Origin of the sequence: Bradyrhizobium sp. CER78 (assembly GCF_029846235.1) — a bacterium.
Lineage (GTDB): Bacteria > Pseudomonadota > Alphaproteobacteria > Rhizobiales > Xanthobacteraceae > Bradyrhizobium.
Genome location: NZ_JARVWP010000003.1, coordinates 1 through 57,336 on the forward strand (window position 1 = coordinate 1; position 57,336 = coordinate 57,336).

The 57,336-nt window shown below is 64.9% G+C and carries 49 protein-coding genes and 3 tRNA genes; 30 read left to right on the forward strand and 22 right to left on the reverse strand.

The genetic code is table 11. The annotated features are described in order from the left end of the window. The 3 genes from QDT69_RS05910 to dctP form a co-directional block, all read right to left on the reverse strand. The coding region (locus QDT69_RS05910) for a TRAP transporter large permease (protein ID WP_074129132.1) at positions 1-1,355 on the reverse strand (1,355 nt) is incomplete at its 3' end. Next, entirely contained in the window at positions 1,352-1,906 is a 555-nt protein-coding gene (locus tag QDT69_RS05915; RefSeq protein WP_279705710.1) for a TRAP transporter small permease, read from the reverse strand. The genes QDT69_RS05910 and QDT69_RS05915, both read right to left, overlap by 4 nt. Next, on the reverse strand, positions 1,903-2,925 hold the full coding sequence (dctP, locus tag QDT69_RS05920) for a TRAP transporter substrate-binding protein DctP (RefSeq protein ID WP_279705711.1): 1,023 nt from the start codon (positions 2,923-2,925) through the stop codon (positions 1,903-1,905). The genes QDT69_RS05915 and dctP overlap by 4 nt, the downstream gene beginning before the upstream one ends. 319 nt (positions 2,926-3,244) lie before the next feature. Here dctP and QDT69_RS05925 point away from each other — a divergent pair, with 319 nt between their 5' ends. Further along, positions 3,245-3,490: a pentapeptide MXKDX repeat protein gene (locus tag QDT69_RS05925; protein ID WP_279705712.1), complete on the forward strand. Its 246-nt coding sequence runs from the start codon at positions 3,245-3,247 to the stop codon at positions 3,488-3,490. Positions 3,491-3,550: 60 nt separating this feature from the next. On the opposite strand, the gene QDT69_RS05930 is transcribed toward QDT69_RS05925, so the two are convergent. Both QDT69_RS05930 and QDT69_RS05935 read right to left on the reverse strand, forming a co-directional pair. Continuing rightward, positions 3,551-3,907: a DUF6481 family protein gene (locus tag QDT69_RS05930; RefSeq protein ID WP_050419656.1), complete on the reverse strand. Its 357-nt coding sequence runs from the start codon at positions 3,905-3,907 to the stop codon at positions 3,551-3,553. Between the two features lie 225 nt (positions 3,908-4,132). Continuing rightward, a complete protein-coding gene (locus QDT69_RS05935) occupies positions 4,133-4,354 on the reverse strand; it encodes a hypothetical protein (RefSeq protein ID WP_146985805.1) in 222 nt (73 codons plus the stop codon). 187 nt (positions 4,355-4,541) lie between these two features. Here QDT69_RS05935 and QDT69_RS05940 point away from each other — a divergent pair, with 187 nt between their 5' ends. Both QDT69_RS05940 and QDT69_RS05945 read left to right on the forward strand, forming a co-directional pair. After that, on the forward strand, positions 4,542-4,718 hold the full coding sequence (locus QDT69_RS05940) for a hypothetical protein (RefSeq protein WP_279705713.1): 177 nt from the start codon (positions 4,542-4,544) through the stop codon (positions 4,716-4,718). A gap of 142 nt (positions 4,719-4,860) precedes the next feature. Beyond that, positions 4,861-5,130, forward strand: coding sequence for a hypothetical protein (locus tag QDT69_RS05945; protein ID WP_279705714.1), 270 nt, complete (start codon positions 4,861-4,863; stop codon positions 5,128-5,130). A gap of 97 nt (positions 5,131-5,227) precedes the next feature. On the opposite strand, the gene QDT69_RS05950 is transcribed toward QDT69_RS05945, so the two are convergent. Further along, on the reverse strand, positions 5,228-5,404 hold the full coding sequence (locus QDT69_RS05950) for a hypothetical protein (protein WP_021079279.1): 177 nt from the start codon (positions 5,402-5,404) through the stop codon (positions 5,228-5,230). Between the two features lie 556 nt (positions 5,405-5,960). On the opposite strand from QDT69_RS05950, the gene QDT69_RS05955 reads away from it, so the two are divergent. After that, on the forward strand, positions 5,961-6,875 hold the full coding sequence (locus tag QDT69_RS05955) for a 2-dehydro-3-deoxygalactonokinase (protein WP_279706173.1): 915 nt from the start codon (positions 5,961-5,963) through the stop codon (positions 6,873-6,875). Positions 6,876-6,885: 10 nt separating this feature from the next. Next, the gene (locus QDT69_RS05960) at positions 6,886-7,521 is read left to right on the forward strand and encodes a 2-dehydro-3-deoxy-6-phosphogalactonate aldolase (protein ID WP_279705715.1); all 636 of its coding nucleotides are present in this window, start codon (positions 6,886-6,888) and stop codon (positions 7,519-7,521) included. A 27-nt stretch (positions 7,522-7,548) separates the two neighbouring features. Here QDT69_RS05960 and QDT69_RS05965 read toward each other — a convergent pair whose 3' ends face one another. Beyond that, on the reverse strand, positions 7,549-7,854 hold the full coding sequence (locus tag QDT69_RS05965) for a hypothetical protein (protein ID WP_050419661.1): 306 nt from the start codon (positions 7,852-7,854) through the stop codon (positions 7,549-7,551). Between the two features lie 222 nt (positions 7,855-8,076). Here QDT69_RS05965 and QDT69_RS05970 point away from each other — a divergent pair, with 222 nt between their 5' ends. Then, a complete protein-coding gene (locus tag QDT69_RS05970; RefSeq protein WP_279705716.1) occupies positions 8,077-8,490 on the forward strand; it encodes an SRPBCC family protein in 414 nt (137 codons plus the stop codon). 407 nt (positions 8,491-8,897) lie between these two features. Here the strand turns inward: QDT69_RS05970 and QDT69_RS37190 are convergent, their stop codons facing one another. The 6 genes from QDT69_RS37190 to QDT69_RS06000 all read right to left on the reverse strand — a co-directional run bounded on the left by QDT69_RS37190 (position 8,898) and on the right by QDT69_RS06000 (position 12,967). Further along, positions 8,898-9,086: a hypothetical protein gene (locus QDT69_RS37190; RefSeq protein WP_347952026.1), complete on the reverse strand. Its 189-nt coding sequence runs from the start codon at positions 9,084-9,086 to the stop codon at positions 8,898-8,900. Between the two features lie 547 nt (positions 9,087-9,633). Next, complete coding sequence (locus tag QDT69_RS05980) at positions 9,634-10,089, reverse strand: DUF992 domain-containing protein (protein ID WP_279705718.1); 456 nt, start codon at positions 10,087-10,089, stop codon at positions 9,634-9,636. 296 nt (positions 10,090-10,385) lie between these two features. Then, complete coding sequence (locus QDT69_RS05985; protein ID WP_279705719.1) at positions 10,386-10,520, reverse strand: hypothetical protein; 135 nt, start codon at positions 10,518-10,520, stop codon at positions 10,386-10,388. Positions 10,521-10,784: 264 nt separating this feature from the next. Next, positions 10,785-12,101: a glycosyltransferase family 87 protein gene (locus QDT69_RS05990; protein WP_279705720.1), complete on the reverse strand. Its 1,317-nt coding sequence runs from the start codon at positions 12,099-12,101 to the stop codon at positions 10,785-10,787. Positions 12,102-12,320: 219 nt separating this feature from the next. Next, positions 12,321-12,710, reverse strand: coding sequence for a DUF1330 domain-containing protein (locus QDT69_RS05995; RefSeq protein ID WP_279705721.1), 390 nt, complete (start codon positions 12,708-12,710; stop codon positions 12,321-12,323). A 180-nt stretch (positions 12,711-12,890) separates the two neighbouring features. Continuing rightward, a tRNA-Arg gene (locus tag QDT69_RS06000) sits at positions 12,891-12,967 on the reverse strand. A 287-nt stretch (positions 12,968-13,254) separates the two neighbouring features. On the opposite strand from QDT69_RS06000, the gene QDT69_RS06005 reads away from it, so the two are divergent. From QDT69_RS06005 to QDT69_RS06035, 7 genes are all read left to right on the forward strand, one after another. Continuing rightward, positions 13,255-18,462, forward strand: a complete 5,208-nt coding sequence (locus tag QDT69_RS06005; protein ID WP_279705722.1) for an alpha-2-macroglobulin — start codon at positions 13,255-13,257, stop codon at positions 18,460-18,462. Between the two features lie 95 nt (positions 18,463-18,557). Then, a complete protein-coding gene (gene pbpC / locus QDT69_RS06010; protein ID WP_279706174.1) occupies positions 18,558-20,612 on the forward strand; it encodes a penicillin-binding protein 1C in 2,055 nt (684 codons plus the stop codon). Between the two features lie 163 nt (positions 20,613-20,775). Next, the gene (locus QDT69_RS06015; RefSeq protein ID WP_279705723.1) at positions 20,776-22,440 is read left to right on the forward strand and encodes a glycosyltransferase family 39 protein; all 1,665 of its coding nucleotides are present in this window, start codon (positions 20,776-20,778) and stop codon (positions 22,438-22,440) included. Between the two features lies 1 nt (position 22,441). Then, entirely contained in the window at positions 22,442-23,287 is an 846-nt protein-coding gene (locus QDT69_RS06020) for a phosphatase PAP2 family protein (protein WP_279705724.1), read from the forward strand. Positions 23,288-23,356: 69 nt separating this feature from the next. Beyond that, on the forward strand, positions 23,357-24,136 hold the full coding sequence (locus tag QDT69_RS06025; protein ID WP_279705725.1) for a glycosyltransferase family 2 protein: 780 nt from the start codon (positions 23,357-23,359) through the stop codon (positions 24,134-24,136). Further along, complete coding sequence (locus QDT69_RS06030) at positions 24,136-24,474, forward strand: lipid-A-disaccharide synthase N-terminal domain-containing protein (protein ID WP_244065416.1); 339 nt, start codon at positions 24,136-24,138, stop codon at positions 24,472-24,474. Before QDT69_RS06025 ends, QDT69_RS06030 begins: the two co-directional genes overlap by 1 nt. Before the next feature lie 194 nt (positions 24,475-24,668). Beyond that, positions 24,669-26,474, forward strand: a complete 1,806-nt coding sequence (locus QDT69_RS06035) for a M23 family metallopeptidase (protein WP_279705726.1) — start codon at positions 24,669-24,671, stop codon at positions 26,472-26,474. A 21-nt stretch (positions 26,475-26,495) separates the two neighbouring features. Here QDT69_RS06035 and QDT69_RS06040 read toward each other — a convergent pair whose 3' ends face one another. After that, positions 26,496-28,178, reverse strand: coding sequence for a Na/Pi cotransporter family protein (locus QDT69_RS06040; RefSeq protein WP_279705727.1), 1,683 nt, complete (start codon positions 28,176-28,178; stop codon positions 26,496-26,498). A 334-nt stretch (positions 28,179-28,512) separates the two neighbouring features. Between QDT69_RS06040 and QDT69_RS06045 the strand changes: the two genes are divergently transcribed. Further along, a complete protein-coding gene (locus QDT69_RS06045) occupies positions 28,513-28,758 on the forward strand; it encodes a PilZ domain-containing protein (protein ID WP_021079298.1) in 246 nt (81 codons plus the stop codon). Between the two features lie 139 nt (positions 28,759-28,897). Next, on the forward strand, positions 28,898-29,722 hold the full coding sequence (locus QDT69_RS06050) for a tetratricopeptide repeat protein (RefSeq protein ID WP_279705728.1): 825 nt from the start codon (positions 28,898-28,900) through the stop codon (positions 29,720-29,722). Positions 29,723-29,746: 24 nt separating this feature from the next. Here QDT69_RS06050 and QDT69_RS06055 read toward each other — a convergent pair whose 3' ends face one another. The 5 genes from QDT69_RS06055 to metC all read right to left on the reverse strand — a co-directional run bounded on the left by QDT69_RS06055 (position 29,747) and on the right by metC (position 35,548). Then, complete coding sequence (locus QDT69_RS06055; protein ID WP_279705729.1) at positions 29,747-31,015, reverse strand: AAA family ATPase; 1,269 nt, start codon at positions 31,013-31,015, stop codon at positions 29,747-29,749. Beyond that, positions 31,012-31,749: a CpaD family pilus assembly protein gene (locus QDT69_RS06060; protein WP_279705730.1), complete on the reverse strand. Its 738-nt coding sequence runs from the start codon at positions 31,747-31,749 to the stop codon at positions 31,012-31,014. Before QDT69_RS06060 ends, QDT69_RS06055 begins: the two co-directional genes overlap by 4 nt. A gap of 33 nt (positions 31,750-31,782) precedes the next feature. After that, complete coding sequence (locus tag QDT69_RS06065; protein ID WP_279706175.1) at positions 31,783-33,171, reverse strand: type II and III secretion system protein family protein; 1,389 nt, start codon at positions 33,169-33,171, stop codon at positions 31,783-31,785. A 91-nt stretch (positions 33,172-33,262) separates the two neighbouring features. Next, positions 33,263-34,066 carry a Flp pilus assembly protein CpaB gene (cpaB, locus tag QDT69_RS06070; RefSeq protein WP_279705731.1) on the reverse strand — a complete coding sequence of 268 codons (804 nt, stop codon included), beginning with the start codon at positions 34,064-34,066 and terminating at the stop codon, positions 33,263-33,265. A gap of 285 nt (positions 34,067-34,351) precedes the next feature. After that, a complete protein-coding gene (gene metC / locus QDT69_RS06075) occupies positions 34,352-35,548 on the reverse strand; it encodes a cystathionine beta-lyase (RefSeq protein WP_279705732.1) in 1,197 nt (398 codons plus the stop codon). A 327-nt stretch (positions 35,549-35,875) separates the two neighbouring features. Between metC and QDT69_RS06080 the strand changes: the two genes are divergently transcribed. Genes QDT69_RS06080 through QDT69_RS06095 form a run of 4 tightly spaced genes read left to right on the forward strand, consistent with a single transcriptional unit; the run spans position 35,876 to position 40,392 of the window. After that, positions 35,876-36,892: an amino acid ABC transporter substrate-binding protein gene (locus QDT69_RS06080; protein WP_279705733.1), complete on the forward strand. Its 1,017-nt coding sequence runs from the start codon at positions 35,876-35,878 to the stop codon at positions 36,890-36,892. A gap of 25 nt (positions 36,893-36,917) precedes the next feature. After that, complete coding sequence (locus tag QDT69_RS06085; protein WP_279705734.1) at positions 36,918-38,123, forward strand: ABC transporter permease subunit; 1,206 nt, start codon at positions 36,918-36,920, stop codon at positions 38,121-38,123. After that, positions 38,120-39,640, forward strand: a complete 1,521-nt coding sequence (locus QDT69_RS06090; protein WP_279705735.1) for an amino acid ABC transporter permease — start codon at positions 38,120-38,122, stop codon at positions 39,638-39,640. Before QDT69_RS06085 ends, QDT69_RS06090 begins: the two co-directional genes overlap by 4 nt. Before the next feature lie 11 nt (positions 39,641-39,651). Continuing rightward, a complete protein-coding gene (locus tag QDT69_RS06095) occupies positions 39,652-40,392 on the forward strand; it encodes an amino acid ABC transporter ATP-binding protein (protein WP_074126441.1) in 741 nt (246 codons plus the stop codon). Between the two features lie 122 nt (positions 40,393-40,514). On the opposite strand, the gene QDT69_RS06100 is transcribed toward QDT69_RS06095, so the two are convergent. Further along, complete coding sequence (locus tag QDT69_RS06100) at positions 40,515-41,549, reverse strand: cysteine synthase A (protein ID WP_279705736.1); 1,035 nt, start codon at positions 41,547-41,549, stop codon at positions 40,515-40,517. Positions 41,550-42,119: 570 nt separating this feature from the next. On the opposite strand from QDT69_RS06100, the gene QDT69_RS06105 reads away from it, so the two are divergent. From QDT69_RS06105 to QDT69_RS06130, 6 genes are all read left to right on the forward strand, one after another. Then, on the forward strand, positions 42,120-43,589 hold the full coding sequence (locus QDT69_RS06105; protein WP_279706176.1) for an efflux transporter outer membrane subunit: 1,470 nt from the start codon (positions 42,120-42,122) through the stop codon (positions 43,587-43,589). Further along, the gene (locus QDT69_RS06110) at positions 43,579-45,024 is read left to right on the forward strand and encodes an efflux RND transporter periplasmic adaptor subunit (RefSeq protein ID WP_279705737.1); all 1,446 of its coding nucleotides are present in this window, start codon (positions 43,579-43,581) and stop codon (positions 45,022-45,024) included. Before QDT69_RS06105 ends, QDT69_RS06110 begins: the two co-directional genes overlap by 11 nt. 48 nt (positions 45,025-45,072) lie before the next feature. Next, positions 45,073-48,201 (forward strand): efflux RND transporter permease subunit, encoded by a 3,129-nt coding sequence (locus tag QDT69_RS06115; RefSeq protein ID WP_279705738.1) that lies wholly within the window; start codon positions 45,073-45,075, stop codon positions 48,199-48,201. After that, positions 48,198-51,302, forward strand: coding sequence for an efflux RND transporter permease subunit (locus tag QDT69_RS06120; RefSeq protein ID WP_279705739.1), 3,105 nt, complete (start codon positions 48,198-48,200; stop codon positions 51,300-51,302). The genes QDT69_RS06115 and QDT69_RS06120 overlap by 4 nt, the downstream gene beginning before the upstream one ends. 35 nt (positions 51,303-51,337) lie before the next feature. Beyond that, entirely contained in the window at positions 51,338-52,063 is a 726-nt protein-coding gene (locus tag QDT69_RS06125; protein ID WP_279705740.1) for a DTW domain-containing protein, read from the forward strand. Positions 52,064-52,118: 55 nt separating this feature from the next. Next, positions 52,119-52,192: transfer RNA gene (locus tag QDT69_RS06130), tRNA-Cys, on the forward strand. A 43-nt stretch (positions 52,193-52,235) separates the two neighbouring features. Here QDT69_RS06130 and QDT69_RS06135 read toward each other — a convergent pair. Then, entirely contained in the window at positions 52,236-52,418 is a 183-nt protein-coding gene (locus QDT69_RS06135; RefSeq protein ID WP_279705741.1) for a hypothetical protein, read from the reverse strand. A gap of 408 nt (positions 52,419-52,826) precedes the next feature. After that, positions 52,827-53,471, reverse strand: a complete 645-nt coding sequence (locus QDT69_RS06140) for a TetR family transcriptional regulator (protein ID WP_279705742.1) — start codon at positions 53,469-53,471, stop codon at positions 52,827-52,829. Between the two features lie 91 nt (positions 53,472-53,562). On the opposite strand from QDT69_RS06140, the gene QDT69_RS06145 reads away from it, so the two are divergent. The 5 genes from QDT69_RS06145 (at position 53,563) to QDT69_RS06165 (ending at position 57,161) form a co-directional block, all read left to right on the forward strand. Beyond that, positions 53,563-54,048 (forward strand): anthrone oxygenase family protein, encoded by a 486-nt coding sequence (locus tag QDT69_RS06145; RefSeq protein WP_279705743.1) that lies wholly within the window; start codon positions 53,563-53,565, stop codon positions 54,046-54,048. Positions 54,049-54,382: 334 nt separating this feature from the next. Beyond that, a tRNA-Asn gene (locus tag QDT69_RS06150) sits at positions 54,383-54,457 on the forward strand. 133 nt (positions 54,458-54,590) lie between these two features. Next, entirely contained in the window at positions 54,591-54,770 is a 180-nt protein-coding gene (locus tag QDT69_RS06155) for a hypothetical protein (protein WP_050419688.1), read from the forward strand. A gap of 123 nt (positions 54,771-54,893) precedes the next feature. After that, on the forward strand, positions 54,894-55,559 hold the full coding sequence (locus QDT69_RS06160) for a protein-L-isoaspartate O-methyltransferase (protein ID WP_279705744.1): 666 nt from the start codon (positions 54,894-54,896) through the stop codon (positions 55,557-55,559). Between the two features lie 219 nt (positions 55,560-55,778). Further along, positions 55,779-57,161, forward strand: a complete 1,383-nt coding sequence (locus QDT69_RS06165; protein WP_279705745.1) for a TolC family outer membrane protein — start codon at positions 55,779-55,781, stop codon at positions 57,159-57,161. Positions 57,162-57,336: the final 175 nt, after the last annotated feature.

Sequence of the window (57,336 nt, forward strand, 5' to 3'; positions counted from 1 at the left end):
CGCCCGCCGTCCGGCCCCATCACGAGGTTCGGCAGCCAGGTCGAGATCTCCGGGAAGAAGCACAGCATCAGCACGGCGAACATCATCAGCAGCACGAACGGCAGCGTGCCCCAGATCACCTCGCTCAGGGGGATGTCGGGCGCGACGTTGCGGATGACGAAGATGTTGAGGCCGACCGGCGGATGGATCAGGCCCATCTCCATCACGATGGTCATGACGACGCCGAACCAGATGATGTCGAACTCGGCGGCGCGGAGCGGCGGCAGGATGATCGGCGCGGTCATCAGGATGATCGAGACCGGCGGCAGGAAGAAGCCGAGCACGATCACCATCACGAGGATCGCGAACAACAGCTCCCAGCGCGGCAGGTGCATCGCGACAATGGCTTCCGCTGCCGACTGCGAGATGTGCAAATAGCTCATCACGTAGGAATAGAGCAGCGACATGCCGATGATCAGCATCAGCATGGTGGATTCGCGGATAGTCGATTTCAGGATCGGCGACAGGTCGCTCGGTTTCCACACGCTGTAGATCACGGCGATCAGCCCGAGCGCCAAGAGGCCGCCGAGGCCGGCGGTCTCCGACGGCGTGGCGTAGCCGCCATAGAGCGCGATCATCACGCCGGTCAAAAGCAGCACGAACGGGATCACGCGCGGCAGCGCGCTGAAGCGCTCGGCCATGGTGAACTCGTCGCGCTGCAGGATCGCGGCGTCCTTGCCGGTCGCGTCATAGGCGGCCTTGGCCATCGCGTATTCCTTGCGGAAGCGGAACACGGCGTAGAAGCCGAACAACGACACCAGCAGCAGTCCGGGGCCGATACCTGCGAGGAACAGCCGTCCGAGCGATTTCTCGGCTGCGACGGCGAACAGGATCATCGTGATCGAGGGCGGCAGCAGAATGCCGAGGGTGCCGCCGGCGGCGATGATCCCCGCGGCAAAGCCGCCGGAATAACCGCGCTTGCGCATCTCCGGAATGCCGGCCGAACCGATCGCCGAGCAGGTCGCAGGCGAAGAGCCGGCCATCGCCGCGAACAGAGCGCAGGCGAACACATTGGCGACGCCGAGGCCGCCGGGGACGCGGTGCAGCCAGGCGTGCAGCGCCGAGTAGAGATCCTGGCCGGCGCGCGATTTGCCGATCGCCGCGCCCTTCAGGATGAACAGCGGGATCGACAGCAGCGTGATCGAGGCCATCTCCTCGTAGACGTTTTGCGTCACCGTATCGAGCGAGGCCGCCGGCATGTAGATCGCCATGAACACGACGGCAACCGCGCCGAGCGCGAATGCGATCGGCATGCCGGAGAACATCGCAAACAGGGTGGCAAGCCCGTAGGAGATGCCAATACCAAACACGGTCATCGACGCGCGCCACCAGTCAACGGAATGAGGATCTGCAGAAGGAGCTGCACGCAGAGCAGCGTCATGCCGAGCGCCATCAGCCCGTAGGGAATGGCAAGCGGCGGCGACCACATCGAGTTGGAGACCTGGCCGTCGACATAGGCCTCGTGCGCGAGGGTCCAGGATTTCCAGGCGAAGAAGGTGCAGAACGCGAAGCTCGCGACATCGACCAGCCACAGCCTGATGCCGTTGGCGCGAGCCGAGAGCAGGCCGACGAACGCCTCGATGCTGACATGGCCGCGCTGGCTCTGCACATAGGCCGAGGTCATGAAGGTGGCGCCGACCAACAGGAACACGGCGGCCTCGTCCTGCCAGTAGTTCGGGCTGTGGAACAGGGCGCGGCCGAGCACGCTATAGCTCAGGATCACGCAGGCCGCGATCAGGGCGAGGGCGGCGAACACCACGATGATGTTGTTGCAGACGGACAGCGCGCGCCCGAGCAGAGCCACAGGCGTATTGCCCGTGGCCACGCTCGAGGCTTCGGCCTGATCCACGACCGGACCATGCATCATGCGGCGACGTCGCTTGCGAGCTTGAGAAGGTTGGCGGCGGTCGCCGTCTTGGCGCCGTAGTCCTTCCAGGCGGTGTCGCGCGCGATGTCGCGCCACTTGCCGACGGTGGCGGCATCGAGCGCGCTGACCTTGGCGCCGGCCTTCTCATAGACCTTGGCGACCTCGGCATCGTCGTCCTGCGCGCCCTTGCGGCCGAACGCCTCGAGCTCGGCGCCGACGGCGAGGATGATGTCCTGCTGGTTCTTCGGCAGCTTGTCGAAGATCGCCTTCGACATCATCAGCGGCTCCAGCATGAACCAGTAGGAGGCGCCGGCGCCCGAGGTCAGCGACTTCGCGACCTCCTCGAGGCGGAACGAGATCAGGCTGGTGGAGGAGGTGATGCCGGCATCGCAGGCACCGGTCTGCATCGCGGCGTAGATCTCGTTTGATGGCACCGACAACACGGCGGCGCCGGCGGTCTGCAACACCATGTCCATCTCGCGCGAGCCGCCGCGCACCTTCAGGCCCTTGGCATCCTCGGGCGCCACGATCGCCTTGGAGCGGCTGGCGACGCCGCCGGCCTGCCAGACCCAGGAGATCAACAGAATGCCCTTGTCGGCGAGGAAGTCGGTCAGCGCCTTGCCGACCGGCTCCTTCTTCCAGCGCAGGCCCTGGTCGTAGGTCGTGACGAGGCCCGGCATCAGGCCGATATTGGTCTCCGGCAACTCGCCTCCGGCATAGGGCATCGGATAGAGGCTGAGGTCGAGCGCGCCCTTGCGCATTGCCGAGAACTGCGCGTTGGTCTTGATCAGCGAGGAGTTCGGATAGACCTCCGCGGTCAGATCGCCGCCCGAGCGCTTGGCAACCTCGGCCGCGAACATCCGGCACAGCCGGTCGCGGAAATCGCCCTTGTCGATCGTGCCGCCGGGGAACTGGTGCGAGATCTTCAGCGTGGTCGCGGCGTGTGCGGTCCCGACACCCATCCGCAGGATCGCGGGTGCGGCGAGGGCGGAAGCGAGGACGTGGCGGCGTGTGAGCATGGTTGTTTCCCTGAGGGGCTTCTTGAGTGGCTGTTAGATCGGCGCGGAGCTTCAGCTTAGCCGGTCTTCGCGTGAATATTCTCTAGTCTGATAGTTGAGCCGCCCTGATAGTGCGGGCCGATATGCGGCGGCAAGTCCTGGCATCGGGGGCTTGCTGATGTTGCGGCGCACACTGCGCGCCAGCTACGCAACCCTCGCGGGTGCGTGCCGTTGCGGCTCAAGAATTTGTTATTGGAGGTAACAACGGCCCGCGCAAGTGCGTCGAGTAGAGAGCGGCAAGTCGTCGCGCTCACATCCGACCACACAAGGGACCACCATCATGACCACCAAGACCCGCCTCGGCTTTTCCGCCGCGCTGCTCTCGTTCAGCCTCGCGCTCGCGCCCGCCGCCTTCGCTCAGGACAAGATGGGCCACGACGATGCGATGAAGAAGGAAGGCACGATGTCCAAGGATGCCATGTCCAAGGACGCGATGAAGAAGGACGATGGCATGAAGAAAGACGACGCCATGAAGAAGGACGGCGGCGCGATGATGAAGAAAGACGACGGCATGAAGAAGAACTGATCGCCAGCCTCGCTCATCCTTCGCAGGCCCGCAATCGTGGCGGGCCTGCCTGGTTGCGCGTTAGCGCTTCTTCTTGCCGCGCTCCTTGCGCGCCGCATAGCGCGCGTCACGCTTGGCCTTCTGCTCGGCGAGCAGCGCCTCCTCGCGAGCGGCTTCCTCTTCCTTCTCGCGCGCGATGCGGGCGGCCTCGGCAGCGGCGGCCTCTTCCTCGCGACGCTTCTGTTCGGCCTTTTCGGCCTCACGGGCTTCCTTGGCCTTGGTGCGGCGTTCGGCGATCGCCGCGCGCTCGTCGGCACGTGCCTTCACAGCGGGATCGTCAGCTCCCGGCTGGGCGCGAAACTTGTTGAGGAGGTTTTGCCGCGCCTGCAGGGCCGCTTTTTGGCGGTCGGCAAAACCCGGTTCCTTGAAGCCACTCATAGAGGAAGCCTTGCTGCTTTCTGTTCGGGTGATGGATGGGGTTGGGTTCGGCGCTTCAATAAGTGAACGGCGCAGAAATTGCCAGTGGCGAACGGAGGGCTGTGGAGCAAGGGAGATATGAGCGGACAGCAAATGGCCGATGGCGGAGGTTACGCCCGCCTGGCTGCCGGCGTGGTGAGTGGTTGGTCACCGAATCTGCCGACAAGTCTGGATCTGCCGAAAGGTCTAGCCGCGCTGAATCTGCTCGCGCCGGCCGTTGCCCAGTACCTTGGCGACCGTCTCGGCGGTCATCGCGCTGCGGTCCGAGGCGCGCTGGACTTCCAGCCTGTCGCGGGCCTTTTCGCTGATCAGCAGGCTGATCAGTCGCAGCCTGCTGGTTTCGTCGACAGCCTCCGAAAGCAGCTGCCTGTAACGCTGATAATCGTAAGTCGCTTCTTGTTCGCTCACCGGCACGCCCCGCACACGCGCTCCACTTCAGCGGGTAGTGTTTCGCGAGTCGCCGCTGCCCGCAATCGAATTGCGGCACCGGTAGCCGCGGCTTGCGCATTTCGCTGTGCCACTGTTGCAGAATTGATCGCACGCAACCGTGCAAACCGTCATGATGCGGGCGTTGCAACCGGGAACCGAAACAAGGATGAGCGAACCCGAAGATGGAGGCAGCCGCCGGGGCGCGCTGATCGGACTGCTGGTGGCCGCGGTCATGCTCGCGGTCGGTCTCTGGCTTGCGCACAGCCTGACCGCGGCGAGCAAGTTGCAGGACTGCGTGATGTCGGGCCGCTCCAACTGTAATGTGATCGAGCCGGCACGCTGACCCGCCTTGCGGCAGTGCAATATTACTCCCACATCAAACCTAAAGACTCGGGCTGAACTGTTTGGTCCCGGTTGTGATTCCGGTCACACGCGGACAGGCGGGCTGCCTCATTTCGTCCCAGAGATCGGCGGGAACCAAGGCCATGATATCCAAGCTGTGGTCCGGAAAGGGCGCGGCGCTGGCTGCCGCAGGTGCGGCGGGTGCCGTTTTGGTTGCGTATGCGTCCCTCACGCTGGCATCGCCCGAACAGGTGTCGAGCGCGGGGTTGGGCCCCGGATGGCAGTGCAGCAGGGTGGCCTTCGTGCTGACCACCTGCACCCGGGCAGACGAGACCGAGCGCGAGGCCAAAGTCGACGCCGAGGTCAAGGCGATCCCAGTGCGGGCCAAGGACGATTGTCCGCCCGAGCCCTAGGTTTTGCTTGCTGACGCGTCGTCGTCACACCAACCGGTGCCCATTTCGCTCGGACGGGCCCTGGACCGCTGGCGCGTCGCGGCGGCTGTATTTCAAATCATTTCTTGGTGGCGCCACGCGGCTTGATGGAGAGGCCGAGGCGCATCGCCATCTTCTTGATTCGCTCCGGCGAACGGCCGGTCGCCTTCACGACCTCCTCCAGTGTCTTGGAGGAGCGCGCCAATTCCATCAGTCGTCGGTCCTCCTTGAACGACCACCGCGGCTTTCGGGCCATCTTGTTGGTATCCTTGTGCATTGCTGGGCAACAAAGCCGCCAGGCGGGGTCGCCTGACGGCCTTGCCGGTGTGGGCCCGGACCTTGGGGAAATGTCCGGTGGATAAGCAATACTGCTTCCGAATAAGGTCGCAATTGAAACCGGATCTTAACCTAACCCATCAAGGTTACTTGGTTAGAGCGTGGCAGGAGGCCTTATGCGCAAGGTCGCCATTTTGAGTGCCGCAGCATTTTTACTGTCCGGTTGCTGGAACGACCCGGAGGTCACCGGATCGACCAACAGCTGTGCGGCCAATCTCTACAGTCAGTATAATCCCAAGGTCATGGATCAGTGCGTCAACACCTGCATCAAGTGTGACCATGGCAACGTCACGACCTGTACGACCTCGTGTACGCTGAGAGGTGCGCGGTAGCCGGCCTGAGCATGCGCCGCCGCGAACGGAGCCTTGAGCCATCACGGCAACGGGCCGCCTTGCGCAGCGCGAGGAAGGCCTTTATCGCGCCTCAGCAGCGGCGCCATTGCCGCGCCGGAAACTGAGAGCGTGAAACAGAGCGCGGTGAGCGGGCCTTCCTATGTCGCGGTCGATTGGGGCACCAGCAGCTTCCGGCTCTGGCTGATGAATGCCGGCGGCCAGGTGTTCGGCGAACGTCGCAGCGAGGAGGGCATGACGACGGCCGCCAGGACCGGCTTTGCCTCCGTGCTGCAATCGCATCTCGACGCGCTGGGTGCGCCGGCCAATCTGCCAGTGGTCATTTGCGGCATGGCGGGTGCACGGCAGGGCTGGGTCGAGGCCGGCTATATCGACACGCCGGCGCACCTCTCCGACGTCCTCAAGGGCGCCGCCGTGGTCAGCGGGCAGGCGCGTGACATTCGCATCCTGCCGGGGATCGCACAGCGCGATGCCGCGGCTCCCGACGTGATGCGTGGCGAGGAGACCCAGTTGCTCGGCGCGCTCGGCCTGGACGCGCCGGATGACGCCCTCGTTTGCATGCCGGGAACCCATTCCAAATGGGTGCGACTGCGCGGAGGCACAGTCGAACGCTTTGCGACCTTCATGACCGGCGAATTGTTCAGCGCGGTCGCGCGCGACACCATCCTGTCACACGCCATCGCGGGCGCGGATGAGGCTGTCGATGCCGATGCGTTTTGCTCGGCCGTCATGGAGGCGTTCGCTGCGCCAGCGTTATCAGCCAACCTGCTGTTTCGGGTGCGATCGCGGCAATTGTTGTTCGGCGGCAGCGCGCAGGCCGCGCGCGAGACGATCTCGGGCACGTTGATCGGCGCCGAACTGGCGGCCGGCCTTGCGGAGCGGGAGCAGACAACGCCGGTGACGCTGATCGCGTCGGGCCGCCTGCAACGGCTCTATCGGATCGCGCTGCAACGCCTTTCGATTCCGCTCAACGTCATGGATGCGGAGGAGGCGGTTCGCCGTGGCCTCGCCGGCGCTGCGGCGGCGCTCTGGGAGAATTGAGGGATAACGCATGAGTATTCCGTTTCCGCCGATGAAGCGTCCGCTGGTTGCGATCCTGCGCGGCATCAGGCCGGACGAGGCCCTGGGCATCGTCAGTGCGCTCATCGAGGCTGAGATGACCGCGATCGAGATTCCGCTGAACTCGCCCGAGCCGTTCCGCTCGATCGAGATCGCGGTGAAGCGGGCGTCTGCCGATGTCCTGATCGGCGCCGGCACGGTGCTGTCAGCCGCTGACGTCGATCGTCTCCACGACGCCGGCGGGCGCCTGATGGTATCGCCGAATGTCGATGTCGACGTGCTGAAGCGGGCCCGCGATTACGCAATGGTCACGATGCCCGGCGTGTTCTCGCCGACGGAAGCGCTGCTTGCGGCGCGTGCCGGTGCCTCGAGCCTGAAATTCTTTCCGGCGAGCGTGCTCGGTGCCTCCGGCATCTCGGCGATCCGCGCCGTGCTGCCGGCGGATGCGATGATCGCCGCCGTCGGCGGCGTCTCGGACCAGAATTTCGCGGAATATGTGAAGGCCGGCATTCGCGCTTTCGGCCTCGGCAGCAGCCTCTACAAGCCGGGCATGACGGCGGCGGATGTTGCGGTCCGAGCGAAGATGACGATCGAGGCGTATGACAGGGCCGTGCAGGGCGCGAGCTGAGCCCGGTCCGTAACTTGTGATCGCGGACTAATCGTCGCGCCTGCCGCCGTCGATCACCCTGAACAGCGGCGCCGCCTCGCGAGGGCTCTCGAGCAGTTCGTCGACCATGGCGATCGCAGCCGCGACGTATTTCTCGGTCGCGGCGTCCAGCGGTCGCTCGGCTTCGTCTGACAGCGCGAGCTTGGCGCCCTCGAGCAGTTTGCGGGTGCGGACAGCGGATTCGTCGCCGGCGGTGAGGGCTGCGCGGGCGATCGATCGCAGCACGAACAGCTCGCCCTCCAACCGCAGCAGGCGGTCGTTGAGCTTGCTCAGCACAGTATTCAGGTTCCGCATGACGTCCTCTCCGGGCATTGGACCCGTCTTCCATACACGGTCATTCCTGACGAAATTCTTGTGCTGGCCACCAACCATTTGGTTCGTCGAACGGCTCCTTGCCGGCGGGCGCTGCCCGCTGGTGGATCATCGCGGAGAGCCCTAGTAGAGTGACCGCGATCCGCCGCCCGGCCGGGCGCCAGGGGCGCACCCATTTCATCCAATCAGGACGAAGGAACGCATATGAGGATTGCCGTCGAAACCATCGTTGCCGCGCCGATCGCGGATGTCTGGCGCGCCTACACCACCCCCGACGACATCAAGCAATGGAATGCGGCTTCCGACGATTGGCACACCACCGCTGCGACCGTGGACCTGCGCGCCGGTGGCGCCTTCTCGTCGCGGATGGAAGCCAAGGACGGCAGCATGGGGTTCGATTTCGCAGGCACCTACACCCGGGTCGAGGCGGAGCGGCTGCTCGAATATTCGTTCGGTGATCGCACCGCGCAGGTTGCATTCACGCCCGAGGCCGGCGGCGTCAAGGTGCAGGTCGGCTTCGACAGCGAGGATACCCATTCGGTCGAGCAACAGCGCGGCGGCTGGCAGGCGATCCTGGATAATTTCAAGCGCTACGTCGAGGCAAAGCCACGATCCTGATCCGGCGACGGGAGGGCGACGTGATCGATGCGCCAGAGGTGCGGGCTGCGACCAGATGCTCGCGGAATTGAGCGCGGGCGGGATTTGCGTGGGAATGGCACATCGGCCGAGCAAGCGGACGAGATGAGAGCGCTCTCGGCGCGATCGCGATGGTGGTCGGGAGCAAATGCGATGCGCTTTGTTTTGGCACTTGGTCTGTTGGTCGTGCTATGCGCGTCCGCGGACGCCGCACCACGGCGTCATCCCCATGCACGGCAACCCGCAACGGTTCGTGCGCCCGCGGATGCGACGCCGCCGGGGCGCTTCGCCGTTCCTGGCTGGAGTGACGAGTCGACCCGCCAATGGCTCGACCGCGCGTCGGAGAATGCCGGCCGCGGCGGATAGTCCGATAAGCCCGCGGCGCAATTTCAATCGTCGCTGTCGTCTTCAGTTCCGCGCGAGCTCGATGCCGAGCGGCCGCCATATCGCCGTGGGGCGGCGCTGGCCTTTCTCGCGCTCACGCCTTCGCTCTCACGCAGTTCCTTCCGTGCGCGCCGCGCGGTGCGCATCGCGCGCTTGATGTTTGCATCGTGCGAGTCCTCGTCGAAGAACAGCACGATCTCGCAGCTTGGACATTGGCGCGAGTAACCGTTCTGCAGCCGCTTGGCGCGATCGCGAAAGACGTTCTTGCAGCGTGTGCAACGGATCTGGACGGAATCTTCCATGACGGCCTGAAGTATCGGCGAACGGCGCACGCGCTCACAATAGCTTTGCGGAGGCAATTCCGGAGCAAGCACTGCCGGAACTTTGTTCACGCACGGAGAACTACGGAAGCATTCGTGCGCTGAATGATAAAGAACAAGACGTGACGTCAGTGCAGGCCGTGAACATCAAAAAGAAAAGGCCTCAGCGCGTGGGCCACGCCGAGGCCAAGTTGACACTTTGGTCGCGAGGCACCGTCACCAGCGCCTCGATACTTACCCTACCTTCGTTTCTCTGCAGCAAAATAGCCCATATGGGCCATGATGCCTGGCACAGAACGTGCAGACTTGGAGCCGTCAGGATTTTGCATCACCTTCCTGGGGCTAAGAGCAACGCCGTCCGCCTATATTTCAAGCGGACGGCGTTGCGCATTTGACGGTCGGCACGCGGCTCCAGCTGCGATCAGTGATCCATCGGCCGAATCTCCAGGCTCTCGATTTTCACCGGCGGAATTGCCGGATCCTTGTCATCGAGCGGATGCAACGTGATCGTAGCATTCGTGCCGCCGGCAAGAACATTATCGCCGGCGCCGCTGGCGTGCGCGTAACTGCCGGCGAGATCGTCGAGCCCGAGCCACGGCACCGGCGCCATCACCTTCCAGGTCAGCGCGACGTCCTGATCGCCGATGAAAACACCAAGGTTGGGAAAGGCTGCGACGTAGCGGCGGTCCGGCGCGCTCTCGATGTGCAGCACGCAGTTGAGATTGGTCACCGGGCCCAGGATGAAACCGTTATCGGGGCCGCCGCTGCACGCGAGCGTTCCGGCCTGCACCTGTTGCGTTTCGGCCGTCGTCACAGGCGCGGCGAGAGTTACTACGCCGCACAGCGCAAGCAGCACCCAATGACCCGTCGTACGCATGGTGCTGGATAACGCCGATCGATGCGCAATCGCTCCTCGTTCTCGGCCGTGGCCTTCGCTTGTGGTTAAGAGAGTTTTAGAGTTGGGGTTTTGTTGCCGCCAACGGGTAGGCCTTTGCGCCAAGCCGCAAAAATGCGCCGGCCACGACCAAGATGCTCAGTCGGAAAAAACTACGCCGCCGGGCTCGAAATGGATTGTCCCGACGGCGCCCTGTTTCAATCTGGGCCCGCAATCCCAGTCATGGTCTGTGTGCAAGACCGGCGCCAAGGTTCGAATGCCCCGGAGTCGTACAGGGATTAGCGTCTGGCGACCGTCTGCTGCTGGCCGCTGACCTTCTTGTGCCCGGGCGGAGGTCCGATGGTGGCCCAGACCACCGCGGCAATCACCATCGCCGTGAGGATGGCGCCGGCCAAGGGCTGATCGTTGTCCATGCTCCGCGCCCGTTCAGATATGGTGCTCGAGCTTCCGCATCTCCTGCAGGCGAGCCAGGCAAAAATCCCGATACAATTCGTTGATGAAATCCCACATGACCGAATCCCCTTTGGTCCAATAATGGGACGCTACGCCGGGTTTGTTTCCGGTCGGCTTCGTGGCTTCCGGAAAATGGCTTCATGGGAGGCGATACGGGCAGGACCCGAACGTATGAGCTCCTTGCCCCAGCCGCGGCCTGGCGCCTCCCGCTGCGGATGCGACCCTCAAACGCTGGCCGGCTCTCGCAACGGTGCGCCCGTTGCTGTCTCGCTCGCCGTGCGCCGCCGGTAACTCATCAAGATGACCGAGATCACGGCCGCGCACATGAACGGGCCGACCGGCCACAACACCAGCGGGAATACGTATCCCAGCACGAACACGATGCCGACACCGATCCGAAAGACACGACGATTGGAGCGCGGCGCGATCCGGTCGTCCGTGCTCGCATTCATGAGAAAGACGAGCGCGATCGCCAGGATCGGCATATCGTAGATGGCGAAGTAAGGAGAGACGAGCGGCGTTGCCGCAAGCAGACTCGCGGCCTGCACCGAAAAGCTGATGTGGCGGCGCCAAATGATCAGCACCCAAATCGCGCAGGCCAAGGCGATTGCGATGTGCAACGACATCGCCGATCCGTAGTCCAGGCCGGCAAACCGAAGCAGGCCATAGTTGCTTTGCAATTTGTACCACGGCAGCGCGCCGCTGAGGTGAAACTGCGTCGCCGCGTAAGTTGCCGCTTCACGAAATCCCTTGAAAGTATCCCAGCCGAAGATGACCCCCGTGAGCAGGATGAGGGTGGGCGCCACGAGGCTGGCCGTGATGACGACACGCCAGCGCTTGGTTGCGATCAGCACGAAAGGAAGCAGAACGCCGTATTGCGGCTTGAAGATGAGCAACGCGAGCAGGAAGCCGCTCAGCAGCGGGCGCCTGTCCAATGTCAGCAGGATGCCACCGAGCAGCGATGCTGCGAGCAGCGCACTTTGGCCGGCAATGAAATCAAAGAAGACCGGCGGCGCAGCGAGCGCAAGCAGCATTGCGGCGGAACGTGGCCGGATCGCATGAACGACGAGGAGCCAGCAGAGCAGCTTTGCCGCGCTCCAAACCCAGAACGCGATCCAAAACGGCAGGAGCGCCAGCGGTGCCAGAACCAGGAAAAATACCGGCGGATAGAAAAACGGAACCGGCATCTGATCGTAAGGATACGTGGTGTGAGTGACTGGCTGCATCTGGATGAGCAGCTGATGCAATTGCTGCCAGTCGTAGGCGGCCGCCGCGCGGCCCTCGAGCGCCATCGTGCCCGCGCCCCAGAAACACGAAAAGTCGATCCCGGGATGGCTGCCGCCACTGGCAAATATCAGCACTACGGCAAGGATCGTGAGGCAAAACAGGACAGCGCAGGCTGCTGCTTGCGCCGGGTCGTCTCCCGCGGAAACATCCCAGTTCAGCATCTTTTTCGACGAACCGGTCATGATCAAGGCTGCTTCTGAAAAATGGTAAAACTGTTCGCGCGACTCGAAGAAATCAGTGTCGCCGTCGGGCAATGTTCAAAAATATTCAAACGCCACGCCAAGGTTTATCCCGGCAATCTGCGATGCGGCAACGATGTTTTGTTCTTAACCTAACCGGCCGATGCCAGCTGCTTGGTGGTCCTGTCTCGGTGGTGGCGCGGTCCCGAGGTCGGCTCAGGGGGCCAATACGCGACACCGAAATGAATTAGGCCGCCAACTGAGGCGGCCTAGGCATTTGACCAAGGCTAGTGCTCACTTCTCAACTTCTACGATGTATCGCCGTATCGTCTTTGCTGTTTTCGCGCCTTCAGGTGCAAGGTCCTTCCAGACCTCGGACTGGAAAAATGCTATGGCGGCATCTGCACTATCCCATTCGGTCATAGCCACACTGATTGGCGCAGGTCCGCCCTCCGCGTGGAAAACCCTACCTTTCAAAGTCCCCATTGAGCGGCCACCGGCGTCGGCCAGTGCCCTTCTCGCTGCATCGATATAAGCGGGCGAAACAGTTGTACCAGCAATTGGTTCGATCTCAGCGATACTGTACGCCTTCAGTTTGGTTTGCGCTTGCAAACCTTGAAACGCGAACCCGCCGATTGCGATGCCGCCGAGCAGTGACAATGCCATCAAGTATTGAGTTCTCATGATTTCCTCCAGCTTTGCCGGTAACCGGCCGGGAGAGGGTAGGCACGCGCCCATGATGCGGCGGGCCGGGAGCAATCGGCAAGCTCAGAAACAGGTGAAGAACATCGAGTGACTAACCGTTTTCGAAACGGTGACTAACAGCCCGTCAACCGATTGCAATTCCGACAGAAAAGTTTTGACTGGCGATCCCGGCAGGATTCGAACCTGCAACCCGCGGAGTAGAAATCCGCTACTCTATCCAGTTGAGCTACGGGACCGTGGCCGCCTTGTAGCACCGCCAATATGAAAAATCCGCCTTTCCGCCAAGTCTGTCCGAACCGATTTCTGGGGGCGAACGACAAAGGCGAGCAGGGGTCCCGCCCTGCGTTGACCTGACCAGTCCGCCGGGCTGGCTTGACACTGGCGCCGAGACTTGTCGAAGGATGTCGGCAATGCGATCTGCGACGTTTTCGTCCGTTCACGCCCGCGCCTTCACTCCGTCACCTTTTCGCGCATTTTTAGCCCCAACGCGGCGCTCGACCGCGGGGCGTTCAGGAGCTCCATCATGATCGGATTGGTTCGTGCCGCCGCAATTTGCGCCGCGCTGGCGCTCGGCATGGTCAGCGCCCAGGCTGCGGACAAGGCCTTCAAACGCGACGATCTCGCCGATTCCGCGATCAAGCTGGAAGCCCAGATCAAGAGCGAGGCGGGGGCGGTCAACAAATCCGCGGCGACATTGCGCACCGATGCCGACGCCGCCTTCAAGCGCAATGATTTCCGCGGCGGGCTCACGATCCTCGGCCAGATCGGGGCGACCGCGCCCGAGGACGGCGCCAACTGGCTACGGCTGGCCAAGACCGTGTTCCAGATCCGGTCGGCGAGCTCCAGCGAACAAACCTTCCTGATGGAGCGTGCCTCCACCGCCGCCTACATCGCCTATCAGCGCGCCGGAAACGCTGGGGAGGAGGCCGACGCTCTGGCCGTACTCGGCAAGGCACTCGCCGAGCGCAAGCTGTGGCGGCCATCACTCGACGCGCTGCGGCTGTCGCTCGACCTGCGTGAGGTCGCCGATGTCAGGGGCCAGTATGAGAAGATGCGCGACGAGCACGGCTTCCGACTGCTCGACTATACCGTCGATTCGGATGCGGCCTCGCCGCGGGCCTGCTTCCAGTTCTCTGAGGAGCTGGCCAAGCGCGTCGACTTCGCGCCGTACCTGGCACTGGCCGGCACCGACAAGCCGGCCTTGTCGGCGGAAGGCCAGCAGCTCTGCGTCGACGGGTTGAAGCACGGCGAGCGCTACAACATCAATCTGCGCGCCGGTCTGCCGTCGACCGTCAAGGAGACCCTGTCGAAATCGGCCGAGTTCAACATCTATGTCCGCGACCGCAAGCCGTTCGTGCGGTTCACAGGGCGGGCCTATGTGCTGCCGCGAACCGGCCAGCGCGGTATCCCGGTGGTTAGCGTCAACACGCCGGCAGTCACGGTCGACGTGTTCCGGATCGGCGACCGCAACCTGATCAACACGGTGATCGACAGCGACTTCCAGAGCACGCTGAGCCGCTACCAGCTCTCCGATCTCGGCGGCCAGCGCGGCGTCAAGGTGTGGTCTGGTGAGCTTGCGACCGCGACCACGCTGAACCAGGACGTGGTCACGGCATTTCCGGTCGACCAGGCGCTCGGCGACCTGCAGCCCGGTGTCTATGTGATGACCGCCGCGGCCAAGGGCCCGGGCACCGACGACGATGGCACGCTGGCGACGCAATGGTTCATCGTCTCGGACATGGGCCTGTCGGCCTTCTCCGGCAATGACGGTATCCACGTCTTCGTCAACTCGCTGGCCTCGACCGAACCGGTCGCCAATGCCGAAGTGAAGCTGGTTGCTCGTAACAACGAGATCCTGGCCATCCGCAAGACCGATGCGGCCGGCCACGTGCTGTTCGAGCAGGGGCTGGCGCGCGGCGAGGGCGGGCTGTCGCCGGCGCTGCTGACCGTGACGAGTGAGAAGGCCGACTACGCCTTCCTGAGCCTCAAGACCAACGCCTTCGACCTCACCGATCGCGGCGTTGCGGGCCGCGCGATCCCGGCTGGCGCGGATGCTTTCGTCTACGCCGAGCGTGGTGTCTACCGCACCAACGAGACCGTCTATTTGACCGCGCTGCTGCGCGACGGCCAGGGCAACGCCCTGACCGGGACGCCGCTGACCATGGTGATCGAGCGCCCCGACGGCGTCGAATTCCGCCGCGCCGTGCTGCCCGACCAGGGCGCCGGCGGCCGGATGCTGGCGGTGGCGCTCAACTCTGCGGTTCCGACCGGCACCTGGCGGGCCCGCGTCTTTACCGACCCCAAGGGCTCGTCGGTCGGCGAGACAACCTTCATGGTCGAGGATTACATCCCCGAACGGATCGAATTCGATCTGACCAGCAAGGAGAAGGTGATCAAAGCTGAAGTTCCAGTGGAACTTCAGGTCTCGGGCCATTTCCTCTATGGCGCGCCGGCCTCGGGCCTCCAGCTCGAGGGCGACATGCTGGTCGCACCGGCGGCAAACGGCCGGCCCGGCTATGCCGGCTACCAGTTCGGTGTCGACGACGAACAGACAGCAAGCAATGAGCGGACCCCGATCGAGGATCTGCCGGAGGCCGATGCCAATGGCGCGGCGACCTTCCCGGTGAAGCTCGACAAGGTCCCGGCCTCGACCCGGCCGCAGGAGGCCCAGATATTCATCCGCATGACGGAGAGCGGCGGTCGGTCGGTCGAGCGCAAGATCGTGCTGCCGGTGGCCCCCAGCGCATCGCTGATCGGCGTCAAGCCGCTGTTCGGCGACAAGAGCGTGGCCGAGGGCGATAAGGCCGAGTTCGATCTCGTGTTCGTCGCGCCCGACGGCAAGCAGCTGCCGCGCAACGGACTGCGCTACGAGCTGTTGAAGCTGGAGTCGCGCTACCAATGGTACCGGCAGAATTCGTCGTGGAACTATGAGCCGGTCAAGTCGACCCGCCGCGTGTCCGATGGCGACGTCAACCTCGCGGCCGACAAGCCGATGCGGCTAACTTTCCAACCGCAGCCCGGCCGCTACCGGCTCGATGTGAAATCGACCGACGCCGACGGCCCGGTGACCTCGGTGCAGTTCGACGTCGGCTGGTATTCGGACGGCAGCGCCGATACGCCCGATCTGCTCGAAACCTCAATCGACAAGCCGGAATATCAGTCCGGCGACACCATGACGGTGTCGGTCAATGCACGCACCGCCGGCAAGCTCACGGTCTACGTGCTCGGCGATCGCCTGCTGACGACGCAGAGCGTCGACGTCAAGGAAGGCACCCAGCAGGTCAAGCTCCAGGTCGGCAAGGACTGGGGCACCGGCGCCTATGTGATGACGACGCTGCGCCGTCCGCTTGATGCCGCCGCCGGGCGCATGCCGGGCCGCGCGATCGGGCTGAAATGGTTCGGCATCGACAAGAAGACGCGCACGCTAGCCGTCGAGCTGTCGCCGCCGGCGTTGGTGCGGCCCGGCTCGACGCTGAAGATCCCGGTCAAGCTCGGCGGGCTCAATCCCGGCGAGGACGCCAAGGTGGTGCTGGCTGCGGTCGATGTCGGCATCCTCAACCTCACCAACTACAAGCCGCCGGCGCCGGACGACTACTATCTCGGCCAGCGCCGCCTGACCGCCGAAATCCGCGACCTCTACGGCCAGCTGATCGACGGCATGCAGGGCACCCGCGGCCAGATCCGCAGCGGCGGCGACGCCGCCGGCGCCGAGCTGCAGGGCTCGCCGCCGACCCAGAAGCCGCTGGCGCTGTATTCCGGCATCGTCACGGTCAGCTCCGACGGGACCGCCGAGGTGAGCTTCGACATCCCCGAATTCGCCGGCACCGCGCGGGTGATGGCGGTGGCGTGGAGCGCCACCAAGCTCGGCCGCGCCAATGTCGACGTGACCGTGCGCGATCCCGTGGTGGTGACCACGACCTTGCCGCGCTTCCTGCTGACCGGTGACAAGGGCACCATCAGCATGGATATCGACAATGTCGAAGGCGCCGCCGGCGACTATGCCGTGAGCGTCAAGGCGAGCGGCCCGATCAAGGCCTCGGGCAATCCGACCACGACGGTGAAGCTTGCTGCCAAGCAACGCACCTCGCTGTCGCTCGGCCTCGAGGCCGGCGGGGCAGGCCGTGCCGATTTCGATGTCGATATCACGGGACCGAACGGGCTGACGCTGGCGCGGCATTATGCGCTCGACGTCAAGCCGGCGACGCAAGTGCTGGCGCGCCGCTCGATCCGCACGCTGGCAAAGGGCGAGAGCCTGACGCTGACCGCGGACATGTTCTCCGATCTCGTGCCGGGCACCGGCAGCGTCTCGATCTCGGCGAGCCTGTCGACCGCACTCGATGCGGCGAGCATCCTGAAGGCGCTCGACCGTTACCCCTATGGCTGCTCCGAGCAGATCACCAGCCGCGCGCTGCCGCTGCTCTATGTCAACGATCTCGCCGTCGGCGCACATCTGGCGATGGACACCGCAGTCGACCAGCGCATCCGCGATGCGATCGAGCGGCTCCTCGCGCGACAAGGCTCCAACGGCTCGTTCGGCCTGTGGTCGGCGGGCGGCGATGATGCCTGGCTCGATGCTTACGTCACGGACTTCCTGACCCGGGCCCGCGAAAAGGGCTTTGCGGTGCCGGACGTGCTGTTCAAGAGCGCGCTCGATCGGGTCAGGAACTCGGTGGTCAACGCCAACGAGCCGGAGAAGGACGGCGGCCGCGATCTGGCCTACGGCCTCTACGTGCTCGCGCGCAACGGTGCGGCGCCGATCGGCGACCTGCGCTATCTCGCCGATACCAAGCTGAACAACCTTGCGACCCCGATCTCCAAGGCGCAGCTCGCCGCGGCGCTGGCGCTGGTCGGCGATAGAGCGAGGGCGGAGCGGGTCTATGGCGCTGCGCTCGACGCGCTGAACCCCAAACCGGTGATCGAGTTCGGCCGGGTCGATTACGGCTCGGCGCTGCGCGATGCGGCAGCACTGGTTTCGCTCGCGGGCGAGGGCAATGCGCCGCGCACCACGCTGACGCAGGCGGTCTTGCGGGTCGAAGCGGCGCGGGGGTTGTCGCCCTACACCTCGACGCAGGAGAATGCGTGGATGGTGCTGGCGGCGCGCGCGCTCGCCAAGGAGACGCTGGCGCTCGACATCAACGGACAGGGCGTCAAGACCGCGGTCTATCGCAGCTACAAGGCCGAGGAGATGACGGGCCAGCCGCTCAAGATCACCAACACCGGCGATGCGCCGGTGCAGGCGGTGGTCTCGGTGTCGGGCTCTCCGGTGACGCCGGAACCCGCGGCCTCCAACGGCTTCAAGATCGAGCGCAGCTATTTCACGCTCGACGGCAAGCCGGCCGATGTCACCAAGGCGAAACAGAACGACCGCTTCGCGGTTGTCCTGAAGGTGACGGAAGCCAAACCGGAATTCGGCCACATCATGGTTGCTGATTACCTGCCGGCCGGGCTCGAGATCGACAACCCGAACCTGGTGTCGTCGGGCGATTCCGGCAGGCTCGAATGGATCGAGGATGGTGTCGAGCCGAAGAACACCGAGTTCCGCGATGATCGCTTCACCGCGGCGATCGACCGCGGCGCCAACGACAAGTCGGTGTTCACGGTTGCCTATGTCGTGCGCGCGGTGTCGCCGGGCAAATACGTGCTGCCGCAGGCCTATGTCGAGGACATGTACAACCCCTCGCGCTACGGCCGCAGCGGCACCGGTGCGGTTGAGGTGAAGCCGGCGAAATGAGCGATCGTGGAATGAGCAGCGACGAAGGCCTAACGCTCTCCTCGTCATCCGGCGTCAAGTCCGGACGCGAGGGGCGCCGGCGGTGGGTGCTTCGCATGGCAGCCGCGATGGTTGCCGTGCTGGTCGCGATCACCGGCGCCTTCGCCGCTTGGGTTGTGTCGCTCGGGCCGCTGCCGCTCGACAAGGCGCAGCAGGTCTCGACAACAGTCGTTGACCGCAACGGAAAACTGTTGCGCGCCTATGCGATGGCGGATGGACGCTGGCGGCTGCCGGTCGAGGCCAAGACGGCGGTCGATCCCGACTATTTGAAGCTCCTGTTCGCCTATGAGGACAAGCGCTTCTACGAGCATCATGGCATCGATCCGCTGGCGCTGTCGCGCGCTGCATTCCAGCTGCTCACGAGCGGCCATATCGTCTCGGGCGGTTCGACCATCACGATGCAGCTGGCGCGACTGATCGAGCCGCGGCACCAGCGTTCGGTCTACGCAAAACTGCGGCAGATGGTGCGCGCGGTCGAGCTGGAGCAGCAGCTCTCGAAGGATCAGATCCTCGATCTCTACCTCGCGCTGGCGCCGTTCGGCGGCAATCTCGAGGGCGTGCGCGCCGCCTCGATCGCCTATTTCGGCAAGGAGCCGAAGCGGCTGTCACTCGCCGAAGCCGCGCTGCTGGTAGCTTTGCCGCAATCGCCGGAGCGGCGGCGGCTCGATCGCTATCCCGAAGCCGCCCATGCCGCGCGTGACCGTGTGCTCGATCGCATGGTCGAGGACGGAGTGGTGTCGAAGGACGATTCCGCGCAGGCCACGGCGACGGCGGTGCCTAAGCTGCGCAAGCAGATTCCGATCCTCGCGCCGCATTCGTCCGATCAGGCGATCGCGACAATGAAAGATGCTCCCGTCATCAAGCTGACGCTGGATGCGACGCTGCAACGGAACCTGGAGGCGCTGGCGCGCGACCGCGCCATCGCGCTCGGACCTGACGTCTCGGTCGCGATCGTCGTGGTCGACAATGCGACGGGCGACGTGCTCGCGCGCGTCGGCTCTGCCGATTATTTCGACGAGCGGCGGGCCGGGCAGGTCGACATGACGCGCGCAGTGCGCTCGCCGGGCTCGACATTGAAGCCGTTCATCTATGGGCTCGCCTTCGAGGATGGCTTTGTCCATCCCGACAGCCTGATCGAGGATCGGCCGATCCGCTTCGGCACCTACGCGCCTGAAAACTTCGACATGACGTTCCAGGGCACGGTGCCGATCCGCAAGGCGCTGCAATTGTCGCTGAACGTGCCCGCGATCGCACTGCTCGACCGGGTCGGCGCGAGCCGGCTGTCGTCGCGGCTGAAGCAGGCCGGCACCAGTCTCGTGCTGCCGAAGGACGAGGCGCCGGGCCTTGCGATGGGTCTCGGCGGCGTCGGCATCACGCTGCAGGATCTCGCCCAGCTCTATTCCGGCCTGGCGCGGCTCGGCGTCACCAGGCCGCTGCGCGAGATCATGCGGGAGAATGATAGCCGCGACACGATGCGGCTGATGGATCAGGCCGCGGCCTGGCAGGTCGGCAATGTCCTGCTCGGCACGCCACCACCCGAGAACGGCGTGCATAACCGGATCGCGTTCAAGACCGGCACCAGCTACGGCTATCGCGATGCCTGGTCGGTCGGCTTCGACGGCCGCATTACGATCGGCGTCTGGGTCGGCCGCCCGGACGGCGCGCCGGTGCCGGGTCTGGTCGGCCGCACGGCGGCGGCGCCGATCCTGTTCGACGCCTTTGCGCGCACCGGGAAAATTCCGGCGGCGTTGCCGAAGCCGCCACGGGGCGTGCTGGTTGCCTCCAACGCGAAGCTGCCGCCGCCGTTGCGCCGCTTCCGGCCACTCGGCGAACTGGTTCGGAGCGGCAACGACCAGGCTCCGCACATCCAGTTCCCGCTCAACGGCTCACGCATCGATGTCGATCAATCCGAGGGCGGCCGTAATGCTCCGCTGCCGGTCAAGGTTGCCGGCGGTGTGCTGCCGCTGACGGTCCTCGTCAATGGTGTCTCAGCCGGGGACATCGACAGCCGCCGCCAGCGCCTGATCGACCCGCCCGGGCCAGGCTTCGCGCGGCTCACCGTGATCGACGCCACGGGTGCCACGGATACCGTTGTGATCCGCGTGCAATGATCGCGCAGGAAAGCGGAGCGGCACGGTTGGAAAGCGGAACAGCACGGTTGTTTGCGCTGCGGTTTCATCGTATGCGAAACCCATGGTGGACGGCCTCCAACCCCGGCGCTTCGGAGCAGGGCAACAGTTTGTAAAACCTGCGCATTCGAGCCGCAGGCTGTTCATGGCGTTCGAGTTCGCAACGGCCAGCCAATGGCGTTCGATCCTGTTCCTGACGCTGACCTGCCTGGTGCTGTTCCTGCCCGGCTTCTTCACCATCCCGCCGGTCGACCGCGACGAGGTCCGCTTTGCCCAGGCGACCAAGCAGATGGTCGAGAGCGGCGATTTCGTCGATATCCGCTTCCAGGACGACGTCCGCTACAAGAAGCCGGTCGGCATCTACTGGATGCAGGCGGCGGCGCTGAAGACCATCTCCACGCTCGGGGTGCCGCGCGCCCAGGTCCGCATCTGGGTCTACCGCCTGCCGTCCCTGATCGGCGCCATCGGCGCCGTTTTGCTGACCTATTGGACGGCGCTCGCGTTCGTGACACGACGGGGGGCCGTGCTGGCCGCCTTGATGATGGCAAGCTGCGTGCTGCTTGGGGTCGAGGCGCGGCTCGCCAAGACCGACGCCATGCTGCTGCTGACGGTCACCGCGGCGATGGGCGCGATGGCGCGCGTGTATCTATCCTGGCAACGCGGTGAGGATCCGGCGCATCCATCATGGGGACCGCCCGCGATCTTCTGGACGGCGCTGGCGGTCGGGATCCTGCTCAAGGGGCCGTTGATCCTGATGTTCGTCGGCCTTGCGATGGCCGCCCTTGCGATACTCGATCGCTCGGCGGCGTGGTTCTGGCGGATGCGTCCGGTCTGGGGCCTGATGTGGACCCTGGTGCTGGTGCTGCCGTGGTTTGTCCTGATCTTCCTGCGCGCCGGAGAGACCTTCTTTGCCGACTCGGTCGGCGGCGACATGCTGAGCAAGCTCGGCGCACAGGAATCCCACGGCGCGCCGCCCGGGCTCTATCTGCTGCTGTTCTGGATCACGTTCTGGCCCGGCGCGCCGCTGGCCGGCCTCGCGGCGCCCGCGGTCTGGCGTGCGCGACGCGAACCCGGCGCGCAGTTTCTGCTGGCCTGGCTGGTCCCGTCGTGGATCGTGTTCGAGGCGGTTCTGACCAAGCTGCCGCATTACGTGCTGCCGCTCTATCCGGCGATCGCGATCCTGACCGTGGGCGCCCTTGAGCGGCGCGTGCTGTCGCGCTCCCCCTGGCTGTTGCGCGGTGCCGCCTGGTGGTTCGCGATTCCCGCGTTCGGCGCGGTGCTGGTGATCGTCGGCGCCATCAAGGCGATCCATCAGCCGGTGTTTCCGGCCTGGCCGCTGTTTGCCGTCGCGATGGTGTTCGGCCTGATCGCGTGGTGGATGTTCGAGGACAGCCGCGCCGAGCGCTCGCTGCTCAACGCGGTGATCGCCGCGGCGCTGATGGCGGGCGCGACCTATGGCGTGGTGCTGCCCCGGCTCATCACCGTGTTTCCGAGCCAGGAGGTGGCGCGCGCCTTGCGCAACGTGACCTGCGTCGGTCCGAAGGCGGCGGCCGCCGGCTTCCACGAGCCGAGCCTCGTGTTCATGACCGACACCTCGACGCTGCTCACCGACGGATCGGGCGCCGCCGATTTCCTGGGGCAGGGCTCCTGCCGCTTCGCGCTGGTCGAACAGCGTTCCGAGCGCGCCTTCGTGCAGCGCGCCGAGGCGATCGGCCTGCGCTACAACGCGCCGGTACGGATCGAGGGTTACAACATCTCGCAGGGCAAGGCGGTCTCGATTGCGATCTTCCGTTCCGAAGGGACGGAGTGACATGCCGGCGCCGCCAGCCAACCCGGAATCCGCCAACTATTTCGGACGATTGCTGACGCTGGTCTGGCTATCCTTCGCGCAGCTCGTGCAAGCACCGTCGCATTCGCGCCGGGCCGAGGCGGCGCGACGCTCCGCGCGCCATGTGCTGCTGCTCGTCGTCATCGTCGGTGCCGTGATCATCACGCTGATGTATGCGGTCGATGTCGCCGAGATCAGCCTGATGCCGCCACGCGGCACGCCGAGCCTCTGGTGGGTGAAGATACTCACCGATTTCGGCAAGGACGAGTACGTGCTGAGCGCGTTGGGTGCGCTGCTGATTGTTGTCGCGTTGACGGCGCCTGCGCTGCGCAGTGTGCCGCGCGCGACCGTGCTCGGCCTTGGGACGAGGCTGCAATGCCTGTTCCTGTCGGTCGCGCTGTCGGTAGCGGTCGGTGAGGTGATCAAGTGGGTGGTCGGCCGCGGCCGGCCGTTCGTCGGCGGCAAGGCCAACGCCTTCAACTTCCAGCACTTCGCGGGCACTGAGGCCTATTCGAGCTTTCCGTCGGGACATTCGATCACGGCATTCGCACTGGCGTTCGCCGTTTCGGCAGTCTGGCCGCGCGCACGGGGCGCGATGCTGGTCTATGCGCTGATCATCATGGCGACGCGGCTGGTGCTGCTGGCCCATCATCCGAGCGACGTGGTGGCCGGCGCGGCCGTCGGCGTAATCGGCGCAATGGCCGTGCGCTATTGGTTCGCCGCCCGCCGCCTTGGTTTCGCCATTGATCGCGATGGTACGGTCGTGGCCCTGCCGGGACCGTCGGAAGAGCGCCTCAAAAGGGTTGCGGGGAGCGCCTTCGCCCCATAAAAGCGGTCGCCCGGCGGCCGGATCGGGCGGGTTCCAGCCGCGAACCCCACATCAACCACGAGTGTCGAATTGCCTGTTTCCGACCAGACGCCGGTCGCCGTTTCCATCGTCGTGCCTGTGCGCAACGAGGCGGATAATATCGCGCCGCTGATCGCCGAGATCGCGGCGGCGCTCGACGGACGCTGGGTCTACGAAATCGTTTACGTCAATGACGGCTCGACCGACGCCACCGGCGAACGGTTGAGCGCGATCATGACGCAGCGGCCCAACCTCCGGCAACTCCGCCACGCGGTCTCCTCGGGGCAGTCGGCGGCCGTGCGCAGTGGCGTTCGCGCCGCGCGCGGTGCCATCGTGGCAACACTCGACGGGGACGGCCAGAACGATCCGGCCTTCCTGCCCAACCTGATCGCGGCGATCGAGAGCGGCAACGGCCGGGTCGGCCTCGCCGCAGGCCAGCGGGTCGGGCGCAAGGATACCGGTTTCAAGAAGCTGCAATCGCGCATCGCCAATGCAGTGCGCGGTATCATTCTGCGCGATGGCACCCGCGACACCGGCTGCGGCCTGAAGGCGTTTCCGCGCGAAGTGTTTCTGACGATGCCCTATTTCGACGGGCTGCATCGTTTCCTTCCGGCGCTGGTCCGCCGTGAGGGCTTCGCAATTGCCTATGTCGACGTCGTCGACCGCCCGCGCCATTCCGGCGTGTCGAATTATGGATTTTTCGACCGGCTCTGGATCGGGATCATGGATCTGGCCGGCGTGTGGTGGCTGATCCGCCGCAAGAAACCGACGCCGCTCGTCACGGAGGTGACGGACGTCACTGAAGTGACGGGTGTCACCGAGGTGAAGTGATGCTGATTCAGTACGGCCAGGCGCTGAGCGCCTATCTCTACGACGTGTTCATCGCCAAGTTCGATTTTTGGCTGGCGTTCGGCCTCATCGCGCAATTGTTCTTCACTGCGCGCTTTCTCGTGCAGTGGATTTCCAGCGAGCGCGCCGGCCAGAGCGTGGTGCCGATGGCGTTCTGGTTCTTCTCGATGGGCGGCGGTCTGATGACGCTGGTCTACGGGCTCGCCAAACGTGAACCCGTCATCATCATCGGGCAGGGCCTCGCCACCCTGATCTATATCCGCAACATCATGCTGATCGTGAAGAACCGCGGACGCGCGTCAAAGACGCTGGACAACTGACCCTCGCGGCCGTCCGCGCGGCGAGCGGTATGCCGGGCCTCCTCGCCAATCTCGACAGATTCCAGCTTCGCGCTCGGCGCGACAGCCATGCGAATCCGAACGACGGTCAAACAATCGCCCCAAGGCGCATGGCATCTACGGCTTGTCGTGGGCGTGGCATCCCGAGTCCATGCGCCGAGGGATGAGGGCCGTCGATGACCAGCCGTGGCGAACCGACCAAAGCGGGTGGTTATCTGTCGCGTGCCAGTGAGGTCGCATTGCTCGACGAGCCGCCGCTGACCGGCGAGCGCGGTTTGCCGGACCGGCGTGCCGTCAGTATCCGCTGGATGGCGGGGACGGTTCTGATTGGCGCCGCGGCCGTCGCGCTGCTTGGTGGCGCGCTTCGCGGCGCATTCGGCTATCGCGCCCGATTCGCAGCATCGCCCGTCGTTTCGCTTCCGCGCTTCGCAGGGCAGGTGGTCGACGAGGCGCGGCGCGGCGATCGCCTGGATCGGAGGCCCGGCCAGCAAGGCGATCCCTCGGCGCTCAAGATCGAGCAATTGAGCGATGCCGGCTCGGTCCGTCGCTTTACCCGCGTGTCGGCGCGGCTCGCGGAGATCGATCCCGAACCGCAACAGGAGCATCGTCGCGAGGTTCCGGAAGATGGCAAGGACGAGCAGCGCGCGAATTCGCAATTGCTGTCGGAGTTGCCGGCCATCATACGGGCAGGTCCGTCACGCCGTGCGCTGCCCGGTCGCACCAGCGCCTATGCGGCCGATGAAGGCGCGCCACATTCGCCTGCTCCTATCGGTGAAGCTGTCAACGTCACCAGCCTTCCGAAGTCTCCTTCGGCGCCGCATCACCATCGGCATGTCATCATCGCGAGAGCTGGTGACACGCTGTCGGCCATTCTGCGCGCGCTTGCCGCGGCTGCGAAAGATGCGCCGGCGATCCTAGCCGCTTTCCCGTCGCCAGGCGGTCAAGCGACGCTGTCCGGCGGCGAGAAAATCACGATCGTTGAGCAGAGCGGAGATACTGCTTCGTCACGCGCCCAAGTCGCGAAAGTATCGATCGAACGGGCAGACTCCACTGTGGCTGCCGTCGGTCGCACCGATAGCGGCCAATACCAGGCGATCGCGCCGGAACAGCCGGACGTCGCCTCGCGGAGCGAGAGCTCGCTACGCGAGTCGATCGACACGCACTCCGTGCCCGGCGAGACGCTAAGTGACGCCCTCAACGCGCTTGCGCGTTCCAATCACGTCGACGAGGGGATCGTCGCTGAACTGATGCGGCTGTGTGGCCGCGATTTCGATCTCGAGGAACCGCTCGGCGACAGCGATGTGGCCGAGATCATCTATGCTCCCAACGACATTGGCCAGCCGGAGCTGGTCTTCATCGACTTGACCGCCGGCGGGCAGACCCGCCGCTACTATCGCTTCACGGCGCCGGACGATGGCAGCTCCGATTTCTACGATGAGGATGGCCAGTCCATCACCAAGTTTCTCTTGCGCAAGCCGGTCGTCAGCGGGCGGCTCGGCGACGGTTTCGGCTGGCGCATTCATCCGATCCTTGGCGACCGCCGCTTCCATGAGGGCGTCGATTTTGCAGCTCCCTATGGTTCGCCGATTGCGGCGGCAGGCGCCGGCGTGGTCGAGACCGAAGGGTTTGAACCCGGATACGGGAAATATATCCGCGTGCGTCACGATCGCGGCTATGAGACCACCTACGCCCATATCGCGGGCGTTCCGTCCGGGCTGAAGGTCGGCGACCGCGTTCGTCAGGGCGAGACGATTGCCTATGTCGGATCGACCGGGCTCTCGACCGGACCGCATCTCTATTACGAGGTGCGGATCAACGGCCGCAACGTCGATCCGCTGCGGATGAAACTGTCAGGCGGCCGGGTGCTGCAAGGGGATCTCCTTGGCGCCTTCGACCGGCAGCGCGACAGTATCAACCAGCTCGCTGCCGCATCCGCATTTTCGCGGCCGCAGCGTGGCTCCGCACACCGGCCGCCGACGTAGCGCAGGCCGCAGCCCGGTTGATCAGAGCCGCCCGGGCGCCGGAAGTTCGGCTGCCTCCACCGCATTCTGGCGATCGGCCGAGGTCTCACCGGCGGCGTCGAGCACGGGATAGGCGACCGAGCAGATGTGCGAATGGATGCGGCGAAGGTCGCGCAGCACGTCGAGGTGCAGCGAAGTGGTCTCGATGGTCTCGGGCCGGCCTTCGCGCAGCCGCTCCAGATGGCGTTCAACGGCGGCGAGCTCGGCCGCGCGCAACGCGGCCTTCTCGGTGAGCAGCCGGCGCGCCTCGCTTGCATCGCCCGACATGAACACACCGAAAGCGATCCGCAGCGAGTCGATCGTGCGTTTATGGAATGCCGACAATTCTTCGGCGCCTTCAGCAGAGAATTGCAGGCGATGCTTGATCTTCTTGGTCGCAAGCTCGCTCAGGTTCTTGTCGATGATGTCGCCGATATGCTCGAGATTGATCGCGAACGCGACGATCTCCATGGCGCGGTGACCCTCACGTTCATCGAGGCTGCCGCGGGTGAGCTTGGTGACGTAGAGCTTGATCGCCTCGTTCAGCCGGTCGACGGTGTTGTCCATCTTCGACACCTGGTCGACCAAAGCGCGATCATTGGTCATCATCGCCGCCATCACCTTGCGCAACATCGCTTCGGTGTGGTCGCCCATATGCAGCACCTCGCGCGCGGCATCGGCCAGCGCGAGCGAAGGCGTCTCCAGCGCGCTCTCGTCGAGATAGCGCGGCCGTGACGGATCGGTCTCCTGCGCCCGCTTCGGCAACAGGCGCTCGAGCAGACGCGCCATGTGGTCGAGCACGCCGATGAACAGCAGCGCGGTCGCAACGTTGAAGGCAATGTGGAACAGCGCAGTCGCCTTGGCGAGATCGGGTTGCCAGGTATAGATGGTCTCGGTGATCGGGCGCAGGAACGGCGCTACCAGCAGGATGCCGACGACACGGTTGACGAGGTTGCCGACCGGCAGTCGGTAGCTCGCCGGATTGTCGCGTCGCGCGCCCTCCAGCAACGGATTGACGGCGCTGCCGAGGTTGGCTCCGAGCACCAGCGCAAAAGCGGCATAGGGGGAGATGAACTGGGAATAGGCCAGCGACATCACCAGCAGCACGCTCGCGACGCTGGAATGGACCAGCCAGGTCACGACCGCGCCGATCAGGATGCAGAGCACGGGATCGCCGGTGATCGCGTTCAGGAACACGCGCACGCCCGGGGCATTCTCGGCCGGCGCCATCGTATCGAGCAGGATATGCAGCGCGAGCAACATCAGGCCGAGGCCGATCGAGACGCGGCCGAGGTCCTTGATCCGGGAGCGTGGCCCGCTGCGGAATGCGACGAGGCCGACAATGAACAGCACCGGTGCCACCGCCGCGACGTTGAACGACAGCACCTGCACGATCAGCGTGGTGCCGATATTGGCGCCAAGCATGATCGCAAGCGCCGGCACCAGGCTGACGATCTCCTCGGCGGCGAAGGAACTGGTGATCAGGGCGGTCGCGGTCGAGCTCTGGAGCAGGGCGGTCAGGCCGAACCCGGCGCCAAGGGCGGTGAACCGGTTGCGCAGCGCTCTCGCCAGCAACAGCCGCAAATCGGGCCCGAAGGCTCGCAGGATCCCGCTATGGACCATGTGCAGGCCCCACAGCAGGAGCGCGACGCCCCCCATCAGATCAAGCAGAACAAGACTTCCCATACGTCGTGGATATCCCGGCAAATTCGAGTCGAAGGGTTCACGCTATAGAGCCAATTGACCCGCGATCAACCCCTTTCTGTTCCGGTTGGAACCGAAGCGAGGGAAGGGGTTGCAACGAAATGTTCCGTCAATTGTGGCGGACTGCTCCGGGGCCGGGACAGCCTCAAACCACGTGCGCCCCCTTGGCTCAGATCGGACGGCGACCGGGTCGCGCCCGGTAAATGAATCCTAGAGATGACCGTTCAATTGCGATGTGTTCCGCTAGGCAGTTCCCAATCTTTCCCCGCTATGAAGGTGGAAACGAGAAGCTGTCCAGCAAGGCTTGGGGATCAGGATGTTTGTCAATCGCCGCAAGAGCGAACGCCGTGAGTGCCGGAGCGTCGCCAAAATTCAATTGGGCACAGGGTCGTTGCCGCGCGACTGCATGATCACCGACATCTCGGCCGGCGGCGTCAAGGTGATCGCCGAATATCTCGAGATACCGCCGGAATTCACCATCATCCTGTCGAGCGGCAGTCCGCGTCAGTGCCGTTTGGCTTGGCGGATCGGGCACGAGTTCGGCGCCCAGTTCGTCGACTGACCTTGCCACCAGGCTGGCGCCCGCCAAGGCGGGCAGCCGCGCTTCTGGGCCGGATGACGGCGAGATGATGGCATCCTTAACCGGAACTTAGGGTTAAGCTGTGAGCATCCCGGAACCTTCGCTGTTCCGAGTCTCATTGATGTCTGAGAAACTAACCCGACCTTCCGGCCGCATGCATCGTCTTGCCGGCTCGGTATCCGCCGCGATACTGCTGATCGGGCTGTCCGCCTGTCAGACCTCGGGTCCGTCCGATATCACTGGGTCACTGGGCGATACCGCGGAGGCCACGCCGGCTCCCGCCGACCCCCGGCGCGACATCGCGACCTATCACGAGCGGGTCCGCGCCAACCCGAAAGACACCGATGCCGCGCTGAAATACGCCCGGGCGCTCCGCACCACCGGCCAGCGGGCGCAGGCGGTCGCCGTCATGGAGCAGGCAGTGCTGGCGCAGCCCAGCAACAAGGCGCTGCTCGCCGGCTACGGACGGGCGCTCGCAGACAACGGTAATTTCCAGCAGGCATTCGACGTGCTCGGGCGCGCCCACACGCCGGAAGACCCGGACTGGCGGATCCTGTCGGCGCAAGGCGCCGTGCTCGACCAGCTCGAGCGCCACGACGAGGCGCGCCAATATTATGCCAGCGCCCTCAAGATCGTGCCTGATGATGCCTCGGTGCTCTCCAATCTCGGCCTGTCCTACCTGCTGTCGAAAGACCTGCCGAAGGCCGAGGAGACGCTGCGCCGCGCCCGGGAGCGCGCACCTGGCGACATGCGGGTACGCACCAATCTCGCCGTCGTGGTCGGCCTGGAGGGCCGCCAGGCCGAGGCGGAAACCATCATGAAGGCCGATCTGCCGCCGGAGCAGGGCTCAGCCAATGTTGCCGTCTTGAAGCGGCTGTTGGCGCGCAGGGACGCGAGCCGCACCGATACCGACAAGATCCCGGTCGCGGCCAGCCGCCGCGACTAGGCCAGTCAGCGCCTCAGATTCGGGTTAGCCCGCGGCGCGGCGTCCATCGCTGCGGCGCGGCTGTAGCTTCTTGAGGATCGGCGACAGGAACGATTCGCGCGCCTCGGCAAGATCAGGACGGCCGGTCAGGCGTTGCGCGATCTGCAGGAAGGTCTTTGTGGTGCGATGGCGTGCGCAGACTTCCGCAATCATCTGGCCGTTATTGGCGGCTTCACCGAACAGCCTGCAATCGAACGGGATGGTCGCGATCGGCTGGCTCTCGATCGTCTTGGCGAAGTCCTTGACCTCGATCTCGGGGCGCTTCGACATGCCGACCTGGTTCAGGCAATAGAGCGGCGGCCGGTCGTTCGGACGCGCGGCCTTGAGCAGGTTCATCATGTTCTTGGTATTGCGCATGTTGGCGAGGTCGGGTTCGGCAACGATCAGGATATCGTCGGCGCCGACCAGCACGCGCTTGGTCCAGGCGGTCCACTGATGCGGAACGTCGAGCACGATGCAGGACATGGTCATGCGCATCGTATCGAAGATCGCATCGAATGCCTCGGCGCCGAAATCGTAGACCTGATCGAGCGTGGCCGGCGCCGCCAGCAGGCTGAGGTGATCGCCGCATTTTGCGAGTAGGCGCTCCATGAAGGCGCTGTCCGGACGCTCCGGTGAGAACACCGCGTTGGCGATGCCCTGTACCGGATCCTGGTTATAGTCGAGGCCGGCGGTGCCGAAGGCGAGATCGAGATCGACGACAACCGAATCCAGCCCGAGGTCGCGCGCGATGGTCCAGGCGACATTGTGGGCAATGGTCGAGGCGCCGACGCCGCCCTTGGCGCCCGCGACCGCGATCAGGCGGCCGACCGAGACCGCTTCGGAGGACGAGAACAGGCCGCAGATCGAGCGCACGACGTCGAGCACCTTGACCGGCCCGACCACGTAGTCGTTGACGCCGCGCCGTACCAATTCGCGATACGGCGCAGTCTCGCCGGGCGCGCCGAGCACGACGACGCGGGTGCCGGGATCGCAGACCGTCGCGAGCTCGTCGAGGGCGGCGAGCAAATCGGTGTCCGGCTCGGTCTCCAGCATGATGACATTGGGCGTCGGCGCCTTGTGATAGGCGTCGATGGCCGCGGCGATGCCGCCCATATGGACGGAGAGGTGAGCCTTGGCGAGCCGGCGGTCGTCGGCGGCGGCGCGCGCCGTGGTGGCGGTCGCGACGCTGGCGCAGAACGCCTGCACGGAAATCCGCGGCGCCGGCGCGATGTGGTCGTTGGTGTGCTGTGGCTCGTCTTGCTGTTCGGTCATTTCCCGGCGTCGCTCAGCTTGGCTCTATCGGCTTCAGGGTAGGTGGTCGCGGTCGTCTCACCCTTGCTGTATTTCTGGAACGCGATCGACCGGCGCGGGGTGTAGGATGCGGTCTCGGTCCGCGGCTGTTCGAGGTCGGACGGATTGGCGACCATCGCAGCCAGATTGCGCTGGGTGGCGCAGCCGAAATTGTCCCACTGCTTGTTCTCGTTGTAGCTCGGATTGTAGATCGACGGGCCAAGGTCTGCCGGCCACACGCCGCAGGGCCCGGCGACCGCGGCCATCTTCGGATAGCTGAGGCGGATGGTCGGCAGCGCGCGCGGGTCGTCGAGGCGGTACGAGCGCCTGGTGATGGCGTGGGCGGGCACGCCCATCGACGCCAGGACGCCGCGGATTTCCTGGTACACCGCCTGAGCCGAGCGCGCGTTCGCGGTGTCGGCGGGCACGTCGACCGCGATCGCGCCGGTGCCTTCGCGGCGCCAGCTGCGGGCGAGCCCCATGACGTCGTCGCGCTGGGTTTCGGTGAGATTGCCACGGGCGCGGCCGACGAACACGACGATCGATTGCTCGCCCTCGGTGACCGCGATCGGATGCCGTTGCCGGTAGTCGTCGGGCACGGTGCCGGTAACAACATCGCCCGTCAGATTGCAGCCGCCGAGCGCGATCGCCGTGGTGACGAGCGCGCCGAACAGCGACAACGTCCTCGCGTTACCTGCTTGTGTTTTGCGTGTCATCATAGGATCCCCCAACCCCTTCAGGTCCGCGCCTCAGTCGATGATGAAACCGAAATTGACCGGCGTGGCGCCGATCGGCTCGGCACGGGCGGCAACGCCGTAGATGCGATTGACGCGCGCCAGCAGTGCCGACTGTGCGTCGGAAGCCGGGGCGAAGCCGTCATCGGGACGCGACAGTTCCTTCTGCGCAACCGCGCGCACCACGTAGGGCGTCACGATCACCATGAGCTCGGTCTCGTTGTTGACGAAGTCCTGGCTCCTGAACAGCTGTCCGAGGACCGGTATCTGATCGACGCCGGGCATGCCATTGATGGCCTGCTTGGTCTGCTCCTGGATCAATCCGGCCATCGCGATCGAGCCGCCGGAGGGCACTTCCAGCGTGGTGTCGGCGCGGCGGGTCTTGATCGAGGGAATCGTCGTGCCGCCCTGGCCGCCGGTCAGCGCGTTGTCCATCGAGACTTCGGACACTTCGGTCATCACTTTCAGGCTGATGCGTCCCTCGGACAGCACCACCGGGGTGAAGTTGAGCGAGATGCCGAACTTCTTGAAGCTGACGGTCTGGACGCAATTGCCGATCGTGCCCGTGCTCGAGGTCTGGCAGGTCACGCCGGTCGGAATTGGGAATTCGCCGCCGGACACGAAGGTTGCGGACTCGCCGGAGATTGCCGTGAGGTTCGGCTCGGCCAGCGTCTTGACCACGCCCGCGCTTTCCATCGCGCGCAGCGTCGCAGTAACGGTCGGCACGCCGAGCTTGTTCAGCGCCGCGCCGGCCAGCACGTTGCTGTTGAGCGGTCCGTTGTTGGCGGTGAAAGGGTTGGCGTTGTTGAAGACCACAGCTGCGGTGCCGTAGTTCATGTTGGCGGAGAGATCGACGCCGAGCTGCTTGACGACGTCGCGCCGCACTTCAGCGACGGTGACCTTCAGCATCACCTGGTCGCGGCCGCGCACCACGATGGAGTTGACGACCTTGTCGGGGCTGCCGACGAGCTTGGCGGCGATGTCGCCGGCCTGCTGGGCTTCGACAGGGCTTGCCACCGTGCCGGTCAGCACCACGCTCTCGCCGACACCCTCGATCTGCACACCCGGCAGCATCTGCTTCAGCGCGGCGCGCATGCCGTTGAGATCGCGCTTGATCGCGATGTCGTAGGAGGCGACTTGGTTGCCGTCGGCGTCGAAGAACACCACGTTGGTCTGGCCGACCGCTGCGCCGATGATGTAGGCGCGCTGTGCCGAGCGGATCACGGCGTTGGCGATCTTGGGATCGGCGACCAGAACGTCCTTGGCCTCGCGCGGCAGGTCGACCACGACCGACTTGCCGACGCCGAGCGAAACGAACCGCGTCTTAGCGGCAATGCTGCTCGTCACCGCGACATCCGCGTTCTTGTCCGGATCGGTCGCGCTGGCGAGAGCAGGGATCAGCATCAGGGCGGTGACCGCCGAGATCGACAACGAGCGGACCAGCGTGGTCCGCATCGCCAGTTGTTGTGCATCCGTGTTCATATCGAAGCCCCCATCACTTCTGTGTCGTCTGAGAGCTCGGGATGCCGAAGCGCACCACCCTGATGCTCTCGCCCCGCTTCGGGGCATGATCGCTGGTCTCGTCGGTCTTCTCGTTGACGTCGGCGATGCTGCGTAGCGCCAGCGCCAGCGTGCCGCTCTGCCGGGCGCGCGCGAGCGTCTCGGCCTGTTCGGGCTTGAGCTCGAGGGTCACGGTCTTGCCGACGAGGGAGTTGTTGCCGTCCTTCTCCTTCGGCGCCTGGTCGATCGCCAGCACGCGGACATTGGACAGCAGGATTTCGGTGGTGATGATGTCGCGGCCGCCCTGCACCTGATCGGGATTCTTGTCGCGTCGCGACAGGATCACATCGACGCGGTCGTTCGGCAGGATGAAGCCGCCGGCGCCGGTCTCCGGCGAGATTTCCGTGGAGATCGCGCGCATGCCGGAGGGCAGGATCGCAGCCATGAAGCCGCTGCCGTTGGCCTTGACCAGTTTCTGGTCGCGGATCGGCTCGCCGACGATGAAGGGAGCCCGTGCGATCGAGCCGATGACGTCCTTCATGGCGTCGGCATTGGCGTCCTGGCGGATGAATGCGCTGCTGGCGGTCTCGGCCGGCCAGCGCTGCCATTGCACGTCTTCAGCCTTGACCGACTGACCAAGCCCGATGTCGGACTTCGCCACCAGCACCTCGACGGTCGGCAGTTGTACCACTGGCGGCGCGACCGGCGCCGGTTTGCGATCGCCGGTGCTCGCGAGATACATGGCCGCGAGGCCTGCGACGCCGGCGATGCCGAGGACCACGATGCGTGCCGTCTTCATGCGATTGTCTGAATGCCCTTAACGCCGGGCAGTCACGTCCTTGCGGCACTGACAGCCCTTCCCGGAGCATCACTACGGCCGCAAAAGTATAAGGGAACTTGATGGAAGGTCCGGACAATTAAGGGATTGGTGGGGATGGTGAACGGCGAGTTATCGGTGTCCGTCGCATCTCCGCAGAATCCCGGAGATCGTACGCGCCCAACGTGTACGACGCTGCTCCCACACGGCGTCACGGCCGCTCGGCCGTGGTTAATGTCGTCTAACGCGCGAGGTCGCCTGGCACGATCAGAGCGCGGCCTTCAACGCGGCAAACCCGCGATCGAGATCGGCCTTGAGGTCGTCGAGATTTTCGAGCCCGATATGCAGCCGCAGCGTCGGCCCGCCCGGCGACCATTTGGTCGCGGTGCGATAGTCGCTGCAGTCGAACGGGATGGCGAGGCTCTCGAAGCCGCCCCAGGAAAAGCCCATGCCGAACAGCTGGAGCGCGTCGAGCATCGCATCGACCGCGGTCTGCGGCACCGGCTTCAGCACGACGCTGAACAGTCCGGAGGCGCCGGTGAAGTCGCGCTTCCAGATCGCGTGCCCCGGATCGGTCTCGAGGGCAGGGTGCAGCACCCGATCGACCTCGGGCCGCGCGCCAAGCCAGCGCGCGATTTCGAGCCCGGAGCGATGGTGCTGCGCAAGCCGCACCGACAGCGTGCGGACCCCGCGCAGCGCGAGATAGACGTCGTCGGGACCCGCACAGATGCCGAGCAGGCGGATCGCCTCCTGAACCAGCGGCCAGGCCTTCGCATTGGCCGCGATGGTGCCGAACATGATGTCGGAGTGGCCGCCGATATATTTTGTGCCGGCCTGCATGCTGATGTCGACGCCCTGTTCGAGCGAGCGGTGATAGAGCGCGGTCGCCCAGGTGTTGTCGTCGATCACGAGCGCGCCGCGGGCATGCGCCACCGCCGATATCGCGCGGACATCGGGCATCTCGAAGGATTGCGAACCGGGCGCCTCGAGCAGCACTGCGCGGGTATTCGGCTTGAACAGCGTCTCGATGCCGGCGCCGATCAGCGGATCGAAATAGCTGGTCTCGATGCCGTAGCGCTTCAGCATGTTGTCGCAGAAATTGCGGGTCGGCCGATAGGCGTTGTCGCAGACCAGCAGGTGATCGCCGGCCTTCAGCACGGCAAGCAGCGTGGTGCTGATCGCTGCCAGTCCCGACGGGGCGAGGCCGACGCCGGCGCATTGCGGGCCTTCCAGCGCCATCAGCACGTCCTGCAGCGCCCGCGTGGTCGGGCTGCCGTGACGGCCGTAGGTAAATTCGGCGCGGTGGGCGTGCAGGGCCTCCGCGGTCGGATAGAGCACGGTCGAGCCGTGAAACACCGGCGGATTGACGAAGCCCTTCTGGGCCTTGGTGTCGCGGCCGGCCGTGACCAAGCGGGTCGCGGCATCTTGCGGGCGGGAGGGCGTGGGGCCGTCGGAGGAGGTCATGGTTCGCTGCCGTTGGACTTTAGACTTTTTGCCACAGCCGCACCCGTCGGGAAGACGGGGCTAAGCCGGGAGTTGCTACTAACAAGAGGTAGAAGACATGCGTCAACCCCTTGACCCGGCTCGCCAGTCGCTATGTGATGCGGCGCAACTACCCGTCGCCGCACGTTGAGGGGCCTGCCGCGACCTACGATCCGTTGCCTGACCGGTTTGACGTCAAACTGCCGGTTCGATCAGCATGATTTGCTGCAGGGGATCATTGGGATGGCCCGTGAACGCGAGGCGATCACAAAGCAAACGTCCAACGGACGACCCTGAAAGGCCCCGCCCATGAAACGCGTATCCCTGGCTGTCATACTTGCCGCTGCCGCCGCTCTGTCGGTCCAGGCGGCCTCGGCGCAAACCCTCAAGACGGTCAAGGATCGCGGCCAGCTGTCCTGCGGCGTCAGCCAGGGCCTGCCCGGTTTTTCGGCACCCGACGACAAGGGGAACTGGACCGGGATCGATGTCGACGTGTGCCGGGCCATCGCCGCCGTGGTGCTCGACGACCCGACCAAGGTCAAGTTCGTGCCGCTGTCGGCCAAGGATCGCTTCACCGCGTTGCAGTCCGGCGAGATCGACGTGCTGTCGCGCAACACCACCTGGACGGTGTCGCGTGACACCTCGCTCGGCGCCAATTTCACCGGCGTGACCTATTATGACGGGCAGGGCTTCATGGTGAAGAAGTCGCTCAAGGTCAATTCGGCGCTAGAACTGAACAGCGCCTCGGTCTGCGTGCAGACCGGAACCACCACGGAGCAGAACCTCGCCGACTTCTTCAAGGGCAACAACATGAAGTATGAGGTGATCGCGTTCGGCAGCATCGACGAAGCGGTCAAGGCCTATGAATCCGGACGCTGCGACGTCTTCACCGACGACGCCTCCGGACTCTATGCCAGCCGTCTGAAGCTCGCGAACCCCGCCGATCACATCGTGCTCCCGGAAATCATTTCCAAGGAGCCGCTGGGGCCGATGGTGCGCCACGGCGACGACCAGTGGTTCGACATCGTGAAGTGGACGCTGTTTGCGATGATCAATGCCGAGGAACTCGGCATCACCCAGAAGAACGTCGACACGATGCTCAAATCCGACAAGCCGGAGATGAAGCGGGTGCTCGGCACCGACGGCAATCTGGGCGAACAGCTGGGCCTCACCAAGGACTGGGTGGTCAAGATCGTGAAGGCCGTCGGCAACTACGGTGAGACCTTCGAACGCAATGTCGGCACCGGTTCGCCGCTCGGCATCGCGCGCGGCGTCAACAATCTCTGGAACAAGGGCGGTATCCAGTACGCGCCGCCGATCCGCTGATCGATCCCGGCCAACGGCTGCCGCGATGAGCATCGCGCCCCGCAAACCACCGCTGCAATTTGCCCTCAGGCTGAAGCGAGCGCTTGGCGGCAGGGCCGGCTGGAACGGGTTGGCCGCCCAGATTGCCTTCGCCGCGATCCTCGCCTGGATCGCCTACGAGATCGTGGCGAATGCGCGGACGAACCTGGAGACCCAGCACATCGCGTCGGGCTTCGGCTTCCTCAACTACAATGCGGGCTTTGACGTCAATCAGAGCCTGATCGCCTACAACAATTCCGACACTTATTGGCGGGTGTTCTTCGTCGGCTTGTTGAATACGATCTTGGTCTCGGTGATCGGCATCGTGTTCGCTACCGTGATCGGCTTCATCGTGGCGCTGTGCCGGTTGTCGCCCAATCTGCTGTTGTCGCGGATCGGCGGCATCTATGTCGAGATCATCAGGAATTTGCCGCTCCTGTTCCAGATCCTGTTCTGGTATCTCGCGGTGCTCGCGGCGCTCCCCGCGCCGCGGCAGAGCATCTCGATCTTCAATACCTTCTTCCTCAACAATCGCGGCCTGGTCGTGCCGCAGCCGGTCACCGAGCCGGGGCTCTATCCGTTCATCGCCGCGCTCGCGGTCGGCATCGTCTTGGCGCTGGGATTGCGACGCACCGCGCGGCGTGCCCTGTTCCAGCGCGGACAGATGATCCGGATCTGGCCCTACGTGCTGGGTTGCCTCATCGGTCTGCCGCTGGTCTCGATGCTGATCTTCGGCGGGCCGTTGCAGTTCGAGCTGCCGCAGCTGAAGGGCTTCAACTTCGCCGGCGGGGCGCGCATCATTCCCGAATTCGTTGCGCTGACGGTCGCGTTGTCGACCTACACCGGGGCTTTCATCGCCGAGATCGTCCGCGCCGGCGTCATGTCTGTCCACAAGGGACAGATGGAGGCGGGCTCGTCGCTCGGCCTCAGCCGCGCCGCGACGCTGCGGCTGATCGTGGTGCCGCAGGCAATGCGCGTCATCGTGCCGCCGCTGACCAGCCAGTACCTCAATCTCACCAAGAATTCGTCGCTGGCGGTGGCCATCGGCTATCCGGATCTGGTCTCGGTATTCGCCGGCACCGCGGTGAGCCAGACCGGGCAGGCGATCGAGATCATCGCCATGACGATGGGTGTCTACCTGCTGCTCTCGCTGACGACGAGCGCGCTGATGAGCGTCTATGGCTGGCGCATCAACCGGAGCATGGCGGCATGACCGATATCTCCGCTCCGTCCTTTGTCCGGCAGGAGCTGGTCGCCGAACGCGCGGCGCCGGCAAAGACCACCGGCTTCATCGGCTTCGTCCGAATGCGGCTGTTGAATTCGCCGGGCAACATCCTGCTCACGATCCTCGGGCTCTTGCTGGCCTGGTATATCGTGATCCCGGCCATCAAGTTCCTGCTGGTCGATGCGATCTGGACCGGCAAGGATCGCACCGCCTGCCTCGCCGACAAGGCCGGGCACGAGGTCGGCGCCTGCTGGCCCTATATTCAAGCCAAGCTGACGCAGCTGATCTACGGCTTCTATCCGGAAGCCCAGCGCTGGCGCGTCAATCTGACTTACGGGCTCGGCGCCGCGCTGTTGCTGCCGCTGCTGCTGCCGCGCCTGCCGGCGAAGGGACTGAACTCCGGCCTGTTCTTCTTCGCGTTTCCTGTGGTGGCGTTTTTCCTGCTGCATGGCGGCGGCATCGCGGGCTTCGGCGTGAGCTGGACTGCCGGCCTGTTGCAGCTGTTTGAACAGAGCATTGGCGGCGCCGGCGATCTACTGGTCAATCTCAGCAAGAGTTCGGCGTTCGGCCCGCTGCCGTGGGTGCTGGGCAAGCTGCTCGTCCTCTTCGGCTTGCTAATCCATTGGCTGATCTTTCCGCTGACCTGGCTGCGCGATCAGTTGCAGCTCTCGTCGGTGCCGGTCTGGGGCGATTTTCTGCTGACTGCCGTGATCGTCTCCGCCGTGCTATTCGTGCTCGGCGGCGGCCTGCGCACCGGCGGCAGGGCGCTGATCGGCAGCCTGCTGACGTTTGCCGGGATCGCCGCCGGCATCAAGCTGATGGGGCTCGATCGCGGCGGCTTTCCGATCGTCGACACGCGGCTGTGGGGCGGCCTCCTGGTGACGCTGGTGATCGCGATCACCGGCATCGTCGCCTCGATGCCGATCGGGATTGCACTCGCGCTCGGCCGCCGCTCGACCATTCCGCTGATCCGGATCTTCTCGATCGCCTTCATCGAATTCTGGCGCGGCGTGCCGCTGATCACGGTGCTGTTCTTTGCGACCTACATGCTGCCGCTGTTCGTGCCGGGCAATTTCGCGGTCGACGGCCTGCTGCGCGCCTTGATCGGCGTCGCGATCTTCACCGGCGCCTACATGGCCGAGGTGATCAGGGGCGGGCTCGCTGCGGTGGCGCGCGGGCAGGCGGAGGCCGCATCGGCGCTCGGCCTGTCCTGGTGGAAGACGACGTCGCTGATCGTGCTGCCGCAGGCGCTGCGCTACGTCATTCCCGGCATCGTCAACAGCTTCATCTCGCTGTTCAAGGATACTTCGCTGGTGTCGATCGTGGCGCTGTTCGATCTGTTGGGTTCGCTGCGGGCGTCGTTCTCGGACCCGAACTGGTCGACGCCGACCACGGCCTTTACCGGCTTCGCGTTTGCCGGGATGATCTATTTCGTGTTCTGCTTTGGAATGTCGCGCTACTCGCTGTTTGTCGAAAATCGGCTCAACGCTCATCGCCGCCACTGAACAGGGTCACCATGTCCACAAACCCGATCGTCAACATTTCCACGCTGAACAAATGGTACGGCGACTTCCACGTGTTGCGCGACATCAACCTTGAGGTCGGCAAGGGCGAGCGCATCGTGATCTGCGGCCCGTCCGGCTCGGGCAAGTCGACCCTGATCCGCTGCATCAACGCGCTGGAGGAGTTCCAGGAGGGCGAGATCGTGGTCGACGGCATCGAGCTCGGCCCGAACCTGCGCCGGGTCGACGAGGTGCGGCGCGAGGTCGGCATGGTGTTCCAGAGCTTCAACCTGTTCCCGCATCTCACCGTGCTCGACAATTGCACGCTGGCCCCGATCTGGGTGCGCAACATCCCGAAGAAGGATGCCGAGGCGACCGCGATGAAGTTCCTCGAGCGGGTCAAGATCCCGCACCAGGCCAACAAGTTTCCCGGCCAGATGTCGGGCGGCCAGCAGCAGCGCGTCGCGATCGCCCGCGCGCTGACCATGAACCCGAAGGTGATGCTGTTCGACGAGCCGACCTCGGCGCTCGACCCGGAAATGGTCAAGGAGGTGCTCGACACCATGGTCGATCTCGCCCGGGAAGGCATGACCATGTTGGTCGTGACCCACGAAATGGGCTTCGCCCGCGAGGTTGCCAATCGCGTCGTGTTCATGGACGCCGGCCAGATCATCGAGTCGAACACGCCGCAGGAATTCTTCGCCAACCCGCAGCATGCGCGGTCGAAGCTGTTCCTGAGCCAGATTCTCAGATGATTGTTGTTGTCATTCCGGGGGCGCCCGAAGGGCGAACCCGGAATCTCGAGATTCTCAGGTGCGCAATTGCGCACCATAGTTCGATTTCGCATCGCCCCGGAATGACGGCGTAGGCCTCGGCCTCATACGAACGGCAGCTCGATCTTGCTGCGCTTTTCCAGCCATTCCGGCACCGGCAGATTCTTCGAGCGCATGAAGGCCGGGTTGAACAGCTTGGACTGATAGCGGTTGCCGGAATCGGCGAGGATGGTGACGATGGTCTTGCCGGGGCCGAGCTGCTTGGCGAGCTGGATCGCACCGGCGATGTTGACGCCGGTCGAGCCGCCGAGGCACAGGCCTTCGTGCTCCAGCAGTTCATAGATGATGGTCACGGCGTCCTCGTCGGAGACCAGAAACGCGTCGTCGACATTCGCGGTCTCGATCACCGGCGTCTTGCGTCCGAGCCCGATGCCTTCCGTGATCGAGTCACCGGGCGTCGATTTGACCTGGCCGTTCTTGAACAGTTCGTACATCGCAAAGCCGTGCGGATCGGCGCAGGCGGTGACGATGTCCTTGTTCTTTTCCTTCAGATAGCGGCTGATGCCCGCGAGCGTGCCGCCGGTGCCGACCGAGCAGATGAAGCCGTCCACCTTGCCGTTGGTCTGCTGCCAGATCTCGGGCCCGGTCGAGTCGTAGTGCGCCTTGGGATTGTCGAGGTTGTTCCACTGGTCGGCGAACAGCACGCCGTTCGGCTCGGTCTTGCGCAGCTGGTCGGCGAGACGCCGGCCGAGATGCTGATAGTTGTTCGGATTGGAGTAGGGCAGCGCCGGCGCCTCGACCAGTTCGGCCCCGCACAGCCGCAACATGTCCTTCTTTTCCTGGCTCTGCGTCTCCGGAATCACGATCAGGGTGCGGTAGCCGCGCGCACTCGCCACGACCGCAAGCCCGATGCCGGTATTGCCCGCGGTCGATTCGACCACGAGGCCGCCGGGCTTCAGATCGCCGCGCTTTTCGGCCTCCAGGATCATCCCCTTGCCGGCGCGATCCTTGACCGACTGGCCGGGATTCATGAATTCGGCCTTGCCGAGAATGGTGCAGCCGGTCAGTTCGGATGCGCGTTTCAGCTTGATGAGGGGGGTGTTGCCGATTGCTTCAATGACGTCTTTGTTGAATGCCATGTCGGGGAATTTCTTTGCCGGTCTGTGTCTTGCTTGCCGCGAACCTAGTGTGCTGATCGAAAAAGGGAAGGGCTTTTGCACTGCGGCAAATGGCGGATTCACCACGTATGACGGCGCGTGCATGGCCATCACGGGCATGCGGAGAACAGTGTTTTTCGGCAGTCAGGGCGTCCGGCAGAATCGTTCCGCTGCAGGCAGTTTTGCGTCAGTCGCCGCGACGGCGTCGCTGTGCCGGCGCATCTTGCGGATTCGGCGCAACAGGGCCGAGAAATCCCCATGAAATCTTTGTTAGAATCTGACTTCAGGCACGGGTCTGAAACGCGCTGAAATGCCCTAAAAATAGGGAAAAGCCCGCAATCAGGCTGGCCTCGAATCACCTGCGATGCGACGTCGCGCATTCGTGACAGGGCTGTCCGCCCTATCGTCCCAAGGGTAGGATGGGACAGCCAGGTTCCATTGAAAGCATTACCCCGTGTACGTCACCCAGACCACCGCTGAACGCGTCACTCGTGCGCCACGGGCGAAGTCTGGCTCCGGCGGAGAACGGGTGTGACCCAGCAAGCATCCGTGATGGTGCCTGGAGGCCGGTTCGGCCTCGCTGCCCGCGCGCGGCGGCTGGCGGGACGTTCGCTCGTCGCGCTTGGCCTCGTCGCGGGCTCGGCCGGCTGCATTCTGACCCAGGACATCCCCGATCCGGCGCTCGACGTGCCGCAGGGCTATAAGGCCGCGCGGCTTGGCCGGCCGGGCGACGCGCTTCCAACGCTCGACTGGTGGCGCGGCTTCCGCTCCAAGGAGCTGACGCAGCTGATGGAGGAGGCGCAGACCGTCAACCTCGACATCGCGGCGGCCGTGGCGCGTTTCCGCCAGGCCGATGCGCTGGCGCGGCAGGCCGGCGCGGCACTGCTGCCGACCCTTAATCTCAATGGATCGGAAACCTACTCGCGCACCTCCGGCTCCAGCGCCAGCGGCCTCACCAATGGCGGGCGCGAGGTGGTGAACTACAACGCCTCGCTCAGCGCCAGCTACCAGCTCGACTTCTGGGGCCAGAATCGCGACGCCGCGCAGGCCGCGGAGGAGACCGCCGTTGCCAACCGGTTCGACCGCGAGGTGGTGGCGCTGTCCACGCTCAGCAGCGTCGCCAACGCCTATTTCACGGTGCTTGCCACCCAGGACCGGTTGCGCACCGCGCAGCGCAATATCGCCAGCGCCGAGCGCATCCTCAACGCGATCAAGGACCGCTTCAAGGCCGGCACCGGCTCCGATCTCGACGTCGCGCAGCAGGAGAGCGTGCTCGCGAACCAGCGCGCGCTGGTGCCGCCGCTGCGGCAGACGCTCGAGCAGAACATCAACGCGCTCGCGGTATTGGTGTCGCGGCCGCCGGAGAGCGTGCGCGTCGCCGGCGGCTCGCTCAACTCGGTTGCGATCCCGCGCGTCACACCGGGCCTGCCGTCTGAATTGCTCACCCAGCGTCCCGACATCCGCCGGCAGGAGGCACAGCTCGCATCCGCCACCGCCAATGTCGGCAGCGCGCGGGCGCAGTTCTTCCCGAGCATCCAGCTGACCGGGACGGGCGGCTACCAGAGTCAGGCGCTGGTCTCGCTGTTCCAGCCGCACGCGGCGTTCTTCAACCTGGTCGGCAGCATGACGCAGCCGATCTTCGACGGCGGCCGGATCCTCGGTAATTTCGAGAACGCGAAGGCGAAGCAGGACGAGCTGCTGCAGACATACCGCAAGACGGTCGTTCAATCGTTCACCGATGTCGACAACGCGCTGGTCGCGATCCGCGAGACGACGCGGCGGCTGCAGCTACAGCGCGACGTGCTGTCGTCGTCGCGGCGCGCCTTCGACCTGGCCGAGCAGCAGCTCAAGGCCGGCACCGCCGACATCGTAACTGTGCTAAACACGCAGCTGACTTTGTTCCAGGCGGAAGATGCTTATTCGCAGGCCCAATTGGCCCGGCTATTGGCGATCGTAAGCTTGTATCAGGCCTTGGGGGGCGGCTGGGAACCGAAGATGGAAAGACCGGTCGATGCTCTTTAAGCCCGACTCCAAGGAAAACGACAGGGACGACGAGAAAAGCACCGCGCCGCGCAAGCGGAGCCTGATCTCGCGCCTGCTTGGGCGCATGGTGTCGCTGCTCATCACGTTCGTGATCCTGGGCGGGCTCGGCTATCTCGGCTGGCTCGCCTTCCAGCCCAAGCCAAATGGAGGCGGCGGGCGCGGCGCGGCGGCGCGGCCCGATCTACCGGTACCGGTGCTTGCGGTCACGCCCAAAGTGCACGACGTGCCGGTCTATCTCGATGGCGTCGGCTCGGTGAAGGCGCTGAACACGGTCACCGTGCGCTCGCAGGTCGACGGCAAGCTGCTCAAGGTCAATTTCGCCGAGGGCCAGGACGTCAAGAAGGACGACGTGCTCGGCGAGATCGATCCCGCGATCTATCAGGCGCAATACGATCAGGCGGTGGCTACGAAGGCCAAGGACGAAGCGCTGCTTGCCAATCAGAAGATCGACCTTGCCCGCTATGAGCAACTCGCTGCCACCAACGCGGGCTCCAAGCAGCAGGCCGATACGCAGCGTGCGCTGGTCGCGCAGCAGCAGGCCATCATCAAGGCCGACCAGGCCCAGATCGACAATGCGCGCACCACGCTCGGTTACACCAAGATCGTAGCGCCAATTTCCGGTCGCGCCGGGCTGCGCCAGGTCGACCAGGGCAATATCATCCACGCCTCCGACACCACCGGGCTCGTGATCCTGACCCAGCTGCAGCCGATCGCGGTGTGGTTCAGCCTGCCGCAGCAGCAGATCATGCGGGTCAACGCCGCGGCCGCCAAGGGCCAGCTTGCGGTCGACGTGTTCGGCAATGACGGCGTCACCGTGATCGATACCGGCAAGCTGACCGGCATCGACAACCAGGTCGATCCGACTACCGGCACGCTGAAGCTGAAGGCCGAGCTCCCGAATGCCAGCTACCAGCTGTGGCCCGGGCAATTCGTCAACGTGCGGCTCAAGGTCGAGACCTTGCCGCAGGCGATCGTGGTGCCGACCTCGGCCGTGCAGCGCGGTCCGGCCGGAACCTTCAGCTATGTGATTGGCGCCGATAACGTCGTCACCGCCAAGCCGGTGACGGTCACGCAGCAGAACGAGCATGAAGCCGTCATTGCCAGCGGACTGGCCACGTCCGACCGCGTCGTCACGACCGGCTTCGCCAACCTCGCCGACGGCTCCAAGGTCATCGTCGGCAAGGACGATGGGCCGCCGGCAGCCGATCTCGCGCCGCGCAAGCGCAGCCGCAGTCCCGACGGCAAAACCGGGGGCCAGAGCAAGGACGGCAAGCAGGACGGGCAGGGCAAGAACGGCGAGAACCCCGGCCGGCGCGAGCACAGCGAAGGCGACCAGAAGGGGCAGACCGGTCCGGCGCCCGCGCCGGCGGCAGGGGGAGAACAGTCGGGCGGCGCGCCGAAGGCACAGCCATGACCGGCATCCCGACCTCGTAATGTCCGACGCTAAAGCGAGAACGCAACCATGAGCGTCTCCGAACCGTTCATCCGCCGGCCGATCGCCACCTCGTTGCTCGGCATCGCCCTGATGATCGGCGGTGCGCTCGGCTATTGGGCGCTGCCGGTCTCGGCGCTGCCGCAGGTCGACTTCCCGACCGTGCAGGTGACGACGCAGCTGCCCGGCGCGAGCCCTGACGTCGTGGCCTCGTTGATCACGGCGCCGCTGGAGCGGCAGCTCGGCCAGATCCCGTCGCTGTCGTCGATGAACTCGACGAGTTCGTTCGGCGTCAGCCAGATCTCGCTGCAATTCGACCTCAACCGCGACATCGACGGCGCCACGCAGGACGTTCAGGCTGCAATCAATGCCGCCGCCGGCATCCTGCCGAAGACGCTGCCGTACCCGCCGGTCTACGCCAAGGTGAACCCGGCGGACGCGCCGGTCATGACCCTGGCGCTGACCTCGGACACGATCTCGCTGCGGGCGATGAGCGATCTCGCCGACACCATCCTCGGCCAACGGCTGAGCCAGATTTCCGGCGTCGGCCGGGTTTCGATCCTCGGCGGTTTGAAGCCGGCGGTCCGCGTGCAGGCCGATCTCGCGCGCCTTGCTGCCTACGGCATCGCGATGGAGGATTTGCGCAACGCGATCGCCGGCGCCAACGTCTCGGGGCCGAAGGGCTCGCTCGACGGCGCCCAGCAATCCTACACCATCGCCGCCAACGACCAGATCGCAGCGGCTGACGCCTATCGGCCGATCATCATCGCCTATCGCAACGGCTCGCCGGTCACGATCGGCGACGTCGCCCAGATCGTGGACGGGCTGGAGAATGACCGCACCGGCGGCTGGTACCAGGGCACACCGGCGGTCATCATCGACATCCAGCGCCAGCCCGGCGCCAATGTCATCGACGTCGTCAAGCAGATCCGCGGCGAAATCCCGCGGCTGCAGCGCTCGGTCCCGGCCGGCGTCAAGCTGACCGTCGTCTCCGACCGCACGGTGACGATCCGCGCCTCGGTCCACGACGTGCAGTTCACGCTGATCCTGAGCGTCGTGCTGGTGACGCTGGTGGTGTTGCTGTTCCTGCGGTCGCTGCGTGCGACCCTGATCGCCGGCGTCGCGCTGCCGCTGTCGCTGATCACGAGCTTCGGCATCATGTATTTCGCCGGCTTCAGCCTCGACAATCTGTCGCTGATGGCGCTGACCATCGGCACCGGTTTCGTGGTCGACGACGCCATCGTGATGATCGAGAACATCGTCCGCCACATGGAAGACGGCGAGACGGTGATGGAAGCCTCGCTCAAGGGCGCCAGCGAGATCGGCTTCACCGTGATCTCGCTGACTGTGTCGCTGATCGCGGTGTTCATCCCGCTGTTGTTCATGTCCGGCCTGGTCGGCCGCATGTTCCGCGAATTCGCGCTGACCTTGACGATTGCGGTCGTGACGTCGGCGATTGTGTCGCTGACGCTGACGCCGATGATGTGCTCGCGGCTGCTCAAGAACATCCATGAGGAGATGGCGGTTCCGGGCCTCGCCGCAGTCAGCCGCTTCATCGACGGCATGGTGGAGTTCTACCATCGGACGCTGCTCTGGGTGCTGCAGCACCAGCGCGCAACGCTGCTGGTGACGTTCGCGACCATCGCGCTGACGCTGATCATGTATGTGCTGGCGCCGAAGGGGTTCCTGCCGTTGCAGGACACCTCCTCGATCACGGCGGTGACCGAAGCCGGTCCCGACGTCTCGTTCGCCGAGATGCAGCGCCGGCAGAGCGCGATCTCCGACATCATCAAGGCCGACCCCGACGTGGTCGGCGTGGTCTCGGTGATCGGCTCGGGCTCGGTCAATCCGACCACCAATGTCGGTCGCCTGGTGATGACCCTGAAGCCGCTCGACCAGCGGCACGACGGCGTCGTCAACGTGATCGAGCGGCTGAAGCAGAGAATATCGACGGTCCCCGGCATGACCGTCTACTTCCAGCCGGTGCAGGACGTGCAGATCTCGACCCAGTCCAGCCGCTCGCAATACCAGTACACGTTGACCGCGACCGATGCCGCCGAGGTCTCGCAATGGGCGCAGAAGCTGGTCGCCGAGATGCGGCGCGACCCGATCTTCCGCGACGTCTCCTCGGAGGCGCAGGATGGCGGCTTGCGCGCGGCGCTCGACATCAACCGCCAGCGCGCCGGCCAGCTCGGCGTCAATCTTCAGGGCGTCACCGACACGCTGAACGACGCCTTCGCGCAGCGGCAGATCTCGACGATCTACGGCCAGGCCAACCAGTACCGCGTGGTGCTCGAGGCGCTGCCGATGTACCAGCGCGACCCGTCGATCCTCGACAAGCTCTATCTGCCCGGCGCGAATGGCGCGCAGGTGCCGTTGTCGGCGGTGGCGACGCTGGTCCGCACCACGGCGCCGCTCGCGATCTCGCACCAGGCGCAATTCCCGTCGGTTTCGCTCAGCTTCAACCTGGCGCCCGGGGAGGCGCTGGGCGATGCGGTCGTCGCGGTCAAGGCGATCGAGAGCAGGATCGGGATGCCCGGCAGCATCGTCGGCATCTATTCCGGCGACGCCGCCGAATTCGCGCGCTCGCTTGCCGGCCAGCCCTGGCTGATCCTGGCCGCGATCATCACGATCTACATCGTGCTCGGCGTGCTCTACGAGAGCTACATTCATCCGATCACGATTCTCTCGACGCTGCCCTCGGCAGGCGTCGGCGCCATCCTCGCGCTGATGCTATGCGGGCAGGACCTGTCGGTGATCGGGCTGATCGGCATCATCCTGTTGATGGGCATCGTCAAGAAGAACGCCATCATGATGATCGACTTCGCGCTGGAGGCCGAGCGGCATCAGGGCCTGTCGTCCTATGACGCCATCGTGCAGGCCTGCCTGTTGCGGTTCCGCCCGATCATGATGACGACGCTCGCGGCATTGTTCGGCGCGCTGCCGCTCGCGATCGAAAGCGGCACCGGTGCCGAGCTGCGCTTCCCGCTTGGTATCTCGATCATCGGCGGCCTGCTGCTGAGCCAGCTGCTGACGCTGTACACCACGCCGGTGATCTATCTGGCACTCGACCGGCTCAACCGGCGGATCGAGCGGGCCGTGCCGGAGCCGGGTCCCAGCGGCCCGCCGATCGCGGGCGCCACCGAGGGCATGCAGTGATCTCGATCTCCGAGCCCTTCATCCGCCGGCCGGTGGGCACCACGCTGCTGGCGATAGGGCTGTTCCTGGTCGGGATCGTCGCCTACGAGTTCCTGCCGGTGTCGTCAGTTCCGAACGTCGATTTCCCGACCATCCGGGTGTCGGCGTCCCGGCCCGGCGCCGATCCCTCCGTGATGGCTTCGACCGTTGCCGCGCCACTGGAGCGCAAGCTCGGCACCATCTCGGGCGTCGACCAGATCACCTCGACGAGTTCGCTCGGCGTCACCAGCATCCAGGTGCAGTTCTCGATCGGCCGCGACATCGACCGCGCCGCGCGCGACGTGCAGGCGGCGATCAATGCTTCGCTCGCCGATCTGCCGAGCGACCTGCCGTCGCTGCCCAAGTTCCGCAAGGCCAATCCGGCCGCGGCACCCGTATTCGTGCTGGCGCTGACCTCGAAGACGATCTCGACCAGCGCGATGTACGACGTCGCCGACACCGTGCTGGCGCAGCGCATCTCGCAAGTGCCTGGGGTGGGCGAGGTGACGGTCAGCGGCGCCGACCAGCCGGCGGTCCGCATCGCGCTCAATCCGGTGTCGCTGGCAAATGCCGGGATCTCGACCGACGACGTCCGGCTCGCGATCATCAATGCCAATCCGCTGGGGCCCGTCGGCATCTTCAATGGCGACCGGCTGAGCGAGACGCTGTCGATCAACAAGCAGATGCGTACCGCTGCCGAGTTCCGCGACATCCTCATCAAGAGCTCGAGCGGCAATTTCGTCCGTCTCTCCGACGTCGCCGAGGTCGAGGATTCCGTCCGCAACTCGCGCTCGATCGCCTGGTTCAACAAGCAGCCGGCGGTGCTGATCCAGATCACCAAGCAGGGCGATGCCAACGTCATCGACACCGTCGACAACGTTCGCCGGCTGCTGCCGGAATTGAGGAAGTGGATTCCGGCCGGTGTCGAGATCTCGACCCTGGTCGATCGCACCGGAACGATCCGCGCCAGCGTCGAGGACATGCAATTCACGCTGCTGGCGACCGTCTTGCTTGTCATGGTCGTGGTGTTCGTGTTCCTGCGCCGCGTGGTGCCGACGATCGCGGCCGGCGTCTCGGTGCCGCTGGCGCTGGCCGGCACATGCGCCGGGATGTGGCTCGCCGGGTTCTCGATCGACAATCTGTCGCTGATGGCGCTCGCGATTTCCGTCGGCTTCGTGGTCGACGATGCCATCGTGATGATCGAGAACATGTACCGCAATCTCGAGCAGGGCATGGCGCCGTATCCGGCCGCGGTCGAAGGCGCCAAGCAGATCGGCTTCACGGTGCTGTCGATCTCGCTGTCGCTGATCGCGGCCTTCACGCCGCTGATCTTCATGGACGGCATCGTCGGCCGGCTGCTGCGGGAATTCTCGCTGACCCTGACGTTCGCCATCATCGTGTCGACCCTGGTGTCGGTGACGATCACGCCGATGATCTGCGCGCACTACATCAAGGAGGCCACCTCGGGTCACGCCACCTGGTACGACCGCGCCATCGAAGGCATGCTGTCGCGGATCGTGGCGTTCTACGCGTCGACCCTGCGCGTCGTGCTCGGCTATCCCTTCCTGACCCTGGTCGTGTTCTTCGCCACCGTCGCGCTGACGGTGACGCTCTATATCAAGACACCGAAGGGCTATTTCCCGACCGACGACAGCGGCTTTGTGATCGGCTCGACGCGGGCGTCGGCGGACATCTCGTTCCAGTCGATGCTCCAGCTGCAGCAGCGGCTCGCCGACATCGTGATGGCCGACCCCGCGGTCGCCGGTATCGGCTCGTCGGTCGGCTCCGGCGGCGGCCCGGGCGGCGCCACCTCCAACCGCGGCACCATGTTCATCAGCCTGAAGCCGCCGGAGGAGCGGGCAGGCCTATCGACCGCCCAGGTGATCGACCGGCTGCGCCGCAATTTGTTCATGGTGCCCGGCATCCGCCTGTTCATGTTCGCCGCGCAGGACATCCGCACCGGCGGCCGGCAGAGCGATTCCGACTACCAGTACACGCTCGCCTCGACCGATCTCGATCTGTTGCAGAAATGGGCGCCGCTCGTCGCCAAGCGGATGGAGACGGTGGAGGGCATCACCGACGTGTCCTCCGACCGCGATCCCGGCGGCCTGCAGCTCAACCTCGTGATCGACCGCAAGATCGCCTCGAGCCTCGGTGTCCGGGTGCAGGACATCGACAACGCGCTGAACAACGCGTTCTCGCAGCGGCAGATCTCTTACATCTACACCCAGCGCAACCAGTACGTGGTGGTGCTCGAGATCGACCCGAAATTCCAGAGCGATCCCTCGAACCTCGAGCGCATCTATGTCGCCGGCGCCAATGACGTGCAGGTGCCGCTGTCGGCGCTGGTGCACTACCAGCGCGGACTGTCGGCGCTCGCGGTCTATCATTCCGGCGGCTTCCCCTCGACCACGGTGTCGTTCAACCTGTTGCCGGACGTGCCGCTGGAGGTCGCGACCACGAACATCCAGCAGGCGGTCGATGAGCTGCACATGCCGGAGGGCATTCGCGGCAGCTTCGATGGCAATGCGGGCGACTTCAACAAGACCAGCGGGCGGCAGCCGCTGTTGATCCTCGGTGCGCTGATCGCGATGTATATCGTGCTCGGCGTGCTCTATGAGAGCCTCGCGCATCCGATCACGATCATCTCGACACTGCCGTCGGCCGGCCTCGGCGCCTTGCTGGCGCTGCAGGTGACCAATACGCCGCTGACGGTGATCGCCTTCGTCGGCATCATCCTCCTGATCGGCATCGTCAAGAAGAACGGCATCATGATGGTCGACTTCGCGCTGGAGGCCGAGCGGCATCAGGGCCTGTCGTCGCGGGATGCGATCTTCGAGGCCTGCCGGGCGCGCTTCCGCCCGATCCTGATGACGACGATGGCGGCGCTGTTCGCCGGCATTCCGCTGGTCATTGCGACCGGCCCGGGCACCGAGCTGCGGCGGCCGCTCGGCATCACCATCATCGGCGGCCTGTTCGTGTCGCAGATCCTGACGCTCTACACCACGCCGGTGATCTACCTCTTGATCGACCGGCTGCGCCAGCGCCCGGCGCCGTCGGGTGTGCACGCGCCGGCGGAATAGTTTGAATTGCGCCGGCGTGAGCGTATAGCGAAGCGATGTCCGAACCGACCGAAGTCAAATCCGACGTGATCGCCGAGATCGAGGATTGCGCGCATTGCGGCAAGCCGCTGCCGCTGTGCATCTGCGACAGCGTCACACCGATCGAAAGCCGCATTCAGCTCCTGATCCTGATCCATCCGCAGGAGCAGGACAGGGCGCTCGGCACCGCGCGGCTGCTGGCGCAGCATTTCGAGAACGCCGTGGTGCGGATTGGACTGTCGTGGCCGAGCCTTGCCAAGGCGCTCGGCCGCCCGGTGCCCGACCCGTCGCGCTGGGCGGTGCTCTATCTCGGCTCGGCCAAGGTCGAGGACCTCGAGACCGATGCCGAGATCGTCGCGATCAACCGCAAGGGCGAGCTCGAGCCGCATCAGCGCGCCATCCTGTCCGACATCGAGGGCATCGTGCTGCTCGACGGCACCTGGAGCCAGGCCAAGGCGCTGTGGTGGCGTAATGCCTGGATGCTGAAGTGCCAGCGGGTGATTCTCGGGCCGAAACGCCCCTCGCTGTACGGCAAGCTGCGCCGGGAACCGCGGCGCGACGGCCTGTCCACCATCGAGGCGGCCGCGATCCTGCTGGCCGGGCTGCAGAAGCGGCCCGATATCGCCGCAACGTTAACTGAAAGTTTCGAGCGGATGCTGGCGAGATTCCGCGAAGTCCAGGCCAAAATGCCGGAATTGGCGCCAAAACCCAGGAAAAAGGACTACCGGAAGCGCCGGCGTTAGCTGCTGGGCTTGGTTGCCTATCTGACAGAGGGCGTATATGAAGTGCGCCGCAAGGGGCCACGTGGCGGAGTGGTTACGCAACGGTCTGCAAAACCGTGTACACCAGTTCAATTCTGGTCGTGGCCTCCACTCATCTCATCAATGGCTTGCAGCCGACAAATGAGAAGCCGCATTAGCTGGCGGCGTACCAACCTTCAGGAAACGGAATCAGCGGCCACGGCGCCTGGTTGTCATTGGCAGCGCGCGGCGGCGGCTGAATGCTGGGCGAGGGTTGGGCCACGAAATCCTCCTGAGCAATAGGCGCGATCGCCGTTCGCACGGCGTCCAGCAGCAGATCAAATTCGACTTCGCTCATCGCGCTCTCCGAGGTTCGAGAGCGCAATGGTCGCAAAACTGTCTTCGGTCCGGATTGAGCGATTCGTTCGAATTTTATGAAAAGAACGATGGCGCCCTGTTTGGTTAATAAACCGCTGATGATCCCTTCGGAAACCTAGGTCGGCACCGCCGCACCTGGTGTGAGACAAATCACATCTTGCGAAAAACTCTTCCCGGAATTCCCGGCAGTATTCATAGCTGTCAAATATCGCAGGAATTTTAGGAAGACGTGACAATGAAGGCAAACAGACCGCGGTGTCGCCTGTTGCGCGTTGCATCGACCCGCGGTCCTCGCTGACTTCGTTCGCCAGACCTGGGCAGCGCCGCTCTACGCCCGATGCCTATCGCCCTTGCGTGGCGGAAATTCCCGAGGTCGGTGCGAACATGGTCAAGCCAGCCCGGCGAGGTCATCCGGCAGCATGGTCTTGAATTGCGCCAGCACCTGTCGCGCTTTTTTCGGCGGCAGCGTGATCGCGTGGCGTACCGCGGCCGCGATCAGCGTCATCGTCAGTGCGGAGAAGCTGGCGAGGGTGGCGGACGGCACGCTCGGCGCAACGCGCCTGATCGCGTCGGAGAGCAGGCCGGAAAGCACGGCCATGTCGTCGGCATCGAGCTTTTGCAGGCCGCGGTCGGCCTGCGTCGCCTGCCAGATGTCGCGCATGACCGGCTCGCGCATGAACATCTCGTAATAGCTGTCGACGATCCGGCACAGCGCCGGATGCAGGTCGCGCGGGGCGGTGACCGCAGCCAGATCGCGCCTGACACAATCGCGTCCAACTGCGTTGTGCCGTTCCGCCAGCGTGCCGATGATTGCGGCCTTGTCCGGGAAATATTGATAGAGCGAGCCGAATGCGACGCCGCTGCGTTCGACGATGTCGCTCATCCGGAAGGCCTCGCTGCCCTTTTCCGCCATGATCTCGGTCGCGCAGGCGAGGATGCGCTCGAACCGCTCGCGGCTGCGCTGCTGCGTCGGGGCAAGCCGTGCCAGGCCGGGCAGGGGAGCCGCCACGGGCGCGGCCTTTCGTCTCGCCACCTTCTGTCTCCGAAATCGGGTTGACGTCTCTAATACGAGAGTTTATCGCATTTTACAAATACGAGGACTTCTCGCATTTAGAGGTGGAACGATGCGCAATATCCTGACCTCGGGCTTGCTGTGGTTTTCCGCGCTCGGCTGCGGCCTGCTTGCCGGGCTCTATTTCGCTTTCTCGACGTTCGTGATGACCGCGCTCGGCCGCATCGATCAGGCCGCCGGCATCTCGGCGATGAATGCGATCAATGTCGACATCGTACGTTCGCTGTTCATGCCGGTCTTCCTCGGCACCACGCTGTCCTGCGCCGTACTGGCCGTGCTCGGTGCGCTCAGATGGCAGGAGCCGGGCGCCATTGCGATGATCTGCGGCGGCGGCCTCTACGTCCTCGGCATGTTCGTCGTCACCGCCGTATTCAACGTGCCGCTGAACGACCAGCTTGCGTCGATGGATCCCGCCAGCACCGCGACTGCGCCGGTCTGGGCGCGCTATCTGGTCGACTGGACCTTCTGGAACCACGTGCGGACCATCGCTTCGCTCGCGGCGACCGCGCTGCTCATCGTCGCCATCGCCGCGCGCTGATCGGATCGGAGAAGCAAGCTCAACGTGCCGAGGCTGCGCTACGACCCCGGCACCAAGACCACCTCGTTCATCGCGGAATGACATCAAGGGGGCGGGGCCCCGGCCGGGAATCACGGCGCGGCCGTAACGCCGCGCCATTGGTCCATCCCGGCCGCCCTGCGCCGAGAACGGGACAACCGGGACAGCCCTGCATTACCCTGGGACGCCGGCAAACCCTTGCATTGCAGCGGCTTACCGTCTTGGGCTAAAGTTTCGCCGAAGGCCCATTTGGTTCTTTGCAAGCCCGAAAGGCTTTGTTATACGCTGCCCGCTCGCGAACACTTTGTTCGCCTATTCCTCGGTAGCTCAGCGGTAGAGCATTCGACTGTTAATCGAATGGTCGCTGGTTCGAATCCAGCCCGGGGAGCCAGCTTTGCTGGCCCACCAACATCGCCATCGACGATCACAAGCACGTGGTCCGCAACACGCGAACCAAAAGCGTCGTCAAATCGACTCAATAACTGTCGACACTTCGTCGTGCCGGGTCTTGAGAGGTGATTCTGATGGCCATTAACCTGATCGACCTGTCGATGCCGCAGCCGACGCTTGTTCCGCATGATGCTCCCGTCATCAGCGACGATGAGTGTGTCCGCAGGCTGGCGAGGGCGGTTGAGGAACATGATTCCGAGCATCTCGATGAAGTGGCCCGGCTGATCGGCCGGCTTGCGGTCACGATCGAATAGAGAGCCCTCCCGGGAGCATCCCGCACGCCAACGGCGTGTTGCGTTTTGGCGGAGCTTGTTCCAAAAGATGGCCCTGTTCTAGCTTCTCCAGCGGCAATGCCGCGACTTGCAGGGTCCCCGCCAATGACCGGTTTTTCGACCGCGCGCCAGTACATGGTCGATGGTCAGGTGCGTCCGAGTGACGTGACCGATGATCGTATTCTCGAAGCCATGCTGACCGTGCCGCGCGAAGTGTTCGTGCCGGCCAGCAAGCAGGCGCTCGCCTATCTGGACCTCGACCTCGATGTCGCCGAGGGCGGCGCCGCCAGGCGCTGCCTGATCACGCCGGCGCTGCTCGCCAGGATGCTGCAGGCCGCCGAGATCAAGGCCACCGACCGCATTCTGGTCGTCGGCTGTGCAACCGGTTACGCCGCCGCGATCGTGGCGCGCTTTGCCGCGCAGATCAGCGCCACCGAGAGCGATCCGGCGCTTGCCGCGAAAGCGACCGCAGCGTTGGCCCAGCTCGGGATCCAGAATGTGACCGTCAAGACCGGAGCTTCCGCGGACGGCGACGCCGCGGGCGCGCCATATGACGTCATCGTCCTCAATGGTGCGACCGAGATCCTCCCGACCGGGCTTTTTGCCCAGCTCAAGGAGGGAGGGCGACTGGTCGGGGTGTTTGGCCTGACGCCGCCGCCGCGCGCCACCCTCGTGACGCACTCCCACGGGGATTTCGGACATCGCGAGCTGTTCGACGCCACCGCCCCGGTGCTGCCCGGACTGGAACGGCTTCCCGCCTTCGTCTTCTGACCGACCGCTACGGCGCTGCGCCACCTTATAAAATCCCGTTCTGAATCAGAAGTGTGGCCCGTTTGCCCCATGTGAAGAGTTTCCACCATGTTCCGTTGCGGGGTAGTTCCGTTGCCCTTAGCTGCGGACTAAGGTGAGGCGGGACTCACTTCGTCTGAAGCGACCGCCGGAACTGACTTGCGTGTGGAGACGGCGACTACAATGATTGGATTACCGGGGATGCGAGGGGTGAAGGCTATCACCGCGGCTGCGACTGCCGCCCTTCTGTTGGCGGAGCTGGGCCCAGTGCCTGCGCTCGCCGAAACTATCGAGTCCGCGCTGGTGCGGTCCTACCAGAACAATCCCCAGCTGAACGCACAACGTGCACAGGTGCGGTCGATCGACGAAAACGTTCCGCAGGCACTCTCGGGTTACCGTCCGAAGGTCTCGCTGACCGCAACGGCCGGCGGACAATACACCGATGAGCAGTTGACGGCGGGAAGCGCGCCCGTGTCGGGTGTGAGCCGGCAGCGCACCGTTGGCATCACCGCCAGCCAGTCGCTGTTCAATGCGCAGAACGGGCCGAAGGTGCGCCAGGCTGAAAGCCAGGTGTCGTCGGCACGTGAGGGTTTGCGCGTGCTCGAGCAGTCGGTGCTCCTGAGCGCGGCCACGATCTATATGGACTATCTCCGCGACGCGGCGATCGTCGAAGTCCAGCGCAGCAACACGCGCGTGCTGGAACAGACGCTGAAGCAGACCCAGGACCGCTTCAATGTCGGCGAGGTGACCCGCACGGACGTCGCGCAGTCCGAGGCCCAGCTCGCGGCCGGCAGAACCCAGCAGCTCACCGCGGAATCGAATCTGACGACGACGCGATCGAACTACCGCCGCATCATCGGCGTCGAGCCGCAGAATCCCGCGCCGGGCTCGCCGGTCGACCGGTTCCTGCCGTCGTCGCTCTCGGCTGCTGTCGAACTCAGTCTAACCCAGAATCCGAACGTCACCGCCGCGATGTACGGCGTCGACGTCAACTTCCTGCAGACCAAGGTTGCCGAAGGCGCGCTGTTGCCGACGGTTGGGCTGCAGGCGTCGGTCAGCCAGGGCTACGAAACGCAGTTGACCGTGTACCGTCTCTTCAACGCCTCGGTCGGCGTTCAACTGTCGCTGCCGATCTACCAGGGCGGCGCTGAATACTCGCTGATCCGCCAGTCCAAGGAATCGCTGGCGCAGCAGCGCCTGGTGCTGGACCAGACCAGGGATCAGGCGCGTGCCAACGTCGTCACCGCCTGGGGTCAGCTCGTCGCCGGCAAGTCGCAGGTGGCATCGGCGCAGGCGCAGGTGACCGCGTCCGAAATCGCGCTGAACGGCGTGCGCGAAGAGGCCAAGGCCGGCCAGCGCACCACGCTCGACGTGCTCAACGCGCAGCAGGCGCTCGTCAACGCGCGCAATGCGCTGGTCACGGCACAGCACGACCGCGTCGTCGCTTCTTACAACGTGCTGAATTATATCGGCCGCTTGTCGCCGCAGGTCATGGGTCTTTCGACCAACATCTATGATCCTAGCGTGCACTACCAGCAGGTTCGTGACAATTGGGCCGGCGTTCGTACACCTGACGGCCGCTAAACACCTTCACTTCATCATCGCTTGTCGCGCCATGTTTGTGGTTCTGAGTTAATCAGGACCACAAACGGGCGCGTTTGCTTGCAATCGATAATTGGCCTGACATACCGTTTTGTCGGGCAGCAAGGCGATTCGCGGCGAGCCGGCGTAGCGTGATGACAGGTGCGACGCCACCTGT

What these genes read in the sequence shown, in the direction of transcription:
- QDT69_RS05925 (WP_279705712.1), top strand. Translation starts at nt 3,245, where the DNA reads ATGACCACCAAGACCCGCCTCGGCTTTTCCGCCGCGCTGCTCTCGTTC.
- QDT69_RS06035 (WP_279705726.1), top strand. Translation starts at nt 24,669, where the DNA reads ATGACCAGCCGTGGCGAACCGACCAAAGCGGGTGGTTATCTGTCGCGT.
- QDT69_RS06125 (WP_279705740.1), top strand. Translation starts at nt 51,338, where the DNA reads ATGTCCGAACCGACCGAAGTCAAATCCGACGTGATCGCCGAGATCGAG.
- QDT69_RS05995 (WP_279705721.1), bottom strand. Translation starts at nt 12,710, where the DNA reads ATGAGAACTCAATACTTGATGGCATTGTCACTGCTCGGCGGCATCGCA.
- QDT69_RS06030 (WP_244065416.1), top strand. Translation starts at nt 24,136, where the DNA reads ATGCTGATTCAGTACGGCCAGGCGCTGAGCGCCTATCTCTACGACGTG.
- QDT69_RS05950 (WP_021079279.1), bottom strand. Translation starts at nt 5,404, where the DNA reads ATGGCCCGAAAGCCGCGGTGGTCGTTCAAGGAGGACCGACGACTGATG.
- pbpC (WP_279706174.1), top strand. Translation starts at nt 18,558, where the DNA reads ATGGCAGCCGCGATGGTTGCCGTGCTGGTCGCGATCACCGGCGCCTTC.
- QDT69_RS06135 (WP_279705741.1), bottom strand. Translation starts at nt 52,418, where the DNA reads ATGAGCGAAGTCGAATTTGATCTGCTGCTGGACGCCGTGCGAACGGCG.
- QDT69_RS06155 (WP_050419688.1), top strand. Translation starts at nt 54,591, where the DNA reads ATGGCCATTAACCTGATCGACCTGTCGATGCCGCAGCCGACGCTTGTT.
- QDT69_RS06090 (WP_279705735.1), top strand. Translation starts at nt 38,120, where the DNA reads ATGACCGATATCTCCGCTCCGTCCTTTGTCCGGCAGGAGCTGGTCGCC.
- QDT69_RS05985 (WP_279705719.1), bottom strand. Translation starts at nt 10,520, where the DNA reads ATGGACAACGATCAGCCCTTGGCCGGCGCCATCCTCACGGCGATGGTG.
- QDT69_RS05965 (WP_050419661.1), bottom strand. Translation starts at nt 7,854, where the DNA reads ATGCGGAACCTGAATACTGTGCTGAGCAAGCTCAACGACCGCCTGCTG.
- QDT69_RS06045 (WP_021079298.1), top strand. Translation starts at nt 28,513, where the DNA reads ATGTTTGTCAATCGCCGCAAGAGCGAACGCCGTGAGTGCCGGAGCGTC.
- QDT69_RS06065 (WP_279706175.1), bottom strand. Translation starts at nt 33,171, where the DNA reads ATGCTGATCCCTGCTCTCGCCAGCGCGACCGATCCGGACAAGAACGCG.
- QDT69_RS06145 (WP_279705743.1), top strand. Translation starts at nt 53,563, where the DNA reads ATGCGCAATATCCTGACCTCGGGCTTGCTGTGGTTTTCCGCGCTCGGC.
- QDT69_RS06005 (WP_279705722.1), top strand. Translation starts at nt 13,255, where the DNA reads ATGATCGGATTGGTTCGTGCCGCCGCAATTTGCGCCGCGCTGGCGCTC.
- cpaB (WP_279705731.1), bottom strand. Translation starts at nt 34,066, where the DNA reads ATGAAGACGGCACGCATCGTGGTCCTCGGCATCGCCGGCGTCGCAGGC.
- QDT69_RS06060 (WP_279705730.1), bottom strand. Translation starts at nt 31,749, where the DNA reads ATGACACGCAAAACACAAGCAGGTAACGCGAGGACGTTGTCGCTGTTC.
- QDT69_RS06015 (WP_279705723.1), top strand. Translation starts at nt 20,776, where the DNA reads ATGGCGTTCGAGTTCGCAACGGCCAGCCAATGGCGTTCGATCCTGTTC.
- QDT69_RS05915 (WP_279705710.1), bottom strand. Translation starts at nt 1,906, where the DNA reads ATGATGCATGGTCCGGTCGTGGATCAGGCCGAAGCCTCGAGCGTGGCC.
- QDT69_RS06100 (WP_279705736.1), bottom strand. Translation starts at nt 41,549, where the DNA reads ATGGCATTCAACAAAGACGTCATTGAAGCAATCGGCAACACCCCCCTC.
- QDT69_RS06055 (WP_279705729.1), bottom strand. Translation starts at nt 31,015, where the DNA reads ATGACCGAACAGCAAGACGAGCCACAGCACACCAACGACCACATCGCG.
- QDT69_RS05960 (WP_279705715.1), top strand. Translation starts at nt 6,886, where the DNA reads ATGAGTATTCCGTTTCCGCCGATGAAGCGTCCGCTGGTTGCGATCCTG.
- QDT69_RS05945 (WP_279705714.1), top strand. Translation starts at nt 4,861, where the DNA reads ATGATATCCAAGCTGTGGTCCGGAAAGGGCGCGGCGCTGGCTGCCGCA.
- metC (WP_279705732.1), bottom strand. Translation starts at nt 35,548, where the DNA reads ATGACCTCCTCCGACGGCCCCACGCCCTCCCGCCCGCAAGATGCCGCG.
- QDT69_RS06085 (WP_279705734.1), top strand. Translation starts at nt 36,918, where the DNA reads ATGAGCATCGCGCCCCGCAAACCACCGCTGCAATTTGCCCTCAGGCTG.
- QDT69_RS06165 (WP_279705745.1), top strand. Translation starts at nt 55,779, where the DNA reads ATGCGAGGGGTGAAGGCTATCACCGCGGCTGCGACTGCCGCCCTTCTG.
- QDT69_RS06095 (WP_074126441.1), top strand. Translation starts at nt 39,652, where the DNA reads ATGTCCACAAACCCGATCGTCAACATTTCCACGCTGAACAAATGGTAC.
- QDT69_RS06050 (WP_279705728.1), top strand. Translation starts at nt 28,898, where the DNA reads ATGTCTGAGAAACTAACCCGACCTTCCGGCCGCATGCATCGTCTTGCC.
- QDT69_RS05970 (WP_279705716.1), top strand. Translation starts at nt 8,077, where the DNA reads ATGAGGATTGCCGTCGAAACCATCGTTGCCGCGCCGATCGCGGATGTC.
- QDT69_RS06020 (WP_279705724.1), top strand. Translation starts at nt 22,442, where the DNA reads ATGCCGGCGCCGCCAGCCAACCCGGAATCCGCCAACTATTTCGGACGA.
- QDT69_RS06110 (WP_279705737.1), top strand. Translation starts at nt 43,579, where the DNA reads ATGCTCTTTAAGCCCGACTCCAAGGAAAACGACAGGGACGACGAGAAA.
- QDT69_RS05930 (WP_050419656.1), bottom strand. Translation starts at nt 3,907, where the DNA reads ATGAGTGGCTTCAAGGAACCGGGTTTTGCCGACCGCCAAAAAGCGGCC.
- QDT69_RS05980 (WP_279705718.1), bottom strand. Translation starts at nt 10,089, where the DNA reads ATGCGTACGACGGGTCATTGGGTGCTGCTTGCGCTGTGCGGCGTAGTA.
- QDT69_RS06040 (WP_279705727.1), bottom strand. Translation starts at nt 28,178, where the DNA reads ATGGGAAGTCTTGTTCTGCTTGATCTGATGGGGGGCGTCGCGCTCCTG.
- QDT69_RS06080 (WP_279705733.1), top strand. Translation starts at nt 35,876, where the DNA reads ATGAAACGCGTATCCCTGGCTGTCATACTTGCCGCTGCCGCCGCTCTG.
- QDT69_RS06105 (WP_279706176.1), top strand. Translation starts at nt 42,120, where the DNA reads ATGGTGCCTGGAGGCCGGTTCGGCCTCGCTGCCCGCGCGCGGCGGCTG.
- QDT69_RS05940 (WP_279705713.1), top strand. Translation starts at nt 4,542, where the DNA reads ATGAGCGAACCCGAAGATGGAGGCAGCCGCCGGGGCGCGCTGATCGGA.
- dctP (WP_279705711.1), bottom strand. Translation starts at nt 2,925, where the DNA reads ATGCTCACACGCCGCCACGTCCTCGCTTCCGCCCTCGCCGCACCCGCG.
- QDT69_RS06115 (WP_279705738.1), top strand. Translation starts at nt 45,073, where the DNA reads ATGAGCGTCTCCGAACCGTTCATCCGCCGGCCGATCGCCACCTCGTTG.
- QDT69_RS06160 (WP_279705744.1), top strand. Translation starts at nt 54,894, where the DNA reads ATGACCGGTTTTTCGACCGCGCGCCAGTACATGGTCGATGGTCAGGTG.